Below are 51,657 nucleotides of genomic sequence, written 5' to 3'. Positions count from 1 at the left end.
TGAACCCTGAGAATGGACATTCTTTGAACAGCATGGAGGTAGACCAGCACACATTGAAAAAAGCAGCTTGAACTATCAAATTAGGCGACAACTAGCTTGAAAATTTCCGATAACTTCCGAAGTTCCGCGACCGAGATTGCTCACTCGCCGGCATTCTCAATTTCAACTAGACGAAATTCTGCAGTTGAAGAGGTCATAAATTCGATTAAGGCATCGAACTTGCCGCTGACGATAAAAGCACAAGCAGCTAGGAACTTAAAAAAGCGGTGATTTCACGACAAATACGGCAGGCTCAGGCAGTGTTAAGAATTCTGTCCAAGTTAAGTATTGCGGACATAAGCCGTGTTGAGGAATAAAATGATTTTCAATCCGCTATTGATGCGAAAAAATTTCGATGACTGGATGTTGGAGGCAACTCTTAACGCCGTCTTCGAAAATAACCGACCCATGGGCAATATTGCTGGCCATTTGGTTAGCGATGTGCTACAAGCTTGGCTTGTCGGTATTGGTGATGAATTGCATTCTGTAATTGATCGTGCCTTGATTTGGCTGCAAAAGGCGATTGTTGAGGATGAGGATTTCGGTACGAGTCGAGATTTTCATCGGCTGACTTTACATTGGTCGGCCGCGCTAGCCTTATGGATGCGAGATGGTCAGCTCGATGTAGCTTCGTGGAGCAAAGCACGTAAATTTTGTGGGCTTTCGATGACAGATTCGGACGTCTATTCGAAATCACAAATTTCCCGTGATGGTTTGGATGATTTCATGGCTCTCTGCATACTTGCTGGTGAATATGATCTTGCAAGGGCAGAATTTGAGAAATACTATGGTGCGAAGCAGATTTCATTGGAGCGGGTTTTGCGTCCACGGGAGTTTGCTTATGTTCTTTGCTTGCGTAAGACTGGTAGCAACAATGATCGCGACATGTTAATGGATGCGGGGCGAAATCTCCTGAAAGCCAATCTAGAGGAGCATTGGATTGGCGCCGGACAATATCGAAGGGCAGCTACTTGGCTTTTAATTGCACATTTGGAGGATTGTTGCAACTGTTTACCGAGAGAACTCATTTGTAAGGCGTATGACGATATGCCAAATGTAGTGCGGCCAGTGTTCGTATAAATTGAAGCTACTTCTAGAAACTCACGAGGTGATAGCATGTGTTTTACAGTCTGGTGACAATTGGAAGTCATTTACAATGAAGTACGAAGTCGGCGGCCAGAAGACGAACTTCATGTATTGAGTATGCAGGGTCGATGAGCTACGTCGAGTGAGACTAGTGGAAAGCAAAGGCTGAGACCCTGGTAGGGACTGCTCGCGGCGGTCGCTATGTCCGTTTCCGCACGGAGCGGCTTCATGCTGAGTCGTATGCTCAGGCTATGAAGATGACAGCCGATACCGCCGCCGCTCCCGAAGAATCAGCAGTGCCTGTAAAGAGGCGCCGTGCTCCTCCCTTGTCGCTGGCCGCCTGGAAACAGTTCCTCAGCGTCGCCAAACCTTATTGGCTGGGGAATGAGAAGAAGGCAGCCTGGGGCCTGCTGATGCTGTTGATCGTGCTGATGCTCGCCGAAACCCAGTTTGCCGTCATGCTGAATAACCAGTCAGGTGAAATGACATCTGCGCTGGCGGGGCGTGATGGCGACCGCTTCTGGAAGTCGGTGCGCGCCTGCCTGTTCATCCTGGCATTTGCGGTCCCAATCTATGCCTTCTACTACTACATGCGGGACATGTTCGCCAATCAATGGCGGCGGTGGCTCACAGGACGCTTCCTCGATGGCTATCTTCAAGGCCGGAAATACTATGACCTGACTTCGGAAGGCGAGATCGATAATCCAGACCAGCGTATCAGCGAAGACATCAACACCTTCACCGGGCGTTCCATCAACTTCCTGTTGATTTTCCTGGGCTCGATCATGCAGCTCGTCGCCTTTAGTGCTGTGCTGTGGTCCATTTCGCATTTGCTGGTAGGCGTGTTGGCCGTGTATGCGCTGGCAGGTACCGTTATTGCCCTCTACGTGTTCGGCAATCCACTGATCCGCCTCAACTTCTGGCAGCTGCGACGCGAGGCGGATTTTCGCTTCGGCCTGATGCGCCTGCGCGAAAACGCCGAATCGATTGCGTTTTACAGGGGGGAGGCTCAGGAGCGGGCTAACATCGACAGCAAGTTCGACAAGGTCTTCAACAACTACAGTCGGCTCATCAAGAAGCAGCGCACCCTGAATTTATTCCAGCGAACTTTCAGTCAACTTACCCTGGTGCTGCCGGGGGTGCTGCTGGCGGATGGCGTGCTGTCCGGTGAATTGGAAGTAGGGCGGGCAATACAGGCGGCGGGAGCCTTCACGGCAGTGCTTGGCGCGGTGGGCGTCATCGTCGACAACTTTGAAAGCCTGAGCCGCTTTGTGGCGGGCACCGAGCGGCTGCAGACATTGTCGCGGTTGGTCTTGCCACCGGCGGAGGGAGAGCCGGTGGCCGGCAGCCAGCGTTCGCGGATCAGGATGCGGCCGGGTAAGCAGATCGCCGTTGATTCATTGACGGTGTGCCCGCCGCAATCCGAACGGATGCTGGTAAAAGACTTGTCGTTTGTGCTGCAACCCGGCGATGCGCTGTTGATCACTGGTGACAGCGGTTGCGGCAAAAGTTCACTATTGCGCGCAATCGCAGGCCTGTGGGATACCGGCAGCGGCCTGATTCAACACCCGCCGCTGGAAGATTTCTTCTTCCTGCCACAGCAGCCATACCTCCAGCATGGCACGCTGCGCAGCCAGCTCATCTACCCAAGCGTGGAGACCAGCTTGACCGACGAGCAGTTGCTGGAAATCCTGGCGCAGGTGCACCTGCCGCAACTCGCCGAACGTGTCGGTGGCCTCGATGCGGTTCAGGATTGGGAAAAGCTGTTGTCGGTCGGTGAGCAGCAGCGCCTGGCGTTTGGCCGGGTGCTGGTGCACGAGCCCAACATCGTCATCCTGGACGAGGCGACCAGTGCGCTCGACAGCGGCAATGAAGCTTCACTCTACAAAAGCTTGCGCGAAACGGGCGCTACCTTGATTAGCATCGCCCACCGTGCTGCTGTCCGTCGCCACCACACGCATGTGCTGCGCTTGAAAGGTGATGGCGCGTGGGAGTTGCACGAGGTAGTGAAGCCTTTATCGGTCAAGCCGCAAGGCGCCACAATTACGCGTTTTCCGTACCCCCGGGAACTTGATGAATGCCGGTGATCTGAAAGTTGTACTGCTCAGTAGCCAGCGGTCCGCCGCCCTGGGCTAATTGTTGTTGTCTCAAGTATTCGCTAACGAGCATGGCAGCACCTTGCTCCGTCAGCACGTCAGCCGAAATTGCCGAGATTTGATGCTCAGACCGGTCGGCACTCCGGTAGGCAATAACCCATGTAGACACCTGCTTCACTTCCTAATGCGCTGATAAGGGAATCACGTATGTTATCAAAGTTGAGCGAGTTCTTGCGCGCATTTGACTTCCGTCGCCATGTGAAATTTCCTAATTGCAAAATTAATTGTCGCGAAATTTAACACCTTTCATGCATGAAGTTGGGGTAACTCAGCGTAATCAGGTACTTAGATAGTAGGCACGATTGATGCTTCAGCTAGCTTGTAGTTTCCACAACCTAAATATGGAGCGCGATATGAAAGCTAATACGCTGTTCAAGTCTTGCCTGCTGGCCTGCTCCGTTCTGGCGGGTGCTCAAGCGTTTGCCGGTCCCGGCACGGTAAACAGTATTCAATTCAGCTTCATGAACTACAGCAGTACCGCACCACAGTCTTTCAGCACTTTGCCGTTGACGAGTTTCGACAGCACTCCAGCGCCGTCGGTTTCGCCGATCTCCACCCCGACCCCTCAGGAAATCCAGCCAGTCGTTGAGGTCTACCTGCCTTCGACGAATGTGCAAATCGAAGCACCTCAAATCATTGCGGTGGACGACTTGCCGCAGGCAGCAGCAGCCGTCCCCGAACCAGGGACCATTGCCTTGCTTGGCTTGGGTTGTGCTTTGCTTCTCCTGCGTCGTCGGGAGGGGTTCCATGCTTAACTCGCGTAGTTTCCCAGCACTTGCGTTGACCTTGATGCTGGCGGCTTGCGGTGGTGGCGGGTCGGGGGGCTCGCCAGTCGTTGCTACAACGCCGCCGGCAATACCGCCGCCACTGGAAGGGAACATAGTCACTTCGGTTCCCACGCCGACTTATGCTGCAGGCAGCGGCAACCTGAGTATCTTCAATGCCATCAATGCCTTGCGCGGCAAGATCGGCTCTGGGCTGCTGGCCCAGAGCCTCTTGTTGGACAAGTCGGCGGGAGCGCATTGGAGTTACATCAACCAGAACGGCGTTAGCGAACTGCATGGCGAAACGGCGGGTAAGCCTGGATACACAGGTGTCCGGGCCAGCGATCGGATTGCTGCGGCGGGCTATACCGCTTCGGTTTCGGGGGAGGCGATCTACAGTACGGTCGGTACCGACAAGTACATGACCTGTGTGGCGGAGTGGGCCAATTCCGTTTATCACGCGGCTTTGCTGTTTGCCAGCACGATCGATATCGGCATAGCGGCTAACAACTTCAACCCGGCCGAGGGAGCGTCAACGCTCTGCGTGGTGGATGTTGCCACCAGCACTTCGCAAACGGCGCAGTTGCCGGGGGCGGGCAGTATCCGTGCCTATCCTTACGCAAACCAGGTGGACGTACCCTTTGTGTTCTTCAATCGCACTGAAACGCCAACGCCGGTACCGGACCTGGTCGAAGCAGGTACGCCCGTTACGGTCAGCTTCGAAACCCGGGGCATGGCGGTGACCGTGCCGATTGCGATCAGCCAGTTCAGCCTGACGCCTGCCGGAGGTACGGCAGTCGACGCGCGAATCCTGGTGAACAAGGGAGGCCAGCTTGGTCCGGTAATCAGCACTAACGGTCCTGCATTGACTGATGACGGCAATATGCAAGGATTCACCGCTACGCTGGTACCAGTGCAGCGGCTGAAGCCAAGCACCGCCTACAGCGTTGCGTTGATTGCCATGGTGGATGGAAAGGCAGTGAACAAGTCGTGGACGTTCACTACCGCAGCACAGTAAGCCGAAGTCCTCAAGGGCAGATGCTGTGGCGCTGCCCTGTATTTATCACGCTATCGCACCGTATAGTCAAACCAGGCGCGAAACTTCCCCTGATTTTCAGGTTTGAAGACTTTGGTATGAACCAGTGCACTCTCAACCGCGTCGTCGAATAGCGGGTCGCGCGACGCGTTCAACTTCCATGCCATCACGACCTTCCCTGAGGCATCGATCTGTATGTGGTATCGCGCACGCAATACACCCGGTGCAACGCCGCTCCCCGGAATGTAGTAGACCTGGCGCTGCACAGCGTCCAACTGGGCTTGTGTAGGCGGGCCGTCTTTGTCCGGTTCAAACTGGAACACTTCCTCGTCTCGAGGGGGCACAAGCGATTCGGTAACGTTACGCTCAACAGCCTCCTTATTCTTCGGCGTCCGGGCATCGATCACCATGCTGAGGAATCCAAAGAGCAGGCCGATAAACATGAAGGCAATCGGTAATGCGATGATGGGACGTCGCCAGATTGACTCGCTTGATGGGTCGATCCAGGCCTTGTCATCTGCATTTTGTTTGGCGGGGTCGCGCTGCGATTCGGCGAAGGCGGCTTCGCGCCAGTTTTCGAGGGCCTCGCGTTCGACCGTCAGGGAAAGCCAACTGTAGAAACGGCTGGCCATCTGGTGGAAGAGCAGGAAGTCGCTGCGGCCTATCATGCTTGTTGGCTCGCGTGTGATGCTGACAAGGTTGAGTAATTGCCTGAAGCTGGCAATAGCATCGGGTGTCATCGACTCGAATAGTTTCCACTCGTCGATAGCCTTGTCCAGCCTCGCTCCGGCTTCGCCGAATTGCAGAATGCGGCGACGGTCGCGCTCCCATTCGAAAACCTCGTTTGCTGCTTGAAAAAGCGATTCGTGGCCTGGCTGCCAGCCGGACGCAAGCAAACGGACAAGCTGCTCCTCAAAGAGAATGCGTGCTTGTAAATTCAAAAGGCGATCATCGTCAAGGCACTTCCGCAGGGCAATCTTCCACAAGCCGACATGGGATGACTCTGCGCGTTCCAGTATGAGGTCGGAACCCGATTGAAGCCATTGGAAACTGAGGGCTGCGAGTTCGTAAGGATCCTCTGGCTCCGGCACTGGCTCCGGTTCTTCATCGCGTGCAGGGGCCGATGCATGTTCGATCTGCGATGCCTCATGCCAGCGCAAGGCATTTTCATATGCTTCGCGTAATTGCTGGAATCCGCTTGGATCGGTTTCCTGATCGATCTTCTTCAATTCCCTCGCATAAGCGCGGCGGATTTCTTTGGCTTCCGCACCGGGTTGCAGCCCAAGTCGCGTCAGGAAGGGAAAGGTATCGCGCATATTGTCCAGCTACTACGATTCAAATGGAGAAGAGGAAGATCGTAGCACTTATTTCCACATAGGAAAAGTTGTTGCAATCTATTTAGGGCGGGGCGGATGCAAGCCTTTGTCTGGAGGGGCGAGGGCGCCCGAACGCAGCATGCGGACGGCGTGCGCAACGGCACGCGCGACGTTGCGAACTTCTTCCTGGAAGGCTTCGTCCTTGTCCATGGTGTCGTGGCTGGTCGCGTATGGCTCGTAATAGCCAAGATAGCGGTCAAGGCGAGCCTGGGTACCGGCATCGATGAGCTCCATCCAGTCAAGCCAGTCCGAGAGATTGCGTCGCAGGCTCTCGACGCCTGCGACGTCTCCGTGCACCACAAGACCATAGGCGCGGCCTGCCAGGTGTTTGGGGTAGGGCCATCCCGCCAGTTCCAGTGCTTTGGCTTCTTCGGCCTTCTTCCCATGTGTGCTGGTGGGATCCGGATTGCCGCCGTCTGCGCACACCAGCCGGTCGATCATCAGCTTCAGCACGGACGGCGCCTGATACCAATACACCGGTGTGAAAATGATGATGCCATGCGCGGATACCCACTGCTCATAGATCTCGTTCATCCAGTCATTCACCTGGCCGAGGCTGTGATTGGGGTAGCAGCTACATGGCCAATGGCAAAGCGGCATGGCGGTGGAGACGCAGCCTTTGCACGGGTGGATGCGCAGTTCGAATTCCGAGGTGAGGCGGCTCAGGTCAAGGACGTCGGTGACGATCCCCTGGCTGGCCAGGGTCGCCTCGGCCAGTTTCAGCATGCGCCAGGTTTTGGAGATTTCGCCAGGGCAGCTGCCGTCATTGCGCGCCGCGCCGCAGATCAGCAGGACGCGCGAGGGGGTAGTGGGATCCTTCTGATGTTCTTCTGCCGCCCGCAGGCGAACCGCAGCGGCTTTCCATTCCACCGACAGCTCGTATGCCGGATCGGCGTGGCCCGGTCCTGCGGGTTCGGTCAAAGGCGCCTTGCGGCTGTCGCTGAAGTTTTGCCAGGCGACTTCTTCGAGCTTTGCAACTTCGTCGCGCAGCTTGTCGAAGCGAGGATCGGAAAAATTGCGTATGAAGCGCAGGTGGAACTCGGCGCGTTCCAGCTTTTTACCGGCCTGGCCTTTGCGGACTTCCGTCATATTGAACCTCCTGTACTGGAGAAAATGTGCCATGGGTACGTTGGCGGGTCAGTACGTCAGCGAACCGACCACGCAAGCCGGCAAAACTTGATCTGGATTAAGGTTGTGCCAGTGGCGGCAGGACTACGATTGGCGCATGGCAAAGAAATTTCCGATCATTCCCTTGCATCCGGAGCGGGTCTGCTGGGGTTGCGACAAGTACTGTCCTGCGGACAGTCTCGCGTGCGGCAATGGCTCAGAGCGGACCCAGCATCCGTCGGAGCTTTTCGGTTCCGATTGGATGGAGTGGGAATCGCCGCTGCTGGAGTCCCAGTCCGAAACCAAGGTGAAGAAATCCGCCTGAACCCGGCTTGTGCAGATTTCGTCACATTTCTCGCGGGGTTGAAACAAGACGGCACGTTGCCGGCGCACGTACATTATTGGTTAACCGTTTAACCGATAAGGAAGCGCATGCGTCGACGACAGTTATTGCAAGGGGGCGCCAGCCTGGGATTGCTCCCGGCTTGGGCATTCGGTTCCGCCGCCAGTCTGCCCCCAGCTGCGGCTGTCCCGACGCAGGCCCGGGCGCTTCCGCTGTCGTCAGTCCGACTGTTGCCTTCGCCTTATGCCGACGCCATGCAAGCCAACCTGGCGTACCTGCTGCGCCTGAGTCCTGACCGCTTCCTGCACAACTATCACCGCTTTGCCGGGCTACCGACCAAAGCTGCGATTTACGGTGGATGGGAATCAGACACGATTGCCGGCGAAGGGCTGGGCCACTATCTATCGGCACTCTCGCTGATGCATGCACAAACCGGCAATCCTGCGCTTAAACCGCGCATTGACTACATCGTGGCCGAGCTGGCGCGCGTGCAACAGGCGCAAGGCGATGGCTATGTTGCCGGTTTCATGCGCAAGCGCAAAGACGGCGCGCTGGTAGACGGAAAAGAGATATTCCCAGAAATTATGCGCGGCGAAATCCGTTCGGCAGGCTTCGACCTGAATGGATGCTGGGTGCCGCTGTATAACTGGCACAAGGTCTTCGCTGGCCTGTTCGACGCTCAGGCCTGTGCCGGCAATGAGCAGGCGCTGCAAGTCGCGCTTGGCCTCGCGGGCTTTATCGACAAGGTGTTTGCAGCGCTCAGCGACGAGCAGGTGCAGCAAGTCCTGGCCTGTGAACATGGGGGAATCAATGAGAGCTTCGCGGAGCTGTATGCCCGCACCGGGGACAAGCGCTGGCTGACACTGGCGCAGCGCCTGTATCACAGCAAGGTGCTGGTTCCGCTGGCGCAAAGGCGCGACGAGTTGGTCAACCTGCATTCCAATACGCAGATTCCAAAGCTGATCGGACTCGCGCGCCTGCACGAGCTGACCGGGCGCACAAGCGATGCCGATGCGGTCAAGTTCTTCTGGAAGCGCGTCACCCAGCATCACAGCTACGTTATTGGCGGGAACGGCGACCGCGAATACTTTTCCGGTCCCGACACCATCGCCGCCCACATCACCGAGCAGACTTGCGAGGCGTGCTGCAGCTACAACATGCTGAAGATGACGCGCCACCTGTATGGCTGGGCGCCGGATGCGGCGTATTTCGATTACTACGAGCGTGCGCACCTGAACCACATCCTCGCACACCAGAATCCGCGCACCGGGATGTTCACCTATATGACGCCTCTCATGTCCGGCGCGGCACGCGAGTTCTCCAGCGAGGAAAATGACTTCTGGTGCTGTGTGTTGTCAGGCATGGAAAGCCACGCCAAGCACGGCGATTCGATTTATTGGGAGAGCGGCGACACGCTGTTGGTCAATCTTTTCATCCCATCGTTTGTAGAATGGAAAGCAGCGGACGCCAAGCTGGAATTGAACACCCGTTACCCATATGAGGGCGAAATCGAACTCAAAGTCCGACGCCTGTCGGGTCAACGGGACTTCACACTGGCGCTGCGCATTCCGGCCTGGGCGAGCCGGCATACATTGCTGGTGAACGACAAGCCGCATGCTGTTGGAGCGGAAAAGGGATATGCGCGGGTGCGCCGGCGCTGGAAAGCGGGCGACGTCGTCCGCCTTTCGCTGCCGCTGGAGTTGCGCCTGGAAGCCGTGGCAGGGAACGATCGCGTGGTGGCCTTGTTGCGCGGGCCAATGGTGCTGGCGGCCGACCTTGGGCCGTCCGACAAGCCATTCAGCGGCTTGGCACCGGCCCTGGTTGGCACGAATATTCTCGGTTCGTTTGCGGAGTCGGATAAAGCGAAAGCGGTCTATCGCAGCGCAGGCAGTGGCCGGCCGGGCGACATGAAGTTCACGCCGTTCTACGCAATGTACGAGCGGCGGGCGGCGGTATATTTCAATGCGTATACCGATGCGGAATGGGCCGCATCCGAAGTCGCATATCGCAAGGAGGAGGCGCGCCTGAAGGACCTGGCCGACCGTTCGGTGGATGTCATGCACCTGGGCGAAATGCAGCCGGAGCGCGATCATGACCTGCATTCGGACATTTCATACCCGGTGACCTACCGTGGCCGAAACGGGCGCGATGCGCGTACCGGCGGCTTCTTCAGCTTCCGCATGAAGTGCACGGACGGTCCGCTGCTACTGCAGGCCAGCTATTGGGGCGAGGAGCGCAACCGCGATTTTCACATCAGCGTGGATGGCGAGCGCATTGCGCGGGTCAAGCTGGATGGCAGCCATCCCGGTGTCTTCATCGATCGGGAGTATGCGGTGCCTGAGCGGCTGACCAGGGCCAAGGCCAGCGTAGTGGTGCGCTTCGAACCTGAAACCGGATTCACTGCGGGGCCTGTGTTTGGTGTGCGGCTATTCGCGCAGCAGGCAACTACTTCTGCCGCAATGTCTCAATTGTGAGCACGGCCTGCTCGGCATCATGCGGTGGCTTAAGGAATAAGCGCAGGCCTTCGAACACTGGCCCGATCAGGCCGGAGTCAGCCTCCCTGTCAAAGAACGACGAGAGCCCGGCCGCGCGATTCAGGACCTGGCGTGCCGGATCGCCGAGCAAGATGGGTGGGAATGTCGTATCCGCCTGGGCAGGCAGGGTCTGGTCGGCTTCCGCTATGTGCCGAATGGCGCCGCTCTCTGCCAGGAAGGCCAGAAAGCGCTTGCGAAACTGCGGGTTTGGCGACTTGGCCGGCAGGACCAGTACATCGAGCGGCGCGTCTTCATAGGCAGGCATTTCAGGACTGATCGCCGGGAAAGCGAAAAAGCCCATGTCGCCGGCGATCGCCTGGGGGAACTTGGCGGCGATAAAGCTCCCCATCAGCATCATGCCAACGTGATTACGGTACATATAAGGCAGCACACGCTCGTGTTCTTGCTCTATGGTCGCGGGCAGGAAGTAGCCCTTGCGCAGCAAGCCAGCCCACATATCGAAGATCCGGCGCACGCGGGCGTCCGTGAACGGCACGTCGCCGCGCAGCAGCTTGCGATGGAAATCAAGTCCGTTGAGCCGCAGATCGAAGTAGTCGAACCAGCCTGCGGCAGGCCAGTTTGCTGCGGCGCCGAGCCCAATCGGTGTCACGCCTGCCGCGGATAATCGCTCGCAGGCGTGGAGGAATTCGTCCCAAGTTGCAGGAGGGGCGATGCCGAGTTGCTTGAACAACGACTTACGATAGACGAAACCCCATGGATAGTAATACATGGGGAATCCATACACTTCGCCATCAATGCGGGTACCGTCGATGGTGACGGGATAGAACTTCCTTTTCTTGAGCAGTGCGACAGTATCGGGGTCGAGCGGCGCCAGGAGCTTGTTTGCGGCCGCGTCGCGCAGACGTTCTCCCGCATACCAGAACGCCACGTCAACTTTGCCGCTTTTCAGGCGCGCCGTGAAATCGCGCTTGTATTGCTCCTGGGGGAAGCCGTTATGTGTTACCTGGACATCAGGATTTGCTGCCGAGAACTCGCTGATAACGCGTATCCAGGCTGTTCGCTGTGCGCTGTGGGACACGATGTAATCGATGACGAGCTTTTCTGCCGCAGCACAAGGGATCGGCCGCCAGCACAAACAACAGACCATCCCAGCCGCCAGCATTAAATTGCGGCTCGCCCCGAACCGAAAGCCAGTCTTCGTCTGCTTTGCTTGCATCAAATAATTCTGGTCGCAAAGCCCGCTCCTGTCAAAGTTTTCCCACGTTACGCGAGTAGACCATGGAGAACTTGCGTTGGGTGCCCGCAGGGAAGGCCTTGGTTGCCCGCAGGGCGTCGGCGACGACCTCGTCGAACGCCGGATCGCGCGATGCCTGGACTTTTTTAAGCTTGATGACTTTTCCCTTGTCGTTCAATTCAACTTCGTAGCTGACTTTAAGTTCGCCGGCTTGCACCGCGGAGCCGGGGACGTAAAAGATCTCGTCTTGCAGGGCGCGGAACTGGGCCTCGGTCGGTGGCTTGCCTTTTGGTTCAGGGTCCCTCTTGATGTTCACCCAATAGCGCAGGTTAAACCGCGTTTTCGTCCCGGGAGGGAAGGGCTTCGTTTCCCGGATTGCTTTCTTTACTGCTTCGTCATAGTCCTTGTTTCCGGACGAACGAAGCAGGTTCATGCCGAGTACCGCGCCATCAGCATCGATGAAAACGTCATACGACACAAGGTACTCGCCATTGACCGTGTTGCGGGGCCATTTGTAGTCGATACGCGAAGCGATTTCGTTAATCCGCTCCTGGCTTGGCCCTTTCTCTGGCATCGCGGCTTGGGGCCTGGCAGGAGGCGGACCGGCATGAGTTGGCTCGTGCGGCGCATTCAGGAAGGCCGCAAAGCCACGGATCAACGCGAATATGACGAAAATCAGCGGCCAGTTGCGGGCCGAATTCCATTCCCACGAACTTGCGTTTTTCTTGGGCGGTGGTGCCGCCTCCATATATTCCACCGGCGTCGCGGGTTCCGGTCCGCTGCGCTCCAGCTCTGCCTGGACGGCATATCCCCACTTTTCCAGGATCTCGCGGTCGATGATCAAATCGAGCCAGTTGTTGAAGCGGCCGGCGAACTGATGGAATACCATCAAGTCTTTTCGGCCTGCCATGCGCTCCGGCTCAGGTGTCTCGCGCACGAAGCGGATCAATTGGTCAAAGGTGCTGTAAGCATTCGGATGCAGCGCTTCAAACAACTTCCATTCGTTGATGGCATCGTTGATCTTGGCGCCGGTCTCGCCGAACTGCAGGATGCGGCGGCTATCAAGCGCCCAATCAAAGACTTCGCACGCGACGACGAACAAGGCTTCGTGACCTGGCTTCCAGCCGGAAGCCAGCAAGTGCGCAATACGGTCTTCGAACAGGGTGCGCGCTGTGAGGTTGAGAAGCGTGTCGTCGTTCAGGCCGCCCTGCAGGAGCCGTTTCCAGGAGGCCGGCAGGTGTGCGGGGCCGCGCTCGACCAGGTCGGCCGCTTGGGACGAGAATTTTTCAAAGGCCTGATTGGCCAGTTGATATGGATCGTCGAGAACTTGCTCCTGCTTGTTTTGCACCGCAGGCTCGGGAACTGGCTCGGGGGCAGGCTCAGCGTGGGCGTCAATTTCTTGCTCGGGACGATGGTGCTCATGCCATTGCAGCGCGATCTCATACGACTCCCGCAGCTCCTGGAAAGCGCTGGGGGTTGCCTCCTGGTCGATCTTCTTCAATTCGCGCGCATAGGCGCGGCGAATATCCTTGGCATCGGCGCTGGCGTCGAGACCAAGGCGAACCAGGAAGGGAAAGGTATCACGCATTGTTAAAAATTCTCATTACGTTTAACGAGATCCACAGCAGGACGGTGATCAGCGGCAGCAAGGTTCCGGTTATCTCTATCCCGCGCGGCAGTTCCAGGCGTGTGCCCGCCGCAGTCCATGAGACTTCCGGTGCGGCCCCGAGCGGCTTGGAGAGTTCGCGCCAGCGTTCCACCATCGCCATGTCGACGATGACAGGCGCGAGATTGAAGTATCCTGCATCGACCGCTTACGAATCGAGGTTCAGGAAACTCTGGTGCTCAAAGTATTCAAGCGCTTCGGTGAAAGTACGGGCGGCCTGGCGCGTCACGCGCGAGTCTTGCGACTCCAGCGCTCGCTCGAACTGCATGATCTGGCGCCCCAGATGCTCGCGGGCTTCTCCGCGCAGCTGCTGGTACAGGCGTTCGCCGCGGGCAAGCATGGTGCGGAACTCGATGCGGTCGCGCGGGTGGATCTTCAGTTCGGACAGTGCTGCGAAGCGTTCCTTGATTTCCTCCTGGCTCAGCAGGCCTGGGTTGCCCTCGATAACCAGGATGTGCGTCTGCTTCGTGAGGAGCACCGTCGCCTCGACTTGCAGCAAGCCGTTGGCGTCGTAGGTGAAGCGCACATCCACGCCATTGTTCTGGCCAGGCACCTGGGAAATCGGCACTTCGATGGTTCCCAGCTCGATATTGTCGCGCGCCATGCGCGCTTCGCCCTGGAAGACATTGATGCGCAGTGCCGACTGCCGCTCGCTGTTCGGGTAGTAGCTCTTTACCTTGCTGACCGGGACCACGGTGTTGCGTTCGATGACCGGGTCGAAATGACCGTGTGAAAACTGGTCGCCGCCCAGGTGCATCGATACTTCGATACCCAGCGAATAAGGCGCCACGTCGGTCATCACCACTTCATCCAGGGCCGCGTCGTTCATTTTCAGGCCCGCTTGCACCGCGGCGCCCAACGCCACCACTTCGTCCGGATTGATGTCGCAGGAAGGGAAGCGGCCAAACATGCGCGCCACCATGCGGCGCACGATCGGCATGCGGGTGGCGCCGCCGGCCAGGACGATGTTGTCCAGGTTGGCGGTTTGCAGGTTGGCGTCGCGCAGTGCACGCTCAACCGGCGAACGGAGCCGGGCCAGCAATGGCGCGGTAATGCGCTCCAGGCCTGCTTCGTCCAGTGGCATGGAGTAGGTGGTGCCGCCGTGATTAATTTGCAGCAGCGCTTCCGGCGCTTCCGTAAGCTTGCGCTTGGCCTGCTCCGCTTGCGCCACCAGGCTTTGCATGAAGCGTCCGTCCTGCTTCAATTCGGCGGGAATGGAAGCCTGCTTGAAGAATTCTTCGATCACCAGGTTGACGAAGTCTTCGCCTCCAAGGAAGTTGTCACCGGCCGAGGCCCGCACTTCCATCACGCCTTCAAACAGGTCCAGCACCGAAACGTCAAAAGTGCCGCCGCCAAGGTCGAACACCAGGAACTGCGTTTCCTTGCCGCGCTGGTGGATGCCGTAGGCAAGGGCGGCGGCAGTCGGTTCGTTCAACAGGCGCTCGACCTTCAGCCCGGCCAGTTGGCCGGCGGCGCGCGTCGCCTTGCGCTGGGCATCGGAGAAGTAGGCGGGCACGGTGATGATCGCTTCCGTGATCGGCTGGCCCAAGGCGGCTTCCGCGTCTTCTTTCAGCGCGCGCAGGATCAGGGCCGACAGCTCCTCGGCGCGGAAGTTGCGGCCGCCAAGCGTGAACTGCTTGTTGCTGCCCATGTGGCGCTTGAAAACCGCCGCACTGTGGGTTGGATGGGTTTGCAGGCGCTCGCGCGCCGCCTTGCCGATCAGGATTGTGCCGTCTTCGTCAACGCTGACGCAGGATGGGGTGAGGAATTCACCAAGGCTGTTGGGGATCAACCGTGGCTCTCCATTGTGCCATACGGCGATGAGGCTATTGGTTGTGCCGAGGTCGATGCCGACGATCATGCGCTACTCCGATGTAAATTTCATAAATGTGTAGCCTAGCATTTATTTCTACGCGAGAAAAGTCGTTGCCTTTCATGAAATTGCCTGGAGACCATAGATTAGCCATGAAAGCGACAACCAATCCGATTGGAAGAATCTGTGGCAAGCCGCCCAATCAAGGACTAACATGTTGTCGCACTAAGAGAAAGGAGGAAATCATGGCTAATTTGAGGCGTTACAATCCACTGACGGAACTGGCCCGTTTCGATCCCTTCCGCAATTTTGAGGACCTGTTCCACGATTTCCGGCTGGCAAATATTACGCGCGAAGGCGAGGGACAGCAGCCGATCCGTATCGACGTGCACGAAAATGAATCGTCGTACACGGTTCGCGCCGATGTGCCAGGGGTTAATAAGGACGACATCAAAGTCGACATTTCCGGCAACCGCGTGACAATTGCTGCCGAAATCAAGCGGGTTGAAGAGGAAAAGCAAAGCGGCTCCCTGGTGCGAAGCGAACGCTATTTCGGCGAGCAGTATCGCAGCTTTACCCTTGAGCACGATATCGACGACAGCAAGGCGACCGCCAAATGCGAGGGCGGGGTGCTGGAACTGACCCTGCCGAAAAAGGCCCAACAGGGCAGCCGTAAGCTGGAAATCCACTAAACCCTGACCGGCAAGGTCAGGATGAAACTGGTGCCCTCTCCGAGGGCACTTTTTACGTCTATGCGCCCGCCGAGCAGGCCGTACACGATGTTATAGACGATATTCAGCCCAAGGCCTGAGCCGCCACGTCCGAGCTTGGTGGTGAAGAAGGGGTCATAAATCTTTCCCATATTTTCAGGTGCGATACCGATGCCGTTGTCGCGCACCGCGATGGCGACCGAGTCGCTGCCGATGGTGTCGGCGGTAATCACGATTTCGCCGTCTTCCTTGCCCTCGAAGGCGTGGATCAGCCCATTGTTGACCAGGTTGATGAGCACCTGGCCAAACGGACCCGGGTAGCTCGCCATCACGATCCCGTGCGGGATCGTGTGGCTGACGCGGATTCCGGACTTCTTAAACGTCGGCATCAACACCAGCAGGATTTCCGACACCAGTTCGTCCAACTGGAATTCGCGGCTTTGAGAGGTCGCGCGGTCGACTGCAACCTGCTTGAAGCTGGAGACCAGGTCCACCGCGCGATGCAGGTTGCGCAGCACAATCTGGCTGCCGCTATTCACGTCCCGGATATAGGCAGTGAGGGCAGAGCGCTTGACGCCGGTTTCCACTGCGGCGGCGAAAGCCGTGGTCTGGTCCAGCAAAGTGCTGACTGCCAGCAGGCTGTTGCCGATCGGCGTATTCAATTCGTGGGCGACGCCGGCAACCAGCGAACCTAAAGCCGCCAGCTTTTCGCTGCGCACCAGTTCTTCCTGTGCACGCTGCAGCGTGCCGAGGGAATCGGCCAGTTCGCGATTGGTGTCGGCGATCTGGCGTGTCCGCACGTTAACCAGGTCTTCGAGCTCCAGTTCGCCGCGCTTGCGGTCCGAGATGTCGGTGGATACCCCGCCCAGCGCCCAGATATGGCCGAATTCGTCGATCAGCGGAAATTTCTCGGAGATGTAGGTGCGCGGCCCTCCGACCGTGCCTCCCGAGGTTTCCTCATGGCTGGAGGCGCGCCCGCTGGCCAGGACGGCACGATCGGCCTGCCGGATCGCCTGGGCCATTTCGCGGCTGAACAGCACTTCATCGGTATTCCCGAGCGGTTCCGGCGAACCGGGAGGCAGCAGCATGCGGAAACTGTGGTTCACCATCAGGTAGCGGCCGTCGAGATCCTTCACGTAGATCACCGCCGACGACTTCTCGACGATATTGGTAAGCAGGGCCTGGCTGCGGCGCAGGGCCGCGTCGCGCGCAGCGATCGTGGCAAGCATGGCGTTGAAGGCGGTTGCGAGGCGTCCCACCTCGTCGCGGCTGGTCACCGGCGAGCGCAGGTCGAAGCGCTGTTCGCGTGTAACGCGGTCGGCTACCGCGGACAGAACAAGGAGCGGCTGCGTGACCAGCCGGCGTGAGCCCAAGGCGTACAGTATCGCGCCGAAGGACAGCGTGAGTAGCACAACGCCGAGCACCAGCCCATATTGGCGCAGACGCTCCAGCATCGACGGCAAGTGGTAGTGGGTCGCGAGATAGCCGACCTGTTCGCGCTCGAAGCGGATGGGGGACAGCAGCGACAATGCGTAGCCATCGAAATTGTGGACTGTTCTTTCGAGATCCGGCGACCATTCGCATTTGGCTGAAGGATCGCGATTGAAATAGGCGAAGACGCGTTTGTCGGCTGTGAACAGGCAGGCCTGGGAAAGTTCGGGGCTGCTGCGCAGGGCTTCCAGCTTGCGGGCGGCGCTGCCGCTATCGCCGAAATTGAGGTCGGAGTCGAGATTTAGCGCGAACAGTTCGCTGCGCACGGTCAGCTCCTGCACAATGCGCGGGCGGGCAACCAGCAAGTCGTAGCTGGCCAGGGCAATCAGCGCGACCAGCAGCGCCGCGATCGTCGTAAGGACCGACACCAGCAATAGTTTGCGCTGGAGGCCTAAATCGCGGAAGAAGCCCTGGAAGCTTTTCATCTGGGAGTAGCCCATTTGCACCGGAGTAACTATCTTAGCTCAAGCGCGAAGGGAGCCACAAGCATGCGACATTCCCATGTAATTATTGCTATGTTTGGCGTATGACAGAAAAGCAAGCAAGCAGCGAGGGCCCGCCGCCGCCATCCCCCGATGCCGGCGCGGAGCCGTCCGCACGTCCGGACCGGCCGTCGCATGCGCGGCTGCTGGAATGGCAAGGACCGGCGTTCTGGATGTCATGCGGAGCATTGCTGGCGGGGCTGGCAGCGGGTGCCGTGGTCCTCGCACAGCGGGTCGGCGTCGAGCGGGACTTGATGGCCGTGGCCACGACGCTGCCACAGTCCGAGGCCAAGGCGCAGCTTGCGCCGGCCCCCGGGCCTGCGGCCCGGCGGCAAGAGGAACCGTCGCCGCAGCCCGCGGCAGCGCCCAAGCCAGTTCCGTCGGCAATGGAAGGCCCGTCTGCTGAAAGCACCGCCGCCCAGGCAAAGCCCTCGCGGCGCCGCGGTACGCAGCACCACTCGACTGTCCAACTGGCGGCGCGAAAGAAAAGCGTGACGCACCGTAAGTCTGCGGAAAACGTTGAAAAGTACGCGGAAGTCTTCAAGCGTTGCCCGCGCCCGGGAGAACCTGGCGCCGTGGACTGCCGCCGGCACATCTGCAACGGCGCGGAAAGTGAAGGCCCGGCGTGTAAGCCTTACAGGCCAAGGCCGGGGTCAAGAGTGCGTTAGGCGACCGGAAGGGAGATAAAGGAGCGCTGGCGTTCGGCCAGCTCCTGGCAGGCAAGACAGGTGGCCGCGCCAGGCTGCGCTTGCATGCGTCCCGCGGAGATGGCGGCGCCACAGCGCTGGCACTGGCCAAAGGTCCCCTCCTGCAAACGCTCCAGGGCAGCATCGATCGCCGCCACTTCGGCAGGGTCGCGGCCAGCCAGCACCTCGCGCCGCTGGCGCAGGACGGCAGTCCAACGGTCAATTTCTTCAGATAACATGGCTGGTCTCCAGTTTTGGGGCCACTGTAACGGTCATCTTGAGCCGCGTCACCAGCGCCGCTTGACCTAAGTCAAGTTTGCCTGACTTATTCCTGGGGGAGCGCATTTGGCCCCTTGCCGCGTTGGACGCTACAATCATAGGATGACAGGATTTGATCACCAACAGGACCCGGCTTTGACTCATTCAACGATTGCGGAACGCAGCCTGCAATGGCTGCTGGCATCAGCCACAGACGCGATGCTGATCATCGACAAGGACGGCCAACTGATCCTGGTCAACCCCGCGCTGGAAAACCTGTTTGGCTACGGACCCGGCGAACTGGCAGGCAAATCGCTGGAATCGCTGATCCCTGAACGCTTCCGCCACGGCCACGTAGGCCTGCGCGGCAGTTACTTCGAGCGCCCCCATCCACGCGCCATGGGCGCTGGATTCGAACTATTCGCCACCCGCAAGGACGGCACCGAATTTCCGGTCGAAGTAAGCCTGTCACCGCTGCAGGACAATGACACGCAGCCGTTGGTGATGGCGACGATCCACGACATCAGCGCCCGCAAAAAGGCCGAACATGCGCTGCAGGAGAGCGAAGCGCGCATGCGCGCGATCTTCGAGACGGCGGTCGATGCGATCATTACGATCGACGAACACGGCATCATCGAACGCGTGAACCCGGCGGCCGAGCGCATGTTCGGTTATCCCGAGGCCGAGGTCCAGGGCCGCAACGTGAAGATCCTGATGCCTGCGCCGCATCGCGAAGCGCACGACGGCTACCTGCACCACTACATGACCACCGGCGAAAAGCGCATCATCGGCAAAGGCCGCGAGGTGCAGGGTTTGCGCCGCGACGGCAGTATTTTCCCGATGGACCTGGCCGTCACCGAAATGTGGCTGGGCGGGCGCCGCATGTTCACCGGCCTGGTGCGCGACATCACGGAGCGCAAGCACGCCGAAGAAAAGGCGCAGCAACTGTTGCAGGAGCTGACCAGCGCCAATGAGGAACTGACCAACTTTGCCTACGTCGTATCGCACGACCTGAAGGCGCCACTGCGCGGCATCGGCTCGCTGGCCGACTGGCTGGCGCATGACTACACCGACAAGTTCAACGACGAAGGCAAGGAGCATATGCGGCTCCTGATCAACCGCGTCCACCGCATGGGCGCTCTGATCGACGGCATCCTGCAGTACTCGCGCGTTGGCCGCATCAAGGAAGCCGTGGTGCCGGTGCAGCTCGACCAGCTGGTGGCCGAAGTGATCGACCTGCTGGCGGTGCCGGCGCATATCAAGGTCACCGTCATGCCGGGCATGCCGACTGTGACTGGCGAGCCGACGCGCATCCAGCAGCTGTTCCACAACCTGGTGTCGAATGCCGTCAAATACATGGACAAGCCGGAAGGCGAGATCGAAGTGGGCTGGGCCGACGAGGGCAACCAGTGGCGCTTCCATGTCCGCGACAACGGTCCAGGCATCGCCGAGCGCCATTTTGAACGCATTTTCCAGCTGTTCCAGACCCTGGCGCCGCGCGACCGCGTTGAAAGCACGGGTGTCGGCCTGGCGCTGGTGAAAAAGATTGTAGAAATGTACCAGGGCAGGGTGTGGCTGGAGTCCGGGCTTGGCAAGGGCACCACCTTCTATTTCACCTTGCCGAAAAAAAGAAAGAATAACGCATGAACAATACGAGCAAGCCAATCCTGCTGGTTGAAGACGACCAGGTCGACGTCATGACCATCCTGCGCGCGCTGAAGGAAGTCCACGTGGGAAACCGTGTCGTGGCAACGGAAAACGGCGAAGCTGCGCTGGAATACCTGCGCGAGCCGGGCAACGAACAGCCTTGTATCATCCTCCTGGACCTGAACATGCCGATCATGAACGGCATTGAGTTCCTGCAGAACGTCAAGCAGGACCCGCTGCTGCGCCGTATTCCGGTGATCGTCCTGACCACGTCGGAAGAACAGCAGGACAAGATGCGCAGCTTCGACCTGGGCGTGGCCGGCTATATGACCAAGCCGGTCGATTACCGCCAGTTTGTCGAAGTGGTGCGCTCGATCAACCTGTACTGGACCATCAGCGAGTTGCCATGAACACGGTAAGGGTCCTTATCGTCGAAGACGATATCGTTGACCGTATCGCCTGTCGCCGCGCCTTCGCCCAGGCACCGGGCTTCAACTGTGAATTGCTGGAAGCGGAAAGCGGCCAGGAAGGCCTGGACATTGCGCTGCGCGAAGAGCCCGATTGCATCCTGCTCGATTATCACTTGCCGGACCTGACCGGGCTCGAATTCCTGGCACGCCTGGCGGCCGAGCGGGGCGAGCCGCAGCCGAATATTCCGGTAATGATGCTGACAGGTGCCGACAGCGCCACCGTGGCGGCGGAAGCGATGCGGCGCGGTGCGCGCGATTACTTGGTGAAGGACAGCGACGGCCGCTACCTCGACTTCCTGGCGGGGGCGATCGACCGCCTGTTGCGGGAACAGCGCCTGATCGACGAAAAGCAGTTGGCCGAACAGGTACTGCGGCAGTCGCAGAAGGAACTGCGCGAGCTGGCGGCATACCAGGAAAAGCTGAAAGAACACGAACGCACCCGCATCGCGCAGGAAATCCACGACGAACTGGGTGGCCTGCTGACAGGTATCAAAGCCTACATCTCGGTCGCCATCGAGCGTGGCGGCGAGCAGTCGGACCCGCTGTTGAAAGATGCGGCCAAGCTGGCCCAGGATGCGATTGAAACCGTGCGCCGTGTCATTACCGACCTGCGCCCCAGTGTGCTGGACCAACTGGGCATCTGGCCTGCGCTCGAATGGTATGCCGAACAGGTGGCTCAGCGCAGCGGCCTGCTATGCAGCTGCAACATCACGCCCGACGCGCAAGCGCTGGAGCTGGATGCGGAGCGCAGCACGATGCTGTTCCGCGTGGCACAGGAGGCGCTGACCAATGTCGTGCGCCATGCCGAAGCAAGCGAGGCGCGCGTAATCGTGGATACCGACGGCGAGAACGTGGTGCTGCGTGTGGAAGACAATGGCAAAGGCATTGAAAGCGCCGGCCTTTCCGACCGCGAATCCTGGGGCCTGTTCGGCATGCACGAACGCACGCGGCGCTTTGCGGGCGAACTGAATATCAGCGGCAAGGCAGGACAGGGCACCACCCTGCAGCTGCGCCTGCCTTTGGAGGACAAGAATGGGTGACATGATCACCGTTTTGCTGGTCGACGACCATGCGATTGCACGCAATGGCGTGCGCCTGATGCTGGGTACGGCACCCGACATCAGCGTTGAGGGCGAGGCAGGCAATGCTGTTGAAGCGATGCAGCGCGTGGGCGAACGCAGTTTCGACGTGGCGCTGGTGGATATCAAGATGCCGGGCAAGAATGGCCTGGACCTGCTGAAAACGTTGCGCAGCGAATGTCCGCGCATGGCGGTGCTGGTGCTGAGCACCTATTCGGAGGAGATTTATGCTGTCCGCGCGTTGAAGTCGGGCGCCTCGGGCTACCTGACCAAGGATGCGCCCACTGCAACCCTGATCGAAGCTGTGCGTAAGGCGGCATCGGGCGGCAAGCATGTCAGCCCGGCTTTGCTTGAAAAGTTGGCAACCCTGGTGGGCGGCGGGCCAAGCGGCGACCACGAGGCGCTGTCCAACCGCGAACTGGAAGTTTTCAAGCTGATTGCACAGGGCGAGTCCCTGGTGCGGATAGGGGAAAAACTACACCTGAGCCCTAACACCGTGACCACTTATCGCAGCCGTATCCTGGAGAAAATGGGCATGTCCAGCAATGCCGAGCTGACCCGTTATGCCCTTGAGCATGGTTTGATCTGAGTGGCTGTAGGGGAACCACTACAGCAACTACACAGGATGCTTGATACCGGGAAATGATACCAGGGGAGATACTGCTTCCATCGAAAACAAGGAGCAGCATCATGAGCCCGGTCATTCCAATCACCCCTGCAAACGCCACCAAATCTTGCGCAACTGTCGCCGCGAAATGCTCGCTGTGCAGCTTCAACCGCCTGTGCCTGCCACAAGGCCTGGCAGACGAAGATGTTGCCCGCCTTGACCAGATCATCGCCCGCCGCCGCCGTGTGAACCGCGACGAACCGCTGTACAAGACCGGCGACAGCTTCCACAGCCTGTATGCCGTGCGTTTCGGCCACTTCAAGACCGTGCAGGTGAACCAGCGCGGCGAGCAGACGATTGGCGGCTTCCACATGGCCGGCGACCTGCTGGGCATGGAAGCAATCGGCAATGGCCAGCACTCTTGCACTGCAGTGGCCCTGGAAGACAGCGAAGTCTGTGAGATTCCGTTCTCCCGCCTGCAAGAGCTGGTGATGCAGATCCCGGGCCTGCTGCAACAATTCCACCGCACCATGAGCCGCGAGATCCAGCGCGAGCAGTCGGTAATGCTGTTCCTGAGCCATATGCGCGCCGAGCAGCGCCTGGCCATGTTCCTGCTGAACCTCGCCGGCCGCTACGCACAGCGTGGCTACTCCTCGACCAGCTTCCAGCTCCGCATGTCGCGTGAAGACATCGGCGGCTACCTGGGCCTGACCGTGGAAAGCGTCAGCCGCCAGTTGGCCCGCCTGCGCCAGGACGGCTCGATCGTGCTGAACAACCGCGACCTGCGCATTACCGACCGCAGCAAGCTGGAGAGCTTGTCTTCCGGCGGCATGGCGCAAGAACTCGCAGTCGCCTGAGCAAGGTACCGGTTTTATCACCTGTAGGGGGTGTAGGGGGCAGCTCATGCTGCCCCTTTTTTTATTGCGCGAAGACTTCTTTGGCGGCCATCAGGCCGTTGAGTGCGGCAGGGAAGCCGGCGTAGACGGCCATCTGCATGATGGTTTCCACGATTTCTTCGCGGCTGACGCCGACGTTGAGGGCGGCGTGGATGTGCACCTTAAGCTGGGGCGTGGCGTTGCCCATGGCCGTCAGCGCGGCGACTACTGCGATTTCGCGGGATCTCAGGTCCAGGCCCGGGCGCGAGTATATGTCGCCAAAGGGGAATTCGATCACGTAACGGGCGAAGTCCGGAGCGATGTCTTCCAGGCTTTGCATGACCCGTTCGCCGGCCTCGCCATCAACTTCACGCAGTTTTGCGAGCCCGCGCTCGTAGCGGCTTTCGGTGTTCATTGGCATGTCCTCCATCAGTGGTTGGATTCGACGCCAGGGACTGCTCCAGGGAGCGGTAGTACTCGATCTTCTCCTGCAAGGATGCGGCAGATTGCCGCATCGCCTCGATTTCGGCGAGAACGTCTTGCATGTGTTCTTCCAGCATCTGGCGCCGTTCCGGCACCGTCGAGTCCCCAGCGCCGCGAAGTTTGGCGAACGACTGCATTTTGCCGATCGGCATATGGGTTGTTCGCAAACGCAGCAGGAATTCGATCCAGGCCAGGTCCGATGCCGCATAACGCCGCTGGCCGCCCGTGGCACGATTGACCGGGGCAATCAGCCCGATGCGCTCGTAGTAGCGGAGGGTGTAGGCCGTGAGGCCAGTGCGTTTGGCGACTTCGTCTATGCTCAGGTGCGATTCCATGGGGTGATCGTAAAAGTTGGAGTGCGCTCTAAGTCAAGCACTTTATTACTCTAACCGCGATACCGCAACTGCCAGTGCCAGGTCCATGGTATTGATGTGTGCTTCCAGCCAGCCCGGCAGGGTACGGATGACGTCGCGGGCGGTGGCTTCTTCGTTGTCCCTCAGCAGGCGAAGGGCTCGGGCAACTCGCTCGAGCAGGTTGCCGTGGGCGGCGCGGTGGGCTTGCGCCGCAGCATAATCGATGCGCTCCATCAGGCTGTTTTCTTCACGCAGGTGCTCGATGAATTCGGTGGCCAGTTCGCGGCAGGCCTGGTCGAAGGCCGGGCGCGGCAAGGATTCCATCGCTTCCAGCATGACGAAGACAATGCGGTGCGACTGGTCGAGAACCGGGATGCCTAGCGCAAGGTCGGGGCCGAAGACGATGGAATCCATGTGGCTCTCCAATAGTGGCGAACCGTAATTGTGCCGCCCGGAAACAGGCAGGCACATGATCTACATCAATTCCTAGAGGAAGCGATCGAGGATCTTCTTGCTGTGCTTATCCAGCGCAAACTGGTCGCGGATCAGGAAGTGGATGCCGTGGCTATCCGACACCAGCAGCGACACGCTGCCAATGCGGCGGATATCTTCCTCGCCGCGCAGCACGAAGCTGGTATGGCCGCGATCGGTTTCGACGGTCCACGTGGAAGGGCAGGCATAGCTGCCCACTTCCACGATGCGCTGGATTACCGGCATGAACTCACGGCCCGCCAGTTCTTCGCGCACGATGTCGGCCAACTCCGGCGACAGGTCGGAAATGCGATCGAGCCAGGCCACTTCCTTGCCGTCGATGTTCACCAGCGAGAGGCCTTCTTCCGGCGCCTGGATGGGGAATGCGCGGACCGGGGACACGCCTTCATGCAATACGCCGTTGGCGTCGATCAGGTTCAGCTTACCGAAGCTGTCCCGGCTCAAAGTAAAATTAATCATCTTCACGGCTCTTTGCCTTGTCATCCATGTCGGTATCGACGTTACGTGCCTGCGCCTGATAGAGGCGGTAGTAGGCCCCTTCCCTGGCCATCAATTCCTCATGCGGGCCTTCCTCAACCACCTTGCCGCGATCCATCACCACCAGGCGATTGGCACGCTGCAGCGTCGACAGACGGTGGGCAATCGCGATCGTCGTGCGGCCGGCCACCAGGTTGTCCAATGCCTTCTGGATTTCTTTTTCGGTTTCCGAGTCCACCGAAGCAGTCGCCTCGTCCAGGATCAGGATGCGTGGATCGATCAGCAGGGCGCGTGCAATCGAAATGCGCTGGCGCTCACCGCCCGACAGGCCCTGGCCGCGTTCACCCACCATCGAGTCGTAGCCCTGCGGCAGGCGCAGGATGAAGTCGTGGGCGTGCGCTGCGCGGGCAGCCTTCATGATCTCTTCGCGGGTCGCTTCAGGCTTGCCGTAAGCGATGTTTTCCGCGATGGTACCGAAGAACAGGAACGGTTCCTGCAGCACCAGGCCGATATTGCGGCGGTAGTCCGATACGGCAAAGTTGCGAATGTCCTGGCCATCGAGCAGGATCGCGCCTTCCGCCACGTCGTAGAAGCGGCAGATCAGGTTGACCAGGGTCGACTTGCCGGAGCCGGAATGGCCTACCAGGCCAATCATTTCGCCGGCCTTGATCTCCAGGTTCACGCCGCGGTTGACGGCACGGTTACCGTAGCGGAAGCCCACTTCGCGCAAGGTAATGTCGCCGCGGACCTTCTCGACCTTCACCGGCTGCACCGGATCGGGCACGCTCGAAACGTGGTCCAGGATGTCGAAGATGCGCTTGGCCGCGGAAGCGGATTTCTGCGTCACCGACACGATGCGGCTCATGGAATCCAGCTTGCCGTAGAAGCGGTTGGCGTAAAGGACAAAGGAGCTCAATACACCGACGGTGATGTTGTGCTTGGAGATCATCCAGATGCCGAACACATAGATCACCAGGATGCCCAATTCGGTCAGGAAGGACACTGTCGGCGAGAACAGCGACCATACCTTGTTCAACTTGTCGTTGACGGCGAGGTTGTGTTTGTTGGCGGTGCGGAAGCGGGTCGCTTCGCGGGTTTCCTGCGCAAAGGCTTTCACCACGCGGATGCCTGGAATGGTATCGGCCAGCACGTTGGTGACTTCGCCCCACACGCGGTCGATCTTTTCAAAGCCGGTGCGCAGCTTGTCGCGCACCAGGTGGATCATCCAGGCGATGAACGGCAGCGGCAGCAGCGTCGCAACGGCCAGCCATGGATCGATGGTGAACAGGATCAGGCCGGTCATGATGATCATCAGGACGTCGGAGGCGAAATCCAGCAGGTGCAGCGACAGGAAGACGCAGATGCGGTCCGACTCGGAACCGATACGCGACATCAGGTCGCCGGTACGCTTGCCGCCGAAGTATTCCAGCGACATGCGCAGCAGGTGTTCGTAGGTCGTGGTGCGCAGGTCGGCGCCGATGCGCTCGGAAACCAGGGCCAGCACGTAGGTCTTGGCCCAGCCGAAGACCCAGGCCAAGACGGCGGCGCCGGTCAGGGCCGCCATGTATTGCACCACCAGCATATGCTCCACCGGCTTGCCATTCTGGTAAGGGATCAGCACATTGTCGGTCAGCGGCATGATGATGTACGGCGGGATCAGGTGCGCGCCGGTAGACAGCAGCATCATGGCAAAGCCAAGTGCCAACTGCCATTGGTAAGGCTTGGCAAAGCGCCACAGGCGGAACAGGGTCCAGGTGGAAGGCGGCGTGTGAACGACCTTGGTGCAGACCGGGCATTCTTCCTGGTCCGGCTCCAAAGGCGCCTTGCAGGTAGGGCAGGAGTTCTGTTCAATTTGCTGCAGCGGCTTGCCGTGCACGTGCGCTTCCTGCAGCCGCGGGAAGTTTTCGGACAGGCGGATCGCCAACAGGTTTTGGCCGAGTGTGAAGCGCCACGCGGCCAGGCGCTGCGTTTCATCCACCAGTTCCAGGTGGCCGACGCCGGCGTGGTCGTGCAGTTTTAGCGACATGCCAGGTCGATAAGTCCAATCTCGCCATACCGTTTCACCGGGCGCACGTGCCATAATGCGGCGCTCCGTGAGGAGCACCAGGCCTTTGTTGAAGTGAAGCTTGGAGTCCAGGTCAACCTCCAGCGCGCTGAGTACGTTTTCTTCGGGTGCGAGCGCTGGTAACTCTGTGCGCCACCTGTCGGGAAGTTCTGTCAGGCTGAGCTCAGAGGAAAGTTGGTTTGTTATCATTGTGGATCAGACTCCGGCACTCTTTGCCAAGTGGCAAGAATTGCGAAACAGTGGGAAAATAGAAGGACGGGCGGAGTATACCGCAAGAGGTACAAGAGCTAAAACATGACAAAAAAGAAAGACATTGAGTTTCTCCGTGTAACACACCTGCGCGGACCGAACATCTGGACCTATCGCCCGGTGATCGAGGCTTGGCTGGATATCGGCGAGCTTGAAAACTACCCCTCGAACAAACTCCCCGGTTTTTATGAACGCTTGATCGGCTTCCTGCCAGGCCTGGTCGAGCATCGCTGCGGCGTCGGTGAGCGCGGCGGCTTCCTCGAGCGACTGCGCGACGGCACCTACGCCGGCCACATCCTCGAACACGTCGTACTCGAGTTGCAAAACCTGGCCGGCATGCGTACCGGCTTCGGCAAGACCCGCCAGACCGCGGAAGGCAGCGGCATTTACAAAATGGCATTCCGCACTCGCCAGGAACAGGTTGGCCGCGCCGCGCTGGCCGCTGGCAAAGACTTGCTGATGGCTGCCATCGACGACAAGCCATACGACCTGGCCGCCACCGTTGGAAAACTGACCTCGATGGTCGAATCGCTGTGCCTGGGCCCATCGACCGCCTCCATCGTGGACGCTGCGACCGACCGCAAGATCCCGCACATCCGCCTGACCGACGGCAACCTGGTGCAGCTGGGCCACGGCGCGCGCCAGCGCCGCATCTGGACTGCGGAAACCGACAACACTTCCGCCATCGCCGAAGGCATTGCCTCCGACAAGGACATGACCAAGGACTTGCTGAAGTCTGTCGGCGTGCCTGTGCCGGAAGGTACCCTGGTCAAGAGCGCGGATGAAGCGTGGGAAGAAGCGCAGGACATCGGCCTGCCGGTCGCTGTCAAGCCCTACGACGGCAACCATGGCCGTGGCGTGTCGCTGAACCTGATGACCGAAGCCGACGTGCGCGCTGCCTACGATATCGCCGTGGTGCGTGGCGGCAGCAAGAGTGTGATCGTCGAGAAGTTCATCGTTGGTAATGAACACCGCCTGCTGGTCGTTGGCCGCCGCATGGTGGCTGCCTCCATGGGCGAATCGCTGTGGGTGACTGGCGACGGCAAGTCCTCGGTTCAGGGCCTGGTGGACAGCCAGATCAACACTGATCCTCGCCGCGGCACCACCGAAGAATTCCCGTTGAATATCGTGCAGCCGCGCGAGTCGGAAGAAGTGCTGCTGGACCTGAAACGCCAGGGCCTGACGCCGGACTCCGTGGTGGACTCAGGCCGCAAGGTCCTGATCCAGCTGAACGGCAACGTGGCCAACGACGTGACCGACCTGGTGCACCCGGCTGTTGCTGAAATGGCAGCGCTGGCAGCACGCACCATTGGCCTGGACATCGCCGGCATCGACCTGGTTGCGGCCGACATCTCTCGGCCGCTGGAAGAGCAAGGTGGCGCGATCATCGAAGTGAACGCGAGCCCGGGCCTGCTGGCCCACCTGAAGCCAGCCGCCGGCGGCGTTGCACGTCCGGTCGGCCACGCGATTGCCGATCAACTGTTCGCTGAAGACGACGATGGCCGCATCCCGATCGTGGGCGTGGCCGGCAGCCGCCAGAATGCGCTGATCGCGCGCCTGATCGGATGGCTGCTGCAAATGAGCGGCCGCTACGTCGGCACCGCAACCGAGCAGGGCGTGTTCCTGAACGGCCGTAACGTCGCGCGCGGCCCACTGTCCGAATGGGAATCCGGCGAGCGCCTGCTGCTGAACAAGAATGTGGAAGCAGCAGTGTTCGCGAATGCCGGGCGCATGATCCTGAGCGAAGGCTTCTCTTACGACAAGTGCATGGTGGGCGTGGTGACTGACGCCGCCGGCCACGAGGGTCTGGGCGAGTTCTTTATCAACACCCCGGAACAGATGTTCGGCGTGCTGCGCACCCAGGTCGACGTCGTGTTGCCGGAAGGTGCAGCCGTGCTGAATGCCTCCGATGCCCAAGTGGTCGAAATGGCCGAACTGTGCGACGGCGACGTGATTTTCTACGGCACCGACGAACACGTGCCGGCAATCGACTCGCACCGCCAGGATGGCGGCCGTGCCGTGTTCCTGCGCGATGGCGGTTTCGTCATGGCTGCCGGCCGCGACGAGCTGGCAGTGCTGCCGCCGTCCTGCCTGCCGGCGAGCGGCGAGGATCGCAAGGAAGCTGTATTGGCCGCGATTGGTGCTGGTTGGGCCATGGGCCTGTCGCCGGACCTGATCGGTGCCGCGCTGCGCACCTTCGAGTGGAATACCAAGAAAAACTAAGGATTACCAGGAATGGAAGTTATTCGCCTCCGCGCACTGCGCGGCCCTAATCTGTGGAGCCACCATACGGCTGTAGAGGCCATCGTGTCCTGCGCGCCGGATGAACGCTCCGTCGACAAGATCCCTGGTTTCGAAGTGCGCCTGCGCACCCGCTTCCCACGCCTGGCGCAGTTGCAGCCGGACGGCCATGCCGACACCATCCCGATGGCGCACGTGCTGGAACTGGCAACCCTGGGCCTGCAAGCCGAAGCGGGCTGCCCGGTCACGTTCAGCCGCACGACGCAGACGCTGGAAGAAGGTATCTACCAGATGGTCGTCGAGTACACCGAAGAAGCGGTAGGCCGCCTGGCCGTTGAATGGGCTGAAAAGCTGATCAAGGCCGCGGTGGACGACACCCCGTTCGACCTGGCTGCCGCGCTGCACGAGCTGCGCGAGCTGGACGAGGACGTGCGCCTGGGCCCATCGACCGGCTCCATCGTGCACGCCGCCGTGGCGCGCAAGATCCCGTTCCGCCGCATGACCGAAGGTTCGATGGTGAGCTTCGGCTGGGGTTCGAAACAGCGCCGTATCCAGGCCGCTGAAATGGACAGCACCAGCGCGATTGCGGAAACCATCGCGCAGGACAAGGAACTGACCAAGAAACTGCTGGATGCAGCCGGCGTGCCGGTGCCTACCGGTCGCACCGCCGAAGACGCAGAAGACGCATGGAAAGCCGCGCTGGAAATCGGCCTGCCGGTCGTGGTCAAGCCGAAGGACGGCAACCAGGGCAAGGGCGTGACCGTCAATATCACCACTCGTGAGCAGACCATCGCCGCCTACAACGCGGCCAAGGAGTTCCGCGACGACATCATGGTCGAGCGCTTCCTGGCAGGCCATGACTTCCGCCTGCTGGTGATCGGCAACAAGCTGGTCGCTGCTGCGCGCCGCGATCCTCCGCACGTGGTGGGCGATGGCGTGCACTCCGTGCGTGAACTGGTGGACATCGTCAACTCCGACCCGCGCCGCGGCACCGGCCACGGCACCGCGCTGACCAAGATCCGTTTCGACGATATCGCGCTGGCGCGCCTGGCGCTGCAAGGCCTGGCTGCGGACTCCGTGCCGCCGATCGGCCAGCGCGTGGTGCTGCGCAATAACGCCAACCTGTCGACTGGCGGCTCCGCCACCGACGTGACCGACGACGTGCATCCGGAAGTGGCAGCGCGCGCGGTGGAAGCGGCGCAGATGATCGGCCTCGATATCTGCGGCGTGGACGTGGTGTGCGATTCCGTACTGCGTCCTATCGAAGAACAGAATGGCGGCGTGGTGGAAGTGAATGCCGCGCCTGGCCTGCGCATGCACTTGTCGCCTTCCTACGGCAAGGGCCGTCCGATCGGCGAAGCGATCATCAACACAATGTTCCCGGAAGGCGACGACGGCCGCATTCCGGTCATCGCGGTTACCGGCACAAACGGCAAGACCACCACCGTGCGCCTGACTGCGCACCTGATCGCGTCTTCCGGCCTGCGCGTGGGCATGACCAATACCGACGGCGTGTACGTCAACGGCCGCCAGATCGACTCCGGCGACTGCTCCGGCCCGCGCTCGGCGCGCAATGTGCTGCAGCACCCTGATGTGGATGCAGCCGTGTTCGAGACCGCCCGTGGCGGCATCCTGCGCGAAGGCCTGGCTTATGACCGCTGCAAAGTGGCCGTGGTGACCAATATCGGCGCCGGCGACCACCTGGGCCTGAATTACATCACCACCGTGGAAGACCTGGCGGTGCTGAAGCGCGTGATCGTGATGAACGTGGACGAGCATGGCTATGCCGTACTGAACGCAACCGACCCAATCGTGGCCGCCATGGCTGCCAAGTGCAAGGGCAAGGTGATCTTCTTTGGCGCGGACCGCTACCATCCAGTGGTGGCAACGCATCTGGCCCAGGGCAAGCGCACGGTGTATATCGAAAATGGCCAGCTGGTGGCGGTGGAAGGCAAGAACGAGCAGCGTATTCCGCTGGCGGACGTGCCGATCACTTTCAACGGCACCATCGGTTTCCAGGTGGAGAACACCATGGCGGCGGTGGCGGCGGCTTGGGCCGCGGGCGTCGACTGGGATGCGATCCGCCGCGGCTTGCTGAGCTTCACCACTGACAGCCACAATGCGCCGGGCCGCTTCAATATCTTCAAGTACCGCGGCGCGACTGTGATTGCGGACTATGGCCACAATCCGGATGCGATGCTGGCACTGGTGCAGGCGGTTGATGCGATGCCTGCCAAGCGCCGCTCCGTCGTGATTTCGGGTGCAGGCGACCGCCGCGACCAGGATATCCGCGAGCAGACCGAAATTCTGGGCAAAGCATTTGACGATGTGATCCTGTACCAGGACGCCTGCCAGCGCGGCCGTGCTGACGGCGAAGTGGTTGGCTTGCTGCGCCAGGGCCTGGAAGGCGCAAGCCGCACCAGGAACATCGACCAGATTACCGGTGAGTTCATCGCGATTGATACGGCGATGGATCGTTTGCAGGATGGTGACCTGTGCCTGATCCTGGTGGACCAGGTGGAAGAGTCGCTGCGGCACATCGCCAACCGGATTGCTGCTGGCTGAAACCGGTAAGGCGGGGTCTGACCCACAGGATCAGACCCCGGTTTGCCGGTTTTCAAGCAACCAGAACAGCCTTCGGCGCCACCAGCCTTGCAGTCTCGCCTTCAACAAACTGCGCAGCAAACACCCGCTTTTCAGCCTCGACTTCCCCGTCAGCCTCAATCAGGTTGCAGATCAAATCCGCAGTCGCCACCGCCATCTTGTGCAATGGCTGCTTGAGCGTAGTGAGCTCGTAGCTCAACCAATGCGAACCTTCAACGGCATCGCAGCCGACCACCGACATCTGCGACGGCACGTCGATGTGCAAATGCTGGCGCGCCGCGTCCACGCAGCCCATGGCCATCGCATCATTCCCGCAAATCACCGTATCAGGTACCGCGCCAATGCGCGCAATCAGCTCATGCAGGCCGGCCACGCCGCTGGAATAGTCGAAGCAACCATGGAACACCGGCGCCTCCGGCAGCCCCAGTTCAGCGATACGGTCCAGTGCACCGCGCAAGCGCTCGCCCGCCACGGAATTCTGGGCCGGTCCGCCGATCAAGGCAAACTGCCGGTGTCCGGCGCCCGCCAGGCGGGTCACCAGGGCGCGACTGGCCTCATACTGGTCGCACAATACGGTGTTGACGTTCAAATCGCGCAGGTGGCGGTTAAACACCACCAGCGGCACTTTGCGGCGCCTGAATTCGTCGACATGCGCCGCGGTCAGCTTCGACGCAGCCACCACGCCATCGACCTGGAACTGCCAGATCTCGGTCAGGATGCTTTCAATCTCCCCTTCGTGCTGCATGGTGAAGAGCAGGGCGCGCTTGCCGCGGCGGTTCAGCTGCTGGCTAAGTTCCGACAAGGCAGCCGGGTTGTACAGCATGCTGGTATGGGACACGACGATCGCCACGATATTGGTGCGGCGCGTGATCAGGCTGCGCGCGGCGGCATTCGGGATGTATTCCAACCCCTCGGCCGCCTTCATCACGCGCGCATAAGTGGCCTTCGATACACTGGCGCCCGGCTTGAAGCAGCGCGAAACCGCCGATTGCGATACGCCTGCCACGAGCGCAACATCATAGGAGGTGACGCGGCGTCCCTCCTGGAGGATGATGGCCTTTTGCTCGGCAAGGCTGATCACAGCTTGTGGCGTGGTTTGGCGCATGAATGCGGGTTTGCGGCGTTAATGCTTGCGATTTTGAAAATAAACTCCAATCTTACCACATGGCAATAGTTTCCCTGCGTTTACAAGCCCCAAACCGGGCTCTGGTGTGGTGCCCAAGCCGCGCCGCTCTCTGTTAAAATACCGCCCCTTTTGGTTTCGGATGATTAAGATGGCACAGGCTTGCGGCATCGACTTTGGCACTTCCAACTCCACCGTAGGATGGGTGCGCCCCGGCCAGCCCATCATGCTGGAGCTCGAGGATGGCAAGATGACCCTGCCATCGGTGGTCTTCTTCAACGCGGAAGACGAGGAAACCAGCTACGGCCGCGCGGCCCTGGCCGAGTACCTGGCCGGCTGCGAGGGCCGCCTGATGCGCTCCCTGAAAAGCCTGCTGGGCACCAGCCTGATCGACGGCCAGACAGAGGTTGGCGGCCGCGCGCTGCCATTCCGCCTGTTGCTGTCGCAGTTCATCGGAGAAGTGAAGCGCCGCGCAGAAAGCGCTGCCGGGCGCCATTTCGACCATGTGGTGATGGGCCGCCCGGTGCATTTCATCGATGATGACAAGGCCGCAGACCAGCTGGCTGAAGACACCCTTGCCGAAATCGCGCGCAGCGTCGGCTTCCGCGAGGTGGCCTTCCAGTACGAGCCGATTGCGGCGGCATTCGAATACGAGTCGCAGATCGACCGCGAAGAGCTGGTCCTGATCGCCGACATCGGCGGCGGTACCTCTGACTTTACCCTGGTGCGCCTGGGCCCTGACCGCGTGGCACGCAGCGAGCGGGGGGACGATATCCTGGCCACCGGCGGCGTGCATATCGGCGGTACCGATTTCGATAAATACCTCAGCCTGTCGAGTGTGATGCCGCTGCTGGGCTATGGCAGCCAGTTCCTGAGCGGAGCCGAGGTGCCGTCCAGCTATTACTTCAACCTCGCGACCTGGCATACCATCAACCTGGCATACACCCGCAAGATGCAGGCGCAGTTGACCGAAATGATCCGCGATGCGCGCGAGCCGGCCAAGCTGGAACGCCTGCAGCACCTGATCGAGGAGCGCGCAGGGCACTGGCTGGCGTTGAAAGTGGAGGAGGCCAAGATCGGGCTGTCCACTGCCGACCAGGTTCAGCTCAACCTTGAGCGTTTCGCGCCGCCGGTGCTGCTGGATGTAACGCGCAGCGGTTTCGATGGCGCCGTAGATCACCTGGTGACCAGCGTCGGCGCCACTGTGACCCAACTTCTGGGCGATGCTGGTGTGCAGCCTGCCCAGGTGGACACCATTTTCTTCACCGGCGGCTCCAGCGGCGTGCGCCTGCTGCGCGAACGCATCGCAGCGATGGTGCCGGGTGCCCGCCGCGTAGAAGGTGACCTGTTCGGCAGCATCGGCGCCGGCCTGGCACGTGATGCATTGCGCAAGTTTGCATAATCTGCTTACAATAGTCGCCGTGAAGAAAGCTAATCGCCAATTCCTGCACGTCTTGCTCGCGCTGCTGCTGGTTCTGTCCCAGCAGCTCGGGATGGCGCACGCGGTTTCGCACTGGTCGGACTTCCGCCAGGGCAGCGAATTGCAAAAGGCGGCGGACGCCGAAGGCAATGGCCTGAGCGCCGGCCTTGCGCTGGACCACAACTGCAGCCAGTGCGCGGCATTTGCCTCGCTGGCGACGGCGATTCACACGCCGAACTTCACCTTCCTGGCTGTCGACTACAGCGCGCCGCAAGCAGGTGTCGCCTTGCAGCAGCTTCATACGGCGCGAACTGCACGCGCCTACGACTCACGCGCCCCACCCCTGGTTTAACACAAACAACGTAGTGCATTTGCTGCCGCCGTGGCCCTGTGCCGCGCGCTGCCTATTGTTTGTCGTATCCAGAGGTTAATCATGAATTTCAAGTACTCCCTGCTGGCAGGCGCCGTCCTGTCGGCCGTATCCGCCATTGCCTGCGCCGATGACGGTGAAGTAACCAAGGTCGTCGTGACCGCCAACCCTTTCCATAAAGGCGAAACGGAGCAAATCCTGCTGCCGGCTAAAGTGCTGTCCGGCGACGAACTGCGCGACAAGATGGCAAACTCGCTGGGCGAAACGCTGTCGTCCGAACTGGGCGTCTCTTCGTCGGCGTTTGGTGCGGGCGCTTCCCGCCCGATCATCCGCGGCCTGGAAGGGGCCCGCGTGAAGATGCTGGAAAACGGCATGGCGGTGTCCGACGTGTCGGGCCTGTCCAACGACCACGCGGTATCGGCTGAAGGTACGGTGGCGCACCAGATCGAGATCCTGCGCGGCCCGGCTTCCCTGATGTATGGTTCTGGCGCAATCGGCGGCCTGGTGAACGTGGTCAATGAACGCATTCCGCCAGCGCTGGAATCGAAGCTGACGGGCCAGGCGGAAACCCGTTACAGCACCGTGGACGATGGCACAGCTACGTCGGGTACCATCGATGGCGCCATCGGCAAGTTGGCGCTGCACCTGGATGCGAACACGCGCCAGACGGGCGATTACAAGATTCCGGACAACCGTATCGAAGGCGATCCCGACTCGGCATCCGGTCGCCTGCCGCATTCCGGCACCAAGGAAAAGGGCGCTGGCTTTGGCGGTTCTTACATCGATAGCTGGGGATATGTCGGCGCGTCCGTCTCCGGATTGGACAACAAGTACGGCATTCCGAGCGCGGAAGGTTCGACCATCGATCAGCACCAGACCCGTTACGACTTCGACAGCCTGTTCAAGAACCCGCTGCCAGGCATTGAGTCGGCCAAGTTCAAAGCCGGCTACACCGATTACCACCACGCCGAGCTGGGCGACGATGGCCAGCCGGAAGTGCTGTTCAAGAACCGCGCGGTCGAGACCCGCGCCGAAGCAGTGCACAAGGCGGTCAGCGGCTGGCACGGTACTTTCGGGATGCAGACCGAATTGACGCACTTCTCGGCCCTGAGCGCGGCAGGCGGGCCGGATACCGTGCCGGTTACCCGTTCGAATTCGACGGCGGGCTTCCTGGTCGAGGAAAAGGAATGGGGGCCGGTACGCGTCAACGCTGGCCTGCGCCTGGAGAAGATCAAGCGTGAACCCGTCAGTGGCCTGGACCGCTCGTTCTCGCTGCAAAGCGGCGCGCTGGGTGCCCTGTGGTCGTTCACGCCAGGCTATGCGACGGGCCTGACCCTGTCGCGCGCCCAACGCGCACCGTCGACGGAAGAACTGTATTCCGGCGGCCCGCATGACGCGACCATCACCTTCGACCAGGGCGACCCGAACCTGGCCAAGGAAACTTCGCGCAACATCGAATTCTCGCTGCAAAAAACCGCAGGCCTGATCCGCTGGAAAGCCAACCTGTTCCACAACAGCATTTCGGACTTCATTTACGGCCACGTGACCGGCCGCATGCTCGATGAAGAAGGCAATGAGGGCGGCGAGTTCCGCGAACGCCTGTTCAGCCAGGGCAATGCCACCGTGCGCGGCGCCGAAGCGGAAATCGAGTACAACCCGCTGGCCATGGGCCTGAACGGCCGCCTGTTCGCCGACACCTCGCATGGCGACCTCAAAGATAGCGGCAGCCTGCCGCTGCAACCTGCGTCACGCGTTGGCGCCACCGTCGGCTATCGCACCGCGAACTGGCGTGCAGGCGCTACCTGGATCCACGCGCAGTCGCAGGATCGCCTGGCCTCGTTCGAGTCGACGCCAACCGGTTCCTATAATCAGCTGAACGCCAACTTGTCGTACACGCAGAAATTGAAAGACATGGACCTGACCTGGTTTGTGCTGGCGAAGAACCTGCTGAATGACGAAATCCGTGTATCGACCTCGCTGTTGAAGGACGTTTCGCCATTGCCCGGCCGAAGCTTCGTATTTGGTGTGCGCGCCAAGTTCTGAGTTTGCGCAAAATCAAACGTAGCACGGAGTCGCTTCTTATACTTTAGATAACAATCCAGGGTATGGGAGGCGACGATGGGCAAACGTCTGGCAGACCGGGAGCGCATCTTCCGGTGGTTCCTTGGCCCCGCCCAGCGGGGCAATCCCTACGCCCAGTTCAACCTGGCGCTTCTTTACAAAAACGGACAGGGTGTCGAAACCGACGCGCGCCAGGCATTTAGCTGGATGCGCATGTCTGCGCTGCAGGGGCTGGCCTTCGCCCAGAACCAGCTTGGTGCGATGTACTACAAGGGCGTAGGCATCGGCAGCAGCGATGCCGAAGCAGTGTACTGGTTCCGGCGCGCCGCCCGCCAGGGGGATGCCGCCGCACAGCAAAACCTCGGGCAGATGTACCGGCGCGGGCGCGGCGTTCCCGTCAACGAAGAAATGGCTGCGCGCTGGTTCAGCCGCGCCGCCGAACAAGGCGTTAGCAGCGCCCAGGCGCTGCTTGGCGAGGCTTACCTGAACGGGCGCGGGGTGGCGCCGGACTGCAAGCTGGCGCAGGCCTGGCTGCGCAAGGCAGCGGTGCGCGGGGAAGTCCATGCACAATGCCTGTTGGGCAGCATGTTCGCCCACGGCACCGGTGTGCAGCGCGACACGGTGCAAGCCCTGATGTGGTACAGCCTGGCCGCGGAAAGCGGTTCGGCGCAGGCGCAGTTCAGCGCGGCCGTGCTTTACGCCAGCGGTGAAGGCGTGCAGCGCGACCTGGTGCAGGCAGTCCTTTGGTATCGCAGCGCAGCGGAAAAAGGCGATGCGGCGGCCCAGAACAATCTCGGCGTGTTGTACGCAACCGGGCAGGGCGTGACGCAGGACGATGCCGAAGCGCTGCGCTGGTACAAGCGCGCGGCAGCGCAAGGCCATGCGCTGGCGCGCCACAACCTCGCAGGCTTGCGCGGTGGCGCGGCAACTGCAGCGCTGCCCGATGAACATGCGCACGGCAATATTGATTTCGACGAAACGTTGCGGCCACGCCTCCATCTGCCGGAGGCGCGCAATAGCCCGCGCTGAAGCGGCTTAGCGTTGCGCGGTCAGGGGACGATCGGTGCCTGGCGCCAGCACCACGGTGGTATTCAGGCGTTCCAGTCCTGCCTGGGCATCGACATTTTCGATGCGCACGCTGTAGGTGCCGCGCGCCAGTGCGAAGTTGCCCAGGCTGCGCGAACGCAGGTTGGCCCATTTGCTGGCGACACACAGGGTGTTTACGGTACGCGAATGCACCAGCACATTGTCCGGCTTGTGCCGCACTTCCACCTTGAACGCCATCGGGCGCCCGAAACTGGCGCGGTCCTGCTTGGGAACCTTGGCCAGATCCGTGCTTTCGTCGCAGTCTTCCACGCGGCGATCACCGATGATCGACACTTCCTGCTTGCTTAGGGACTCGCCGGCAGGATTGCTCATTTCAAGCATCAGGGCGTAGCTCAGGTCCACGGGCACTTCGACATCTGCAGTGACGACAGTGCCTGCTTCGCCAAGCTTCATCTGGACGTCTTTCATAAGCGGAGGGAATTCACACAGCGCGACAGTTGCCATCGCCAAGCCGACAATGGGTTTCTGGCACAGGTTGTAGATGAATGGGCTCATGAATTCAATATAGACTACGCCCCTTGCGTTTGCATCCTGCGGTCGAGGAAAAGACTGTTGCCGTGTATCTTTTTGGCCTGTTTCTTGGCATCGGCCGCGCAGGCGGCGATCTGGTGGTGCGAGTAGTACTGCTGCGGTTCCACGCGGATCACGCCGACCGACAGGCTCATGAGCGAATAGAAGACTTTCTTGCCCTGACGGTCTTCGCTGATATACCCGCCACGCTCACGGTCTTCGTTGCTGTAAAAGTCGGCGATGGCGGTCGCGAAATCGTCAAGCACGGCGTGGCAGCGCTGCTCCCAGTCCTCGCTCTGGAACAGGATCACGAAGTCGTCGCCGCCGATATGGCCGACGAAATCGCGATTGCGGTCGCCATGCTTGGCCAGGATATGGCCGGTCAGCTGGATGACGTCGTCGCCTCGGCGGTAGCCGTAGACGTCGTTGAAGGGCTTGAAATGATCCAGGTCCACGTAGCAGACCCAGAATCGCGTGGAACTTTCCAGCAGGCGGTCGATATGCTCGTTGATTGGTACATTGCCCGGCAACTGCGTCAGCGGATTGGCGTAGCGCGCAGCGTTGATCTGCATCTGCGTGATTTCGCGCATCAGGTCATGGCCGGTGCCCATGCCGATATAGCTGCCGCCTTCCGTGATGATGAAGCCGTTGAACAGGTGGTGGGCATCCGATTCGGCCATGCGGCAGGACAGGTCCTGCAGGCTGGTGTCGACGTCGGCGATGATCGGTTTGGCATCCATGAAAAGAGTGCATGGTTTCTTGCCGTACAACTCGCGCTGATAAGGGCGAGCGAAGTGGTCGATCATTTCGAAGCGCGACACCAGGCCAAGCGGGCGGCCCGCGTCGACCACGGGGATGATCATCAGCTTGGGATCGGCCATGAAGATTTCATAGACGTCATTGTTGTTCATGGACGGCGGCACAGCGGCCACGTCGTGCAACAGCTTACGGATAGACACGGCGTTTCTCTCGGCAGCGCGTTGCGGATAGACCGCCACGCCATTGCGGCCCAGTACCTTGACTACCTCCGCCGGCAGGGCCCGTGCCGGTTGGATGTGGGGACGTCCCAGGTGGTAACCCTGGCCATATGCGATACCCAGATCTCGCAGCAGCAGCAGCTCCGGTGCTTTCTCGATACCCTCGGCGATGACCAGCGTGTTGGATTTGTCGGCAATCTCCTGGATCGAGCGCACGAACTGCAGCTTGACCGGGTCATGATCGATGCCCTGGATGAAGTGCATGTCGATCTTGACGAACTCGGGCCGCAACTCGGACCACAGGCGCAGGCTGGAAAAGCCTTCGCCCAGGTCGTCGATCGCGATCTGGAAACCCATTTTCCGGTAGTGCAGTACCGCCTCGCGCATCCGTTCATAATCGTAGGTCGGCTGGTTTTCGGTCAGCTCGATGATGACGTTGGCGGGATTGATGCCGAAATCGTGGATATAGCCGAGGGTTTCGCCCCGGCTGCCATCGTGCGGGCGCACCAGCGATTCTGGGCTGACGTTCAGGAACAGCTTGCCGGGCAGTTGCAGCTCGGCGAAGCGCTCCAGCACAATGCGGCGGCACAGGTATTCCACTTCCCGCGACAGGTTGTTGGCACGCGCCAGACGGAACAGGTTGAGCGGCGAATGCAGCGGGCTGTCCGACGGGCCGCGGATCAGGCCCTCGTAAGCAACGATCTCGCCGCTTTGCATGTGGACGATGGGCTGGAACAGGGCGTGCAACTGGCGGCGCTGGATGATGTCCAGCAGGTGCTGGCTAAGCAGATCGTCGGGCGGCGGACGCAGGTAGGTCACGTTGTTCGGGAGGGCGGCGGTTGAAGTGCTCACGATGGCGGGTCGCAGAATTGGCAACGTGATGATTCTGTATCGCAATTGTGACAGCATGATGAACGCCGGAAACACTTTTTGGCGTTACAATAAGCTTCCACGTCCTTGACTGAGAACGAATGCCGAGCCAGCTCTTGATCCGTTCCGCTGCATTGGCGGCGCTTTTTATCCCCGCCGTGGCCGCTGCGGCCGGCGGGATTACCGTGCACGTTGGCGATGCAAACGGAAAGCCGGTTGCCGACGCTGTGGTCTACCTCGAAGCAGACGGCGGCCAGCCGCTGCCCAAGCCGCAGAAGGATGGTGAAATCAGCCAGAAAGGCCTGAAGTTCATCCCCTTGGTCACGGTGATCCAGACCGGCAGCAAGATCTACTTTCCGAACAACGACAAGGTGCGGCACCATATCTACTCGTTTTCCGCGCCGCACAAATTCGACCAGAAGCTTTATTCAGGCACCACGGCCGACCCGCAAACCTTCGACAAGCCGGGCACCGTGGTCCTTGGTTGCAATATTCACGACAAGATGATTGCTTACGTGCGTATCGTCGACACGCCATATTTCGGCAAGACCGGTGCGAATGGCGATGTGACCGTTGATGCGCCGGCCGGCAAGTACCTGTTGAAGGCCTGGCATCCCGATATGGTCGGCGGCAATCCGCAGGAGCAGGCGGTGCGCCTGTCGGACGGCGCGGCCAGTGCCAGCTTCAAGTTTTCGCTGAAGCCACCATCAACCGATCCGGACACACCGGCTTACTGACACCATGCGATTCCGCAGCCTCGAAAGCCGTATCGTCACCTTGTTCCTCGTGCTGCTGATCGTGGTGCAGCTTGTAGGCCTGGTCGTGATCCAGCGCGGCATCGACAGCAATGCCCGGGGCGCGATCGCCTCCGAGCTGGTCAACGGCAGCAAGGTGTTTGCCCGCCTGATGGACCAGAATGCGCAGAACCTGCGCAATGGTGCGCGCCTGTTGTCGCGCGATGCCGGCTTCCTGTCCGCGATAGGCAATACGGACGATGACGACCGTGCCACCATCGAATCGGCGCTGGCCAACCATGGCCGCCGCATCAAGGCATCCATGACGATGCTGGTGAGCCCTGAGCGCAAGGTTGTCGCTTCGACCAGCGACGCGCAGGCAGCGGGGCTGGAGCACATGGTCATGGCCATGCTGGACAGGGCTGAACAGGGCGACGGCGCAAATGGCGTCGCCATCGTCGAACGGTTGCCCTACCAGGTCGTTGTGGTGCCGGTGAAGGCGCCGGTCACAATCGGCTTCGTGGTGATGACATTCCCGCTCGATGAGCGCCTGGCGCGGGACATGCAGGAAACCACCGCGCTGCAAACCCTCCTGCTGACGCGCGACCCGAACGGCCGCTGGTTGCCCGTTGCGTCCAGCCTGGCGCCGGCAGCCATTGAGCGCATCATGCAGCAACTGCAGGGCATGGGCGGCATGCCGGCGGACGCGTTCGACGTCGACATCGGCGGCGACAAGCTCAGTGTGCACATGACGAAGATCGGCGAGGACGATGGCAACGTCGCAGTGGCGATGCTGGGGCGTTCGATCGACGAGGCGACGGCCGAATATGCGCGCCTTGAGCGTTGGCTGCTCGGCTTGACTGCCGCTGGCATGGTGGTCTGCGTCGTCGCCAGCATATTGACGGCAAAGCGCATCGCACAGCCGCTGCGCCAGTTGGCCGATACGGCGAAGAAGCTGGAGCAGGGCGATTACAAGGTTGATATCGAGTCGTCGCGTGCCGACGAAATCGGGGAACTGGCGCATGCCTTTGGCAGCATGCGCGATGGTATTGCCAAACGCGAACAGGAAATCCGTCGCCTGGCGTACTGGGATCCGCTGACCAACCTGCCGAATCGCGCACAGTTCTTGCTGCTGTTGAATGAAGCGTTGGGCGAGGCGCGCAAGCGCGGTGGCTCGGTCTATGTCCTGATGATGGACCTGGACCGCTTCAAGCACGTGAATGACGTGATGGGCCATAGCTTTGGCGACGCTCTGTTGAAGCAGGTGGCAGGCCGGTTGCTGCAGAAGCTGGCCAACCGTCGCCACCCGGCTCAGGTGGCGCGCCTTGGCGGTGACGAGTTCGCGGTGCTGCTGCCTGGTTCAGACCTGGACCAGGCGGTGGTGGTGGCGGCCGAGATCCTGCAAGCACTTGAGTCGCCGCTGTCGCTGGACGAGCAGATGGTCGACATCGGCGCCGGCATCGGCATCGCAGGCTTCCCCGAAAACGGTGTGGATGGCGAAGAGTTGCTGAGCAAGTCGGAAATTGCCATGTACACCGCCAAGCAGCGCAACGAAGGTGCCGTGGTATATGAGGACGCGATCGACAAAGGCAGCCAGCAAAGCCTGTCGTTGCTGACGGAGTTGCGGCAAGCGGTGGAAAACAATGAGCTGCGCCTGTTTGTCCAGCCGAAGGTGACGCTCTCCACCGGCCATGTGGTAGGCATGGAGGCGTTGGTGCGCTGGCAGCATCCCGTGCGTGGCAATGTATTCCCCGACCAGTTCATTCCGTTTGCAGAGCAGACCGGCTTTATCCGTGTGATTACGCATTGGGTGCTGGAGCGTTCAGCGGAGTTGTGCCATCAACTGGCACTGCGCGGAATCCACCTGAAGGTCTCGGTCAACCTCTCCACGCGCGACCTGCTGGACCAGGAATTGCCCTTCAAATTCGGCGAAATTTTCATGCGCCACCATGTTTCGCCCGGTGCGTTCTGCCTGGAGATCACGGAAAGCGCGATCATGGACGACCCGGTGCGCGCCCAGCAGACGCTGGAACGGTTGCATGGCATGGGCTGCGATCTTTCGATTGACGATTTCGGCACAGGGTATTCCTCGCTGGCCTACCTGAAACGGCTGCCGGTGGATGAATTGAAAATCGATAAATCGTTTGTACTGAATATGGCGAACGACGTGGGTGACGCCAAGATCGTGCGGTCCACCATAGACCTTGGCCACAACATGGGACTGCGCGTCGTGGCGGAAGGCATTGAGAGCGAAGCGGCCTGGAACATCCTGGCTGAGATGGGATGCGACCAGGGCCAGGGCTATTTCATGAGCCGCCCGATACCGGCCGACCAGTTGGCAAGCTGGGTCGAGAATTGGAAAGCATCGGCCTTGGCCGAATAATAGCTGGCGCCGTCGCCTTCGGAGAGTTACTTATTTGCTAAAGTTCAAGTTATGATCGCTGCCGCATCATAACTACTCTACGGACGACAAATGCCATTCAAGCGCGCCACCCTTGCACTCTCCCTGATCGCCGCATTCTCCGCACAAGCCCTGGCCCAGACCTGCCCGGCAGGCTCCCCGGTGGTGACTTACCCAGCTTCCAAGAAGGTCGACCAGCAGGACAACTACCACGGCACCTTGGTAGCCGACCCATACCGATGGCTGGAGGATGCCAACAGCGACGAGACCAAGGCCTGGGTGCTGGAGCAGAACAAGGTGACGCAAGCCTGGCTGGCACAGATTCCCGAGCGCGAGGCGATCAAGGCGCGCCTGACCAAGCTGTGGAATTACGAGCGTTATGGCGTGCCATCGAAGAAGGGCGGCCGCTATTTCTACAGCCGCAACGACGGCCTGCAGAACCAATCAGTGCTGTACACGGCCAGGAACTTGTCCGAAACCCCGCGCGTGCTGCTCGACCCGAATACCCTGGCCGCCGACGGCACCGTGGCGCTGGCCGGCACCTCAGTGAGCCCGAACGGCAAGTTCCTGGCATACAGCACCGCCGCTTCCGGCTCCGATTGGAATGAGATCAAGGTGCGCGATATCGCGACCGGCAAGGACCTGGCCGACCATATCAAGTGGGTCAAGTTCTCCAACACCGCCTGGGCGGCAGACGGTTCCGGCTTCTACTACAGCCGTTACGACGAGCCGACCGAAGAAAGCAAGCTGGCCGGCGTGAATTACTTCCAGAAGGTCTTCTTCCACAAACTGGGCACCGAACAGAGCGCCGACGCGCTGGTCTACCACCGCCCGGACCAGAAGGAATGGGGCTTCGGCGCTGAAGTGACCGACGACGGCCGCTACCTGGTGATCAACGGCTCGCACGGCACCGAGGCCAAGAACCGCGTCTTCATCAAGGACTTGAAGGCGAAGGATGCGCAAGTGGTGGGGCTGCTGGAAGCGTTCGACGCATCCTACAACTTCATCGACAATGACGGCCCGCTGTTCTACTTCATGACCGACAAGAATGCGCCGCGTTCGCGCGTGATCGCCATCGATATCCGCAAGCCGGGAATCGAGAACTGGAAGGAAATCGTTCCGGAAGCGCAGCAGACGCTGACTGGCGCCAGCATCGTCAACAGGCAACTGGTACTGAACTACTTGAGCGATGCGCATAGTGCCGTCAAAATATTCGACCTGAAAGGCAAGGCAGTGCGCGACATCGCGCTGCCAGGCCTCGGTACCGCAGCTGGATTCGGCGGCAAGGCGTCCGATGCGGAGACCTTCTACTCCTACACCAGCTTCACCACTCCGACCACGATTTACCGCCTGGACCTGAAGAGCGGCAAATCCAGCATCTATCGCCAGCCAAAGGTCGACTTCGACCCGAATGCTTTCGACACGCGCCAGGAATTCTTCACCAGCAAAGACGGCACCAAAGTTCCGATGTTCATCGTGTCCAAAAAAGGTCTGAAGCTGGATGGCAGCAACCCAACCTACCTGTATGGCTATGGGGGCTTTAACATTTCGCTGACCCCGAGCTTCTCCGTTTCCAACCTGGCCTGGGTGGAAATGGGTGGCGTGTACGTGGTGGCCAACCTGCGTGGCGGCGGCGAGTATGGTGAAGCCTGGCACAAGGCCGGTACCAAATTGCAGAAGCAGAACGTGTTCGATGACTTCATCGGCGCAGCCGAATGGCTGGTGGCGAACAAGGTGACCTCGCCGGCCAAGCTGTCGATTGGCGGCGGCTCGAATGGCGGCCTGCTGGTCGGAGCGGCAATGACCCAGCGCCCGGACCTGTTCGGCGCTGCGTTGCCAGCGGTAGGCGTGATGGACATGCTGCGCTTCCAGAAGTTCACCATCGGCTGGGCATGGGCCTCGGACTACGGTTCCTCGGACAACGCGGATGAATTCAAGGCCCTGGTCAAGTACTCCCCGCTGCATAACCTGAAACAGGGCGGCTGCTACCCGGCCACCATGGTGATGACAGCAGACCACGATGACCGCGTTGTGCCCGCCCACAGCTTCAAGTTCGTCGCGGCTGCGCAAGCCGCGCAGGCCGGCGCAGCGCCGATCCTGATCCGCATCGATTCCAAGGCGGGCCATGGCGCCGGCAAGCCGACCACGAAGCAGATCGAGGAAGTGGCGGACCGCTGGGGCTTCCTGACCCGTGCGCTGGACATGCATCCAACGGTATCGGCAACCACCGCCGGCGGCCAGTAAGCGATGCGCGCGCTCCTGCTGCTGTGGACAGCCTTGCTTGCGCCGGCCACGGCGGCGGAAGCGTCCAAGACCTTCGCCGAGCAGACCCAGTCGCTCGCCGCGCAGCCAGGCTTCATTGAAGTCTGGCGCGATGCGGCGAAGGGCAGGGTACTGCTCGCGGTGCGTGAGTTGGACCAGCCCTTCCTGCTGGTTTCATCGCTACCCTATGCGCTAGGATCAAATGACGTAGGCCTTGACCGCGCACAGCCGGGCAGCCCGAAGCTGGTGCGCTTCCAAAAGTTCGGCGACCGCCTGTTGCTGGTCCAGGAGAACACCCGCTTTGTCGCGCGCTCGGCCGACGCCGACGAGCGCAATGCCGTCGCTGAGTCCTTTGCTGGCGCCGTGCTGTGGTCGGGCGACATCCTGGCCAGCGATGGGCCGCGCTGCCTGGTCGATTTCTCCAGCTTCCTGCTGGCCGACCAGCACGGTGTGGTGCAGCGGCTGGATGAAACCAAGCAGGGTGCGTACCGGGTAGATGAAAAGCGCAGCGCTGTGCTGGCATCGGAAGCCAAGGCCTTCCCGGATAACGTCGAACTGGAATCCTTGCTGACCTTTGCCGGCGCGGGCGCGGGCGAATTCGTGAAACAAGTGGCGGCCGACCCGACCAGCCTGTCGATGCGCCAGCATATTTCCATGGTGCGGCTGCCCGATGGCGGATACAAGCCGCGCCGCTACCATCCATTCTCTGGCGGCTTCGACGCCGGCTATTACGACTTCGCCACGCCACTGGCCAGCAGCCTCGACGTGCGCTGGCAGGTGCGCCACCGGCTGGAAAAAGGCGGCAAGCCGATTGTCTACTACCTTGACCGTGGCGCCCCGGAGCCGGTGCGCTCGGCACTGCTGGAAGGTGCGCGCTGGTGGACCAGCGCTTTCGAAAAAGCGGGCTTCAAAGATGGCTTCCGCGTCGAATTGATGCCGGAAGGGGCCGATCCGGCCGACGTGCGCTACAACGTGATCACCTGGGTGCACCGCGCCACGCGTGGCTGGTCGTATGGGAACGCGATTACCGACCCGCGCACGGGCCAGATCATTCGCGGCGCCGTGACGCTGGGTTCCCAGCGCGTGCGCCAGGACATCCTGATTGCCGAAGCCTTGCTGGCGCCTTATGGCAAGTCTGTCCCGGCCGATCGCCGGAAGCTAGCGGAGCAGATGGCGTTGGCACGCCTGCGGCAACTGGCGGCCCATGAAGTCGGCCATACCCTCGGTTTCTCGCACAATTTCGCCGCCAGCCGGCAAGGCAATGGCTCTGTAATGGATTATCCGCATCCGGTATTGAAGCTCGGTGCGGATGGTGCAATCGACCTGCAGGATGCCTATGGCGTTGGCGTTGGCGCTTGGGACGATTACGTTGTGAAGCACATTTACGGCGAGTTTGGCGGCCCCGAGTCCGAGGCCGCCGCGCTGGCCAAACTGCGCAGCGATGCCCGCGCTGCCGGTTTGCAGTATGTCTCCGACGAGGATGCGCGCGCACCCGGCGCATCGCATCCTAACGGCCTGTTGTGGGACTTTGGCCCTGACACTCTGAAAACCTGGGACCAGTTAGGCGTCATCAGAACCCGCGCGCTGAACAGCTTCTCGCTTGACGTCCTGCCTGACGAACGCCAGGCGGGCGAGCTGGAGGCGCGCCTGGTGCCGGTGTACTTGCTGCAGCGCTACCAGGGCGAGGCTGTAGCCCGCCTGCTGGCTGGCGGCGAATATGAATCCGCCACGAGTGCGGATATTCGTGCCGGCCGTGCTGCCGCTGGCATCAAGGTCACTCCCGCATCGACCCAGCGCGCGGCATTGGCGCGTCTGGCCGAGACGCTGCGCGCCGAGTATCTGGCCTTGCCGGCTGGCGTCCTTGACCAATTGTCCCCGCCATCGACAGGATATGAACGCAGCAAAGAGTATTTCGGTACCCGCATGAACGCCGTCTTCGACGCGCTGTCCGCCGCTGAATCGGGCGCAGCGCAGACAGCCAGCTTCCTGTTCGATCCTGGCCGGCTGAACCGCCTGTACTGGCAGCACGCCCGCGACGCTGCACTGCCTGGCGCTGACGAAGTGGTCGAAGCGGCTTTGGCCCGAGGTTGGAAGCGCGGTGCCGTTCCAGGCAATGTGGCGGGTGGCGAGGCAGTCCAACTGGCTGCCAACTGGGTTGTGTTGGACGCGTTGCTGCAGGCGCTGGATGGCGGCAAACTGCACGCCAACGTCGACGCCGATCTGCGTCAGCAACTGCGTGGCTTCGCCGGCTGGTTAAAGGCAAACCCCGGCAAGGGCACGACAGGGGCCAGCCGCGCCCAGGCTGCCGACCACGTATTGCGCTACCTGGCCGATCCGCGCAGCGTCAAACTGCGCGCCTTGCCCGCGATCCCGCCCGGGGCGCCAATTTGAGTAGCAGGGGCTCCAAATATTGACTTGCCGGACACGGCCCCTTTGCGGCAAACTGGGTAAATTAGAAATTAATCAACCCGGCTGCAATGAGGCCCAGTTCTCTACTAATCTTCAATCGACTGGGACTCGCGATACTCACCGCAGTGCCCCTGTCCTCGCTGGCGTCACCGGCCCAAATGGCCAATGAATCGAAAGAAAAGGCTTGCAAGGCTTTGATCTCGCTTGCCAAGGCGAGGCACCTTGCCGTCAAATCCCCTGGTGAGTACCGTTGCGAATCAGTCGAGGATTTTGTGAACCGGGCCTATTTTGTGATCGGCCTGAAATTCTGGGCGGTTGATGTGCCCAAGGGTTTTGACGGCAGTAATCTGGTTGGCTGGTATGCCGTCAGGAAGTCGGACGACACCGTTTATGAGCTCAACGTTGCGGACTGGAAGACTGGAAGTCGAATCGATGTTCGGAATTAGGCGACGACGACTGAAGATAGGGGCGAAACCACCCGTATGGGGTAGCTGATGTCAATGAATACTCTCTTAGGGAAGGCGCTGGATCGCGTGTTCCTCGAAGCCCCTCTAGTTGCTACATTCGAAAAGCAGAAAGGAAGCGGGCATCATCTGCGAAGATATTTTCACGCGGGCGAGAACACGCAGCGCGAAATCGTCTTCTACCGAGATAAATGGTGGACCGCAAATGGCGGGACCTTGTATGCGGAGCTCTGTTGCCTCGTCCCTGAAGTCCAGCATGCGGTTCACGGTATGGCGCAATCCCTCTTGAGCCCGGACTACAACATTCCTTCAAACCACTTCCAGTATGTATTGATGGAACTCGAGCCGAAGCGTAGTTGGGAGCTGCATTCACCTGAAGATGTAGCGGTATTTGAGCGAGAAATCGGGGATTGGCTCCGGACGATTGCGCTGCCATGGTTGAACCAATTCGAATCGCGCGATGGCGTCATTCGATTCCTTCAATCGAAGCGGCAATTCGTGACGCTCGCGACTTACCTTGCATCGCTAGGCGACGGCAACGGTGCGTCACAGGCTGTCGCGACGTGGCTCGAAGGATTGCCTCGGCGAATAGAGAACAGTCTCGGAAGACTTGCCGGAAAAGGTTTGATTTCGCCGGACGATGCAGCCTATTTGACGAAAGCGTCCATCCAGATTGAAGAAGATTACAAACAGCAGGTGTTCGAGTGGCTCGGGCACCGCACATTCCAGGAGTATTAATGCGCAACTTGACGTTTTTGGTCTGCTGCTCGCCTCTGCAAGCAGTTCCAGTGCGCCTTCGGCTTCTGAATGCGGCCGAAAAAGACTATACGCCGGCGAGAATTGACCTTGCAACCATCGAGAAATTGCTCACACCCGAGGAAGAGGCCCGCGGCCGCACGCTTGCTTCGACTCTCGTGATGAAATCGGACTATCGACATGAACGACACCAGAAAGCCAAGCCCTGAAGAATGGACTGTGATCGGCCATGCACCGGTCGACGCCGGTTGCCTGATGCTGATAGATCCCTGCTATCTAAGGGACAGCCTTTTTGCCGGCAATGAACAAATCGAGTCCTGGTATGACGATGCGGTTGTCGACAACGCGGAGGAGACGCATTGGCCCATTAAACATGTGGACCAACGGCTCGGCCATATCGTCAGCACGGGCTACGGTGACGGGTTCTATCCAATTGAGGCCCGCTTCAATTCGGAAGGCCTCATCGCCGAAGTCCGCATCCGCTTCATCGAGGAAGAGTAAATCTTTTGCGTGTTCACGAATTTGCAGAAAGTTATGAATACTCGCCGCGTTAGTCTGTCCTTTGCCATTCTGCTGGGAATATCCTGCATGTTGGCACGAGCCGATGAATCACTCCGCCCGCCCGAGAAAGTCACTACGTGCTCTCGGTCCCGGGCAGTTTGCGTGGACTCGGAGCCGACGACAAATCGGACCAACGTTCGCAAGCAAGGCAGTTCAACCGTCTGGACCATGACTGGCTGGCACCACAAGCAATTTCCAATGAAATGAGCCTTATTCGTTACATGCGCCGGAACGAGGATGCGAAGTTCGCCATCAGTGCAAGTGCGTTGGCTGAAACTGGCGGCTCTATTGAAGTAGTCGTGACTGACGCGAAGCCATTTGGTGAAGTACGCGGCAAGATCCGCACCGCGACCGTCACGCCTATCGCAACTTCGCCGCTGCCAAGGGGCTTGCTTCGGATGATCGAGAACCACGCCCTTCAGTCGGGTATCCTGCAAATGTCGGAGGACGAGCCGGATGACGAGGAGTACATGATGATGGACGGCATCCACTACTTCCTCGAAGTCTGCTTGCTTGACCGGCACAAGATGGTGCGCCGGTTTAATTGGTCCGAGCGTTCATTTTCTACGCTGTTCAATGCTGTTATCAGTTACGGAATTTGCGATCCTGCACTGCGCGAGATGGCGATGAGGTTCCGCTGCCATCCTCGGCAAAGTGATGCGAAGCCATGCTAACATTTGCAAATTGTTCAATTGATAGCGTTTTCGGGTATGGATGGAATTCGGATCACCACAGATGTAAGTGAGCTCGATACTGGGCTCGTTCACCGCTTCCTTTCGGAGCAAAGCAGCTGGGCCAAGGGTATTTCCCGGGACTTGGTCGAACGCTCGATCGCCAACTCGCTTTGTTTTGGGGGATTTCTCGGCAGGGACCAAATCGCATTTGCACGGGTGATTTCAGACTACACAACGTTCGCTAACCTGGTGGATGTATTTGTCCTGCCCGACCATCGCGGCAAAGGCTATAGCAAAGCGTTGATGGCAGCAGTCTTCGCGCATCCAGAGCTTCAAGGCCTGCGACGATTCACGCTTGCCACTGGTGACGCGCATGGACTGTATGCACAATTCGGATTTACTGCGCCGCTGTACCCGCAATCTCTGATGGAAAAGTACTTCCCTGGCTTGTATCAAGCGAAGGCTCGGAAATTTTCAAGCTAGTTGTCGCCTAATTTGATAGTTCAAGCTGCTTTTTTCAATGTGTGCTGGTCTACCTCCATGCTGTTCAAAGAATGTCCATTCTCAGGGTTCA

44 protein-coding genes are annotated in these 51,657 nt (G+C 60.3%); 28 read left to right on the top strand and 16 right to left on the bottom strand.

Going from position 1 to position 51,657, the window contains the following annotated elements; genetic code table 11:
- The first annotated feature begins 357 nt into the window (after positions 1-357).
- From ASD58_RS17255 to ASD58_RS17240, 4 genes are all read left to right on the top strand, one after another.
- Positions 358-1,119: a hypothetical protein gene (locus ASD58_RS17255; RefSeq protein WP_057262421.1), complete on the top strand. Its 762-nt coding sequence runs from the start codon at positions 358-360 to the stop codon at positions 1,117-1,119.
- Positions 1,120-1,382: 263 nt separating this feature from the next.
- A complete protein-coding gene (locus ASD58_RS17250) occupies positions 1,383-3,212 on the top strand; it encodes an ABC transporter ATP-binding protein/permease (protein WP_082565487.1) in 1,830 nt (609 codons plus the stop codon).
- A 422-nt stretch (positions 3,213-3,634) separates the two neighbouring features.
- Complete coding sequence (locus ASD58_RS17245; protein ID WP_162253031.1) at positions 3,635-4,036, top strand: PEP-CTERM sorting domain-containing protein; 402 nt, start codon at positions 3,635-3,637, stop codon at positions 4,034-4,036.
- Positions 4,029-5,063: a hypothetical protein gene (locus ASD58_RS17240; protein ID WP_156401333.1), complete on the top strand. Its 1,035-nt coding sequence runs from the start codon at positions 4,029-4,031 to the stop codon at positions 5,061-5,063. The genes ASD58_RS17245 and ASD58_RS17240 overlap by 8 nt, the downstream gene beginning before the upstream one ends.
- A 50-nt stretch (positions 5,064-5,113) precedes the next feature.
- On the opposite strand, the gene ASD58_RS17235 is transcribed toward ASD58_RS17240, so the two are convergent.
- Together ASD58_RS17235 and ASD58_RS17230 are read right to left on the bottom strand one after the other, a co-directional pair.
- Positions 5,114-6,397, bottom strand: coding sequence for a hypothetical protein (locus ASD58_RS17235; RefSeq protein ID WP_057262417.1), 1,284 nt, complete (start codon positions 6,395-6,397; stop codon positions 5,114-5,116).
- Positions 6,398-6,475: 78 nt separating this feature from the next.
- A complete protein-coding gene (locus tag ASD58_RS17230) occupies positions 6,476-7,546 on the bottom strand; it encodes a flavodoxin family protein (protein ID WP_057262415.1) in 1,071 nt (356 codons plus the stop codon).
- Between the two features lie 136 nt (positions 7,547-7,682).
- Here ASD58_RS17230 and ASD58_RS17225 point away from each other — a divergent pair, with 136 nt between their 5' ends.
- Together ASD58_RS17225 and ASD58_RS17220 are read left to right on the top strand one after the other, a co-directional pair.
- Positions 7,683-7,889, top strand: a complete 207-nt coding sequence (locus tag ASD58_RS17225) for a DUF3079 domain-containing protein (protein WP_057262429.1) — start codon at positions 7,683-7,685, stop codon at positions 7,887-7,889.
- Between the two features lie 107 nt (positions 7,890-7,996).
- A complete protein-coding gene (locus tag ASD58_RS17220; protein WP_057262413.1) occupies positions 7,997-10,381 on the top strand; it encodes a glycoside hydrolase family 127 protein in 2,385 nt (794 codons plus the stop codon).
- Here the strand turns inward: ASD58_RS17220 and ASD58_RS17215 are convergent.
- The 4 genes from ASD58_RS17215 to ASD58_RS17200 are packed head-to-tail and all read right to left on the bottom strand — an operon-like array spanning position 10,353 to position 15,163.
- Positions 10,353-11,618, bottom strand: a complete 1,266-nt coding sequence (locus ASD58_RS17215; protein ID WP_057262411.1) for an ABC transporter substrate-binding protein — start codon at positions 11,616-11,618, stop codon at positions 10,353-10,355. The genes ASD58_RS17220 and ASD58_RS17215 overlap by 29 nt on opposite strands.
- A 31-nt stretch (positions 11,619-11,649) precedes the next feature.
- Positions 11,650-13,224 (bottom strand): TonB family protein, encoded by a 1,575-nt coding sequence (locus ASD58_RS17210; RefSeq protein ID WP_057262409.1) that lies wholly within the window; start codon positions 13,222-13,224, stop codon positions 11,650-11,652.
- The gene (locus tag ASD58_RS17205; protein ID WP_057262407.1) at positions 13,217-13,405 is read right to left on the bottom strand and encodes a hypothetical protein; all 189 of its coding nucleotides are present in this window, start codon (positions 13,403-13,405) and stop codon (positions 13,217-13,219) included. The genes ASD58_RS17210 and ASD58_RS17205 overlap by 8 nt, the downstream gene beginning before the upstream one ends.
- 45 nt (positions 13,406-13,450) lie before the next feature.
- Positions 13,451-15,163 carry a molecular chaperone HscC gene (locus ASD58_RS17200; protein ID WP_057262405.1) on the bottom strand — a complete coding sequence of 571 codons (1,713 nt, stop codon included), beginning with the start codon at positions 15,161-15,163 and terminating at the stop codon, positions 13,451-13,453.
- Between the two features lie 197 nt (positions 15,164-15,360).
- Here ASD58_RS17200 and ASD58_RS17195 point away from each other — a divergent pair, with 197 nt between their 5' ends.
- Positions 15,361-15,807: an Hsp20/alpha crystallin family protein gene (locus ASD58_RS17195; protein WP_057262403.1), complete on the top strand. Its 447-nt coding sequence runs from the start codon at positions 15,361-15,363 to the stop codon at positions 15,805-15,807.
- Here ASD58_RS17195 and ASD58_RS17190 read toward each other — a convergent pair.
- Both ASD58_RS17190 and ASD58_RS17180 read right to left on the bottom strand, forming a co-directional pair.
- Positions 15,804-17,741, bottom strand: coding sequence for an ATP-binding protein (locus tag ASD58_RS17190; protein WP_057262427.1), 1,938 nt, complete (start codon positions 17,739-17,741; stop codon positions 15,804-15,806). The genes ASD58_RS17195 and ASD58_RS17190 overlap by 4 nt on opposite strands.
- Positions 17,742-18,462: 721 nt before the next feature.
- Positions 18,463-18,723: a TraR/DksA family transcriptional regulator gene (locus ASD58_RS17180; protein ID WP_057262400.1), complete on the bottom strand. Its 261-nt coding sequence runs from the start codon at positions 18,721-18,723 to the stop codon at positions 18,463-18,465.
- A 175-nt stretch (positions 18,724-18,898) separates the two neighbouring features.
- On the opposite strand from ASD58_RS17180, the gene ASD58_RS17175 reads away from it, so the two are divergent.
- The 5 genes from ASD58_RS17175 to fnr all read left to right on the top strand — a co-directional run bounded on the left by ASD58_RS17175 (position 18,899) and on the right by fnr (position 23,402).
- A complete protein-coding gene (locus ASD58_RS17175; RefSeq protein WP_229210011.1) occupies positions 18,899-20,389 on the top strand; it encodes a PAS domain S-box protein in 1,491 nt (496 codons plus the stop codon).
- Positions 20,386-20,799 carry a response regulator gene (locus ASD58_RS17170; protein WP_057262395.1) on the top strand — a complete coding sequence of 138 codons (414 nt, stop codon included), beginning with the start codon at positions 20,386-20,388 and terminating at the stop codon, positions 20,797-20,799. The genes ASD58_RS17175 and ASD58_RS17170 overlap by 4 nt, the downstream gene beginning before the upstream one ends.
- On the top strand, positions 20,796-21,899 hold the full coding sequence (locus ASD58_RS17165; RefSeq protein WP_057262394.1) for a response regulator: 1,104 nt from the start codon (positions 20,796-20,798) through the stop codon (positions 21,897-21,899). Before ASD58_RS17170 ends, ASD58_RS17165 begins: the two co-directional genes overlap by 4 nt.
- The gene (locus ASD58_RS17160; RefSeq protein WP_057262393.1) at positions 21,892-22,527 is read left to right on the top strand and encodes a response regulator transcription factor; all 636 of its coding nucleotides are present in this window, start codon (positions 21,892-21,894) and stop codon (positions 22,525-22,527) included. Before ASD58_RS17165 ends, ASD58_RS17160 begins: the two co-directional genes overlap by 8 nt.
- Before the next feature lie 101 nt (positions 22,528-22,628).
- A complete protein-coding gene (fnr, locus tag ASD58_RS17155; RefSeq protein ID WP_057262392.1) occupies positions 22,629-23,402 on the top strand; it encodes a fumarate/nitrate reduction transcriptional regulator Fnr in 774 nt (257 codons plus the stop codon).
- A gap of 61 nt (positions 23,403-23,463) precedes the next feature.
- Here fnr and ASD58_RS17150 read toward each other — a convergent pair whose 3' ends face one another.
- The 5 genes from ASD58_RS17150 to ASD58_RS17130 all read right to left on the bottom strand — a co-directional run bounded on the left by ASD58_RS17150 (position 23,464) and on the right by ASD58_RS17130 (position 27,479).
- Positions 23,464-23,835, bottom strand: a complete 372-nt coding sequence (locus tag ASD58_RS17150) for a carboxymuconolactone decarboxylase family protein (RefSeq protein ID WP_082565485.1) — start codon at positions 23,833-23,835, stop codon at positions 23,464-23,466.
- The gene (locus ASD58_RS17145; RefSeq protein ID WP_057262390.1) at positions 23,789-24,238 is read right to left on the bottom strand and encodes a MerR family transcriptional regulator; all 450 of its coding nucleotides are present in this window, start codon (positions 24,236-24,238) and stop codon (positions 23,789-23,791) included. The genes ASD58_RS17150 and ASD58_RS17145 overlap by 47 nt, the downstream gene beginning before the upstream one ends.
- A 45-nt stretch (positions 24,239-24,283) precedes the next feature.
- The gene (locus tag ASD58_RS17140; RefSeq protein ID WP_057262389.1) at positions 24,284-24,670 is read right to left on the bottom strand and encodes a bacteriohemerythrin; all 387 of its coding nucleotides are present in this window, start codon (positions 24,668-24,670) and stop codon (positions 24,284-24,286) included.
- Between the two features lie 72 nt (positions 24,671-24,742).
- Entirely contained in the window at positions 24,743-25,207 is a 465-nt protein-coding gene (locus ASD58_RS17135) for a DUF1854 domain-containing protein (RefSeq protein ID WP_057262388.1), read from the bottom strand.
- Entirely contained in the window at positions 25,200-27,479 is a 2,280-nt protein-coding gene (locus tag ASD58_RS17130) for an ABC transporter ATP-binding protein (RefSeq protein ID WP_082565482.1), read from the bottom strand. Before ASD58_RS17130 ends, ASD58_RS17135 begins: the two co-directional genes overlap by 8 nt.
- A 105-nt stretch (positions 27,480-27,584) precedes the next feature.
- Here ASD58_RS17130 and cphA (ASD58_RS17125) point away from each other — a divergent pair, with 105 nt between their 5' ends.
- Together cphA (ASD58_RS17125) and cphA (ASD58_RS17120) are read left to right on the top strand one after the other, a co-directional pair.
- Entirely contained in the window at positions 27,585-29,762 is a 2,178-nt protein-coding gene (gene cphA / locus ASD58_RS17125; RefSeq protein ID WP_057262386.1) for a cyanophycin synthetase, read from the top strand.
- 12 nt (positions 29,763-29,774) lie between these two features.
- A complete protein-coding gene (gene cphA / locus ASD58_RS17120; RefSeq protein ID WP_057262385.1) occupies positions 29,775-32,345 on the top strand; it encodes a cyanophycin synthetase in 2,571 nt (856 codons plus the stop codon).
- Positions 32,346-32,397: 52 nt separating this feature from the next.
- Here cphA (ASD58_RS17120) and ASD58_RS17115 read toward each other — a convergent pair whose 3' ends face one another.
- A complete protein-coding gene (locus ASD58_RS17115) occupies positions 32,398-33,489 on the bottom strand; it encodes a LacI family DNA-binding transcriptional regulator (protein WP_057262384.1) in 1,092 nt (363 codons plus the stop codon).
- 169 nt (positions 33,490-33,658) lie between these two features.
- On the opposite strand from ASD58_RS17115, the gene ASD58_RS17110 reads away from it, so the two are divergent.
- From ASD58_RS17110 to ASD58_RS17095, 4 genes are all read left to right on the top strand, one after another.
- A complete protein-coding gene (locus ASD58_RS17110; RefSeq protein WP_057262383.1) occupies positions 33,659-34,909 on the top strand; it encodes an Hsp70 family protein in 1,251 nt (416 codons plus the stop codon).
- A gap of 19 nt (positions 34,910-34,928) precedes the next feature.
- Positions 34,929-35,279 (top strand): hypothetical protein, encoded by a 351-nt coding sequence (locus ASD58_RS17105; protein ID WP_057262382.1) that lies wholly within the window; start codon positions 34,929-34,931, stop codon positions 35,277-35,279.
- An 81-nt stretch (positions 35,280-35,360) separates the two neighbouring features.
- Complete coding sequence (locus ASD58_RS17100; RefSeq protein WP_057262381.1) at positions 35,361-37,340, top strand: TonB-dependent receptor; 1,980 nt, start codon at positions 35,361-35,363, stop codon at positions 37,338-37,340.
- Positions 37,341-37,415: 75 nt separating this feature from the next.
- Positions 37,416-38,387: a tetratricopeptide repeat protein gene (locus ASD58_RS17095; protein ID WP_057262380.1), complete on the top strand. Its 972-nt coding sequence runs from the start codon at positions 37,416-37,418 to the stop codon at positions 38,385-38,387.
- Between the two features lie 6 nt (positions 38,388-38,393).
- On the opposite strand, the gene ASD58_RS17090 is transcribed toward ASD58_RS17095, so the two are convergent.
- Both ASD58_RS17090 and ASD58_RS17085 read right to left on the bottom strand, forming a co-directional pair.
- Positions 38,394-38,960, bottom strand: a complete 567-nt coding sequence (locus tag ASD58_RS17090; RefSeq protein WP_057262379.1) for a DUF5625 family protein — start codon at positions 38,958-38,960, stop codon at positions 38,394-38,396.
- A 14-nt stretch (positions 38,961-38,974) separates the two neighbouring features.
- Positions 38,975-40,861: a GGDEF domain-containing protein gene (locus tag ASD58_RS17085; RefSeq protein ID WP_082565486.1), complete on the bottom strand. Its 1,887-nt coding sequence runs from the start codon at positions 40,859-40,861 to the stop codon at positions 38,975-38,977.
- Positions 40,862-40,923: 62 nt separating this feature from the next.
- Here ASD58_RS17085 and ASD58_RS17080 point away from each other — a divergent pair, with 62 nt between their 5' ends.
- The 10 genes from ASD58_RS17080 to ASD58_RS17040 all read left to right on the top strand — a co-directional run bounded on the left by ASD58_RS17080 (position 40,924) and on the right by ASD58_RS17040 (position 51,566).
- Positions 40,924-41,559: a methylamine utilization protein gene (locus ASD58_RS17080; protein WP_057262378.1), complete on the top strand. Its 636-nt coding sequence runs from the start codon at positions 40,924-40,926 to the stop codon at positions 41,557-41,559.
- A 4-nt stretch (positions 41,560-41,563) separates the two neighbouring features.
- Positions 41,564-43,939: an EAL domain-containing protein gene (locus tag ASD58_RS17075; protein ID WP_057262377.1), complete on the top strand. Its 2,376-nt coding sequence runs from the start codon at positions 41,564-41,566 to the stop codon at positions 43,937-43,939.
- Positions 43,940-44,029: 90 nt separating this feature from the next.
- A complete protein-coding gene (locus ASD58_RS17070) occupies positions 44,030-46,201 on the top strand; it encodes a prolyl oligopeptidase family protein (protein WP_082565481.1) in 2,172 nt (723 codons plus the stop codon).
- Between the two features lie 3 nt (positions 46,202-46,204).
- A complete protein-coding gene (locus tag ASD58_RS17065; RefSeq protein WP_057262376.1) occupies positions 46,205-48,610 on the top strand; it encodes a zinc-dependent metalloprotease in 2,406 nt (801 codons plus the stop codon).
- 176 nt (positions 48,611-48,786) lie between these two features.
- Positions 48,787-49,074, top strand: coding sequence for a hypothetical protein (locus ASD58_RS17060; RefSeq protein ID WP_057262375.1), 288 nt, complete (start codon positions 48,787-48,789; stop codon positions 49,072-49,074).
- A gap of 54 nt (positions 49,075-49,128) precedes the next feature.
- Entirely contained in the window at positions 49,129-49,830 is a 702-nt protein-coding gene (locus tag ASD58_RS17055; RefSeq protein ID WP_156401331.1) for a hypothetical protein, read from the top strand.
- Positions 49,830-50,057 carry a hypothetical protein gene (locus ASD58_RS31670; RefSeq protein ID WP_162253030.1) on the top strand — a complete coding sequence of 76 codons (228 nt, stop codon included), beginning with the start codon at positions 49,830-49,832 and terminating at the stop codon, positions 50,055-50,057. Before ASD58_RS17055 ends, ASD58_RS31670 begins: the two co-directional genes overlap by 1 nt.
- Positions 50,029-50,349: a hypothetical protein gene (locus tag ASD58_RS17050; RefSeq protein ID WP_057262373.1), complete on the top strand. Its 321-nt coding sequence runs from the start codon at positions 50,029-50,031 to the stop codon at positions 50,347-50,349. The genes ASD58_RS31670 and ASD58_RS17050 overlap by 29 nt, the downstream gene beginning before the upstream one ends.
- A gap of 137 nt (positions 50,350-50,486) precedes the next feature.
- Positions 50,487-51,083: a hypothetical protein gene (locus ASD58_RS17045; protein WP_156401330.1), complete on the top strand. Its 597-nt coding sequence runs from the start codon at positions 50,487-50,489 to the stop codon at positions 51,081-51,083.
- Between the two features lie 3 nt (positions 51,084-51,086).
- The gene (locus tag ASD58_RS17040) at positions 51,087-51,566 is read left to right on the top strand and encodes a GNAT family N-acetyltransferase (RefSeq protein ID WP_307177694.1); all 480 of its coding nucleotides are present in this window, start codon (positions 51,087-51,089) and stop codon (positions 51,564-51,566) included.
- The last annotated feature ends 91 nt before the right edge of the window (positions 51,567-51,657 follow it).

Source organism: Duganella sp. Root1480D1 (assembly GCF_001427305.1).
GTDB lineage: Bacteria > Pseudomonadota > Gammaproteobacteria > Burkholderiales > Burkholderiaceae_D > Rugamonas.
This window is presented reverse-complemented; position numbering and strand designations above follow the sequence as displayed.

Bases quoted from the DNA above. Each gene is read 5' to 3' on its own strand.
- ASD58_RS17255 (WP_057262421.1), top strand. From the start codon at position 358: ATGATTTTCAATCCGCTATTGATGCGAAAAAATTTCGATGACTGGATG.
- ASD58_RS17250 (WP_082565487.1), top strand. From the start codon at position 1,383: ATGACAGCCGATACCGCCGCCGCTCCCGAAGAATCAGCAGTGCCTGTA.
- ASD58_RS17245 (WP_162253031.1), top strand. From the start codon at position 3,635: ATGAAAGCTAATACGCTGTTCAAGTCTTGCCTGCTGGCCTGCTCCGTT.
- ASD58_RS17240 (WP_156401333.1), top strand. From the start codon at position 4,029: ATGCTTAACTCGCGTAGTTTCCCAGCACTTGCGTTGACCTTGATGCTG.
- ASD58_RS17235 (WP_057262417.1), bottom strand. From the start codon at position 6,397: ATGCGCGATACCTTTCCCTTCCTGACGCGACTTGGGCTGCAACCCGGT.
- ASD58_RS17230 (WP_057262415.1), bottom strand. From the start codon at position 7,546: ATGACGGAAGTCCGCAAAGGCCAGGCCGGTAAAAAGCTGGAACGCGCC.
- ASD58_RS17225 (WP_057262429.1), top strand. From the start codon at position 7,683: ATGGCAAAGAAATTTCCGATCATTCCCTTGCATCCGGAGCGGGTCTGC.
- ASD58_RS17220 (WP_057262413.1), top strand. From the start codon at position 7,997: ATGCGTCGACGACAGTTATTGCAAGGGGGCGCCAGCCTGGGATTGCTC.
- ASD58_RS17215 (WP_057262411.1), bottom strand. From the start codon at position 11,618: ATGCAAGCAAAGCAGACGAAGACTGGCTTTCGGTTCGGGGCGAGCCGC.
- ASD58_RS17210 (WP_057262409.1), bottom strand. From the start codon at position 13,224: ATGCGTGATACCTTTCCCTTCCTGGTTCGCCTTGGTCTCGACGCCAGC.
- ASD58_RS17205 (WP_057262407.1), bottom strand. From the start codon at position 13,405: ATGGCGATGGTGGAACGCTGGCGCGAACTCTCCAAGCCGCTCGGGGCC.
- ASD58_RS17200 (WP_057262405.1), bottom strand. From the start codon at position 15,163: ATGATCGTCGGCATCGACCTCGGCACAACCAATAGCCTCATCGCCGTA.
- ASD58_RS17195 (WP_057262403.1), top strand. From the start codon at position 15,361: ATGGCTAATTTGAGGCGTTACAATCCACTGACGGAACTGGCCCGTTTC.
- ASD58_RS17190 (WP_057262427.1), bottom strand. From the start codon at position 17,741: ATGAAAAGCTTCCAGGGCTTCTTCCGCGATTTAGGCCTCCAGCGCAAA.
- ASD58_RS17180 (WP_057262400.1), bottom strand. From the start codon at position 18,723: ATGTTATCTGAAGAAATTGACCGTTGGACTGCCGTCCTGCGCCAGCGG.
- ASD58_RS17170 (WP_057262395.1), top strand. From the start codon at position 20,386: ATGAACAATACGAGCAAGCCAATCCTGCTGGTTGAAGACGACCAGGTC.
- ASD58_RS17165 (WP_057262394.1), top strand. From the start codon at position 20,796: ATGAACACGGTAAGGGTCCTTATCGTCGAAGACGATATCGTTGACCGT.
- ASD58_RS17160 (WP_057262393.1), top strand. From the start codon at position 21,892: ATGGGTGACATGATCACCGTTTTGCTGGTCGACGACCATGCGATTGCA.
- fnr (WP_057262392.1), top strand. From the start codon at position 22,629: ATGAGCCCGGTCATTCCAATCACCCCTGCAAACGCCACCAAATCTTGC.
- ASD58_RS17150 (WP_082565485.1), bottom strand. From the start codon at position 23,835: ATGAACACCGAAAGCCGCTACGAGCGCGGGCTCGCAAAACTGCGTGAA.
- ASD58_RS17145 (WP_057262390.1), bottom strand. From the start codon at position 24,238: ATGGAATCGCACCTGAGCATAGACGAAGTCGCCAAACGCACTGGCCTC.
- ASD58_RS17140 (WP_057262389.1), bottom strand. From the start codon at position 24,670: ATGGATTCCATCGTCTTCGGCCCCGACCTTGCGCTAGGCATCCCGGTT.
- ASD58_RS17135 (WP_057262388.1), bottom strand. From the start codon at position 25,207: ATGATTAATTTTACTTTGAGCCGGGACAGCTTCGGTAAGCTGAACCTG.
- ASD58_RS17130 (WP_082565482.1), bottom strand. From the start codon at position 27,479: ATGATAACAAACCAACTTTCCTCTGAGCTCAGCCTGACAGAACTTCCC.
- cphA (WP_057262386.1), top strand. From the start codon at position 27,585: ATGACAAAAAAGAAAGACATTGAGTTTCTCCGTGTAACACACCTGCGC.
- cphA (WP_057262385.1), top strand. From the start codon at position 29,775: ATGGAAGTTATTCGCCTCCGCGCACTGCGCGGCCCTAATCTGTGGAGC.
- ASD58_RS17115 (WP_057262384.1), bottom strand. From the start codon at position 33,489: ATGCGCCAAACCACGCCACAAGCTGTGATCAGCCTTGCCGAGCAAAAG.
- ASD58_RS17110 (WP_057262383.1), top strand. From the start codon at position 33,659: ATGGCACAGGCTTGCGGCATCGACTTTGGCACTTCCAACTCCACCGTA.
- ASD58_RS17100 (WP_057262381.1), top strand. From the start codon at position 35,361: ATGAATTTCAAGTACTCCCTGCTGGCAGGCGCCGTCCTGTCGGCCGTA.
- ASD58_RS17095 (WP_057262380.1), top strand. From the start codon at position 37,416: ATGGGCAAACGTCTGGCAGACCGGGAGCGCATCTTCCGGTGGTTCCTT.
- ASD58_RS17090 (WP_057262379.1), bottom strand. From the start codon at position 38,960: ATGAGCCCATTCATCTACAACCTGTGCCAGAAACCCATTGTCGGCTTG.
- ASD58_RS17085 (WP_082565486.1), bottom strand. From the start codon at position 40,861: ATGCTGTCACAATTGCGATACAGAATCATCACGTTGCCAATTCTGCGA.
- ASD58_RS17080 (WP_057262378.1), top strand. From the start codon at position 40,924: ATGCCGAGCCAGCTCTTGATCCGTTCCGCTGCATTGGCGGCGCTTTTT.
- ASD58_RS17075 (WP_057262377.1), top strand. From the start codon at position 41,564: ATGCGATTCCGCAGCCTCGAAAGCCGTATCGTCACCTTGTTCCTCGTG.
- ASD58_RS17070 (WP_082565481.1), top strand. From the start codon at position 44,030: ATGCCATTCAAGCGCGCCACCCTTGCACTCTCCCTGATCGCCGCATTC.
- ASD58_RS17065 (WP_057262376.1), top strand. From the start codon at position 46,205: ATGCGCGCGCTCCTGCTGCTGTGGACAGCCTTGCTTGCGCCGGCCACG.
- ASD58_RS17060 (WP_057262375.1), top strand. From the start codon at position 48,787: ATGGCCAATGAATCGAAAGAAAAGGCTTGCAAGGCTTTGATCTCGCTT.
- ASD58_RS17055 (WP_156401331.1), top strand. From the start codon at position 49,129: ATGAATACTCTCTTAGGGAAGGCGCTGGATCGCGTGTTCCTCGAAGCC.
- ASD58_RS31670 (WP_162253030.1), top strand. From the start codon at position 49,830: ATGCGCAACTTGACGTTTTTGGTCTGCTGCTCGCCTCTGCAAGCAGTT.
- ASD58_RS17050 (WP_057262373.1), top strand. From the start codon at position 50,029: ATGAACGACACCAGAAAGCCAAGCCCTGAAGAATGGACTGTGATCGGC.